This is a genomic window from Methanobrevibacter olleyae, from assembly GCF_900114585.1.
Classification (GTDB): Archaea; Methanobacteriota; Methanobacteria; order Methanobacteriales; family Methanobacteriaceae; genus Methanobrevibacter; species Methanobrevibacter olleyae.
Genome location: NZ_FOTL01000016.1, coordinates 1 through 44,922, shown reverse-complemented (window position 1 = coordinate 44,922; position 44,922 = coordinate 1). Strand labels below are relative to the sequence as shown.

The following is a 44,922-nucleotide window of genomic DNA, read 5'->3' as shown; positions in this document are numbered from 1 at the left end:
TTGAAATTTTTTAATATTTTTAATCCCTATAACTTGCGTAAATTTTTTTTAGATTTTTCACAAGTCGATAAATTTAAATGCTTTAACCAATATAATATATTTAGTGTCTTTATTATCAAATTTAATACTATGTTTCATGTTAATTCACTAAATAAATATATGTTTAACATAGTATTTAAATTTAACGATTGTAAAGGCACTTTTTACGTTAATAACGTTCATAAAATTTGTATTTTTACTATGGGAAATCATAGAGTATTGAAAACATAGAAAATAAGAACAAAAAATGCTCTAATTTTTAGAAAAAATCTAGGACCCTACTATTTTTTCTAATTTTATAAAACTTTAAATTAAATAATTTATATATCAATTAATATGATTAATATGGTAGCTGGTTTAGGAGAAAATGAAAATATTTTATTAGCTTCTAAAGAATTAGAATCAATAGAAGATTTAAATATACATTTAGTTAAGAGTGAAGATGAACTTATTGATGCATTTAAAAATCCGAAGGTTCATGCTACTCTTAGAGGTTCACTTAAAGCTTCTAAAATTATCAAATCTATTAAAGAACTTAAATCAGATTGTAAAATTAATAGAGCTACTTATATTAATACTTCTGAGGATGAAAACTTTTCTAAAGATTATGAATTTTTACTTGCTCCTGTTGGGATAGATGAAGGTAAAAATTTAGAGGAAAAGGTTGAGCTTGCTATTCAAGCTGCAAATTTCTTACAATATCTTGGAAAAATGCCAAAAATAGCTATTTTAGCTGAAGGAAGAAAAGATGATTTAGGTAGAAGTGAAAAAATTGATGAAAGTTTAATATCTTCCCAAGAGTTAACAAATCTATTAACAGATACTTTTAATAAATTAGATAATTTTGATAATAACTCTGATGATATTTCTAAAAATTATTCTATAAAGAATTATTACATTCTCCTAGAACAAGCTATTGAAGAGGGATACAATATTATTCTTGCTAATGATGGTATTTTTGGCAATATAATGTTTAGAACACTAGTTTTACTTGATAAATGGCCGAGTTTTGGTGCAGTTACATTAGGAATGGATGAAATATTTATTGATACAAGCCGTGATCAAAGTGTAGAAGGCTATAAAAGAAGTTTAAAATTAGCTTATAAGTTAGCGAAATTAAAAGAATAATTCAACCATTCTAAAACTTTAACTATTTTTCAAAAAATAATATAAAACTATTTAAATTTATTTTACTAAATATATTATATGATAATGAATTACTTCTTTAAGTAATTTTAAAAATTATGGATAATATTGATAAGAAATTATTAATTAAAAACTTAAAAAATATTATAATCAATTTAATGAGGAATGATTGTGCCACCACAATTTTTATATAAAATTTATGAAAAGCGTCTTTTAAATGAATTAGACCCTAATAGGATGCCAAAACATGTAGCTATTATTATGGATGGTAATAGAAGATACTCTAAGATTCAGGGGAATATGGCAGTTATTAAAGGTCATGAAATTGGTGTAGATACCTTAGAAAAGGTTCTTGATTGGAGTATTGATTTAGGAATTGAAATCGTAACTGCTTATGCTTTTTCAACTGAAAACTTTAATAGGTCTCAAAAAGAGGTTGAAGGTTTAATGAATTTATTTGTTAAAAACTTTAAAAGAATAGTAAATCATGAAAAAATTCACAAAAATAAAGTTCGTGTAAAAGTTGTAGGTAGAATAGAACTTTTACCAGATAGTGTTCGTGAAGCTATTCAAGAGGCAGAAGAATCTACAAAAGATTATAATGAAAGATTGTTTAACTTAGCTATAGGTTATGATGGCCGTTTAGAAATCGTAGATGCTATTAAAAAGATTTATAAGCAGGTAGAAGATGGTGAAATTTCTATTGGCGATATTGATGAAGATTTAGTAAGTAAAAACTTATATACTGCTGGCTTAGAAGATCCAAGTCTTATTATAAGAACCAGTGGAGAGGAAAGACTTAGTGGATTCTTACTATGGCAATCTTCTTATTCAGAGCTTTATTTTTGTGATAGTTTATGGCCAGAGTTAAGAAAAGTAGATTATTTAAGAGCTATTCGTGATTATCAAGAAAGAGATAGAAGATTTGGTGTTTAATCCAAGCTTTTTTTAACCTTCGGTTAAAAAAAACTTGATTAAAATTTTTTCAAAACTTTTAGAAAGTTTAAATTTTTTAAATTATTTTTTTCTTTTTTTAAATTACTTTATTTATTATTTATTACAATTATTAATTTATTTTTTAATAGGGATAGGATATACACATTGTAATTCTGATGTATCCATGATATGAGTGTGTTTAGTGAGTTTAAAACAATAGTAGTTTACAAATTATTAAATTATAAAATTATCTAAGAGCATATGTATGAAAAGTATTATATATAATCCAATGATATATTAGTTAATAGATTAATTCCTCATTTTGAAGAAAGATGGTTAGAAAGAGATTTTGAGATTAATTATGTTGTAAAATGTTTACTAAATGATATTCCATTATCTATTTCTAAAACTATGGCTAATCGGTTTAAATTAGTTTATCCTCATGAAACTAAATCTACAATGGATCTGTATGTAATTATTGAAATTGATGATTATCGTATTGTAAAAATTATCACTGCTTATCCAGTTGATAAAAGGAGGAGAGAGTGTGAAAGATAATTCTTTTGCAGTAGATTATAAGTATGATTCTTCTGCTGATGTTTTAGCAGTTAAAGTTAAAAGAGATTTTTCTTATCATGAAACTATTGAAATGGATGAAGGTATTTTATTAGATTTTGATGTTAATAATGTTCCTATTTCTTTAGAGGTTCTTGATGCATCTAAAAGATTTAATGTACCTAAGTACAGTTTACATAATCTTTTTTCATTTAATATGAATGTTTGTGTTAATGATGACTGTATTAAAATTGATGTAACTATTGGAGTTTCAATCCATAATAAGCAAAAAGATTCTGTTTTAAGTTCTTTAATTAACAATTATGCTAATATCCCTAATATGGAAACTGAATTAGTAACTGCTTAATTTTATTTTATTTTTATAAATTTTTTCAAAGTTTATAATGATTCATTATCAAAAATATATTTCTGTGATGGTGAATCTTTTTTTATTCAACATTTGTTTTGTTCGCATATTTATTAACTTGTTTATAGGCTTATTTTATTTTTATGTGATTTTTTCTCCAGTTTTTCATTTGGTAGTCTAAAAATGTTAAAATTCCATTTTTAGTTTTGTAAGTTTTCTTAATTTTTTCTGGATTTGTTTGTCTGTAGTAATTTTCTACTTTATTTGATGTTTTTTCAATATTTTCATCATCTAAGTATTCTATGTATCTTTTGAAGTGATTTAAGACATGTTTGTTTAGAAACTGCATTAAAACTTCTGGAATTGAATCATAATTTTCTAAATAATTTTTAAATTCTTCAATCGCTTTTTTTGGGATTTTAAAATTTTATGGGCTTAAATTTATTTCTAATTATTTTATTTATAAATAAATAATAAATTTTTATTTTTAAACTTAAACTTTTTTACAACCTCAAAAATTAAATATTAGTCCAAATGAATCTAGTAAAAATTTAAAGAATCTTCGTGAGAATGATTTTGTATATATTATGAATCCTGAATATCACATTCCTAAATTATATAGGCTAACTTAATAAGGTAAAAGATTCTTCATTTATTTGAGTAAATTTACCATTTTTTAATAAAACTACTTATTTTAATAGCTAGATATTTAGCTATTATTGTCCTTTTTTTATAGTTTTGAAGATTTTTAAAAACTTAATTTTAAATATAAAGTAAAATATATAATATTTTAACTCTTAAAAATGTTATGGATACTTAAGACTTGTAATGATAAATACATTATGTTTAAAAGAATTATAAATTATTAGTTCAGTGATAGGATGATAGATACTCATTGTCATATAGATTTTGATGAATTTGATGCTGATAGAGAGGATGTAATAGCTAGAGCTAGGGATAAACTTTCAGCTGTAATTAACTCAGGATATGGTTTAGAAAGTAATGAAAAAGCTTTAAAACTTTCAAAAGAATATGATGGATTTGTTTATCCTACTTTTGGTTTTCATCCTGTAAGTTCACAAAATTCTCCTAAAGAAGAAATTGATTTAGCTCATAAACAAATGGTTGAACATCTTGATGAAATATTAGCTATTGGTGAGGTAGGAATGGACTTTTTCTACTGCACAGATAAAACATTAAGAGCACGTCAACAAGAAATATTCACGGGCTTTATTGAAATTGCAAATGAATACAGGAAACCTTTACTTATTCATGGTAGAGATTGTGAGAAGAAGATATTTAATTTATTAAAAGAATATGATGATATTCCTAAAGTTATATTCCATTGTTATGGAGGTAGCTTAAAAACTGCTCGTAAAATATTGGATATGGATGATTATTATTTAAGTTGTTCTACTATGCTTTGTTACAGTGGGAGGCATCAAGATTTATTTAAAGAAATCCCCATTGAAAGAATTTTAACTGAAACAGATAGTCCCTATTTAGCAATGACAAAACAAGAAAGGAATGAACCTGTTAATGTTGCACTAGCAGTTGAAAAATTAGCTGAATTAAAAGAAACCACTGTGGATGAGATAGACCAGCGAACTGAAAAGAATGCAAGATATGTATTCGGCATATAATTATTAAAAAAAGGATTAATTAAAGTGATGCTTGTTAGATTATTTTATTTTTATTAAGCCATTATTAAATTTTAAAGTATGTTTGTTATTGTTTAGTTTTAAATTATTTTTTTTAAAAGGATTTTAAAGCATGATATTATGAAACCTTATGTAATATTAAATGTAGCTATGACATTAGATGGTAAAATAGCTACAAAAACTGGAAGCTCTGAAATTTCAGGTAAAGAAGACCTTGAACGTGTTCATGAAATTAGGAAAGAAGTTGATGGGATTATGGTTGGAATAGGTACGGTTTTAGCTGATGATCCTAGGCTTTCTGTTCATAAGATAAAGGCAAAGAAAGAAGATAATCCTATTCGTGTCGTTGTAGATAATAAGGCAAGAACTCCATTGAATTTTAGAATTTTAAATGATGATGCAGAGACTATAATTGGGGTATCTTCTATTTGTGATGAAAATAATCCTAATTGTGATATGGACGCTGTTAATAGAGCAAAAGAACTTTCTAAAAAGGCTAATCTCTTCTATTCATCAGAAGAACCTGTTGATCTTGTAGAGTTTATGGAATATTTATATACTAAAGGAATTAAAACTCTTATGCTAGAAGGGGGATCTACTTTAAACTTTTCTATGATTAGTGATAATTTAATTGATGAAGTAAAAATATGTATTGCACCTATGATTGTTGGAGGTAAGGATTCTAAAACATTCTTTGATGGAGATGGATTTGACAATATGAAGGATGCTGTACAATTAAAATTAGAGAAATCTTATCCTTTAGGAAAAGACTTTATAATGGAATATAAGGTTTTAAAATAAGATTTAATGAGATTTTTTTGAAATATAATGTTTTAAAACAAAATAATGATATAATAATTATTAATGAATAAAATAAGTAATTTGTAAAAATAAAATAATGATATAATAATTATTAATGAATAAAATAAGTAATTGTAAAAAATATATTTTTTGCTAGTTTTAATTTATTTAATTAATATAAATATAAATATTCTTTATTAATTTTAATAAATTAAAAAGAATGTAAAAGCAAACAAATTTATTTTCTCTGTTTGCTTCTACTTGTTTTTGAAATTATGGTTTTTTAATTGAGGTTTTAATTTTCTTTTCTTAATTTTTTCACCTCGAATTATTTTAGTTTCGATTTGATAGATTTTTCTTTCTTTTTTGATTTGCTTTGAAATAGATTGAAGCAATGTTTTGTAAATGATTTTAGTTTAATTTCCATACTAAAATACTTTTTTTAAAAAATTTCTTCAATATTTTTTTTTATTTTTGGTTAAAAACCAAATGTTTAACGATTTTTTACTTATTTTTTTATTCAACAACTTAATTAATTAGCTATTTTTTAATTAAAATAATTAAAAATTTAATAAATAATTAATAAATAATTAAAAAATTTAATTAATACTAATTAATACATTTTTAAAGCTAATATGCATCTAATTAGTTGATTAGTGCATTATAACTTTATTTGGAGATATTCAGGTTTATTTTTTCTTTGGATTTTGATAGTATTCATTTTAAACCAGTATCGATTTTCGACGCTGGAGTTATCCTAAATATCTATAATTATATTATTGTTCTTATAGTATATAACTGTTTTGATATTAACAAACGTTTTGTATATATGCTAATATTTAGGCGAACCTAAACATTTATATACTATAAAAACATACTATAACTAAAGATATTTAGGCATACCTAAATTTTAAGGACTGGCTCTGCAAGTACAAACTAAATATTGTCATAAATCACTCCAAAAATGAAAATCTCCAGTTCTTAAAATTTTATGTGCTTCTATCTTTAAATTCTCGGAGGTGAAATGTTGGGAAGAAGCAAAAGTGGAATTTGTGGAAAGAAACAAATTAAACCTACTAATCGAGAAAGAAAAAGAGATCCAAAAGTTGTATCTTTTAGAAGATAAATTTTTGAAATAATATTAGTTAAAAACTTTTAAAAACTTTATTAAATAATATCTTCTAAATTGCTCCCAATATAAACAAAACATTACAAAAAAATTTAAATTATCTTCAAAGTTTTAAATCAAATCCAAATCATAGCACACATTATCCAAAATAAATTCACTAGAAGATTTAATTTATTCAAATCAAATTTAGAGTTTTATTAAAAAAGTTTTTTAATTTCTAAATATTTTGATATTTAGAAGGAATTAATCAGACAGACAAAAAGGATTTAATCTTTTTTGTTGCTGGTTGATTATATTATTTTTATTTTTTAATGATTTTAATTACTATTTTTTTACTAATTTTATTTTTACTGATTTTTTATAATTTTATTTACAATTTTTAAAATTTTATAAAGTATGTTTTATATATGCATATATAACAAGGAACTTTATTTAAAATTCATAATATTTCTAAGATAGATATTTATTAACTAGCTTATTCAAGGTGAAAAAATGGGAAACATGGCTGAAGCAAGAAAGAAAATTCATGAAAGGAATGAAAAAATAGAAAAAGGAAAGAAATCTGAAGTTAAAAAAATAAGAAACTTTTTCTTCGGATGTTGTAATAATAAAGAAAGCAAAAAAGTAAAAGAACACTAATATATTTTTTTTTTTAAAAGAAGAAGTCATGAAATAAATAATTAACTATTAAAGGTTTATTCCATGTCTTTTAAGGATTTTTTTAGGATTATCAACGGTAGCTTTTAAAACTTCTTCTTTTGTTAATCCAGCACCTAATCCTATTTCAATTGCTCTTTCAAAGGTGATTATATCATCAGGAGAGTGGGTATCTGTATCAATAAGAAGGTCATTACCTAGTTCTCTTGCTATATTTGCTACATGTCCATTTCCTAAACAATGGCCTTTTCTTGTACTAATTTCTAAAGCAACATTATTTTTTTTAGCTATTTTTGCTTCTTCATGAGTTATAAGTCCTGGATGAGCTAAAATATCAACTTCCTTACAGTTTACAGAAGCAAAGTTAGTACCTTCTACAACAGGTTCATTTAATGTTTCACCATGAACAAGAACAATTTTAGCACCAAGCTCACGAGCTTTATCTGCAAGCTCAGGAATAGATTCAACTGGTGCATGGGTAATCTCAGCACCTAAAACTACTGTTATATCCCATTTATTGTTTATATCATCAATAGCATCACTAATTTCAGTAATGGTGTTAATATTGGAATAATCAACATGATCTGTAATAGCTATTGCTTCATGTCCTAAGACAAGTGCTCTTCTTGCAAGTTCAGATGGCAAAAGCTCCCCGTCACTGAATAAACTGTGCATATGTAAATCGATTCTTTTATGAGTCAATGATATCTCTCCTTTTATTAAAATGATTAGATTCGTTGATTTTTATTTTTAAACTATTTTTTATAAATTTATAAAATTTTATAAATGTTAAAAATCTAATTTATATTAGTTAAATCTTAATAATCTATTATACTTATAATTTTATTCTTATAATTAATAAATTTATTTTTATTAATATGTGATTTTAAAATTATTAAGTATTTTAAAATTTAATTAAAATTCAAAAGTGTTAAAATGATTTCTGTATTTGTTCCATCTCATATAACTGGCTTTTTTAGTATTTTTGACAATGAGAATCCTTTGTTAAAAGGCTCTTTAGGTGCTGGGGTACTATTAGATAAAGGAGTAATTACTGAAATTAGTAAAATTAAAAAAGAAAAAGAAAATGATAGTTCTAAAGATTTAACAATTATGATAAATGATAAAAAAGATGAATACAATGAAATAATCATTTTAAAAACACTTGAATTAATGAAAAAAGACTTAAACAAGAAGAATATTTTATTTAACTTAGAAAATATTATTATTAATCAAAGAATTCAAGTTCCAATAGGCTGTGGATTTGGAACATCTGCTGCATCTGCTATTGGTACTGCTATTTGTATAAATGAATTTTTTAATTTAGATTTATCCATTGAAGAATGTGGCCAATATGCTCATTTAGCAGAAATATCTTTAGGTACTGGACTCGGAGATGTTATTGCAGAGTTATCTAAAGGCATTGTACTTAGAACTAAGGTAGGAGCTCCAGCTTATGGGGAGGTAAAATCATTAGTTCCACATGAAAAGCAAGGATTCGGTATTTCATTATCTGAAGAGTCTAATTTTTATGTAATTACTAAAACATTTGGAGAAATTTCTACATCTTCTATAATTGAAAATGAAAAGCATAAAAAAGTCATTACAGATGTTGGGTTTGCTATTGGTGAAGAATTTAATAAAAAAGATGATGGAATTGTTATAGGTTCTAAATTTAAATCTAAATTTAATGTAGCAGTTGATAGTGAATTTAATGAAGAAGAAACTATTAAAAAATTTATGAAATCCTCACTATCTTTTGCTAAGAAAACTCATTTAATAAATGATGACTTATTAAAAATTGTACATTTATTAGATGGAAAAGTATTAGGTAGTTCAATGGCAATGTTAGGTAATACCATTTTTGCAATAGCTAATGAAAAACAAAAATTAAAATTAGAAGCAGAATATTATAATGAGTTTGATTTTTATAAATTAGAGACAAAGGGAATTCGTATTAATAATATTAAATAATCATATTATTATTGATATTAATATCATAATTTTATAGAATGTCATGATTTTATGGAATGTCATGATTTTATGGAATATCATAATTATATGGGGGTGATGAAATAATAAAACTCAGTTATGACATGAAAGTTTATAGACAAGATTTAAATGAAGTTTTAGAAAAGACAGACGTTGTTGTTGAATTAGGTTCTCATGTTGGCAGATCTAGTGAGCTTATTTTATATAAATTAAGTACTGGTTCATTAATAAGCATAGATAATAGTCCAGAAGCTATTAAACCTATGGAAAGACTTTCACGATATAATAATAATTTTAGATTTATTAGTGGGGATGTTAGGCTTCATGAGACTTTAGAGGAAGTTGTTAAATCTATTGATAGGTGTGATGTACTATCTATTGATTTAGGGGGAGGTTATCATCCAGATACTGTTTTTAAGGTTTATTATATTTGGTCATCTACATTAAAACCAAGGGATGTTTTAATTAGAAACCAGGGATTAATAGACTTTGTAAATAGTGTTGATTATGATGAGGAATTTGAATCAAGTGAGGGTTGGCTTGAATCCTGTGGAAATCAAGGAATTCCTCCTCGAATTAAAGAGTTTAGTTTATGGACTGATAAGATAGATTAATCTTCTTTGAATAAGAGTTTAGTTTATGGACTGATAAGATAAAATATAATCTTTTTTTAAAATTTTTATCTTTATGAGGGTTTTTTATATTTTTATAAATACATTTATAAAATATAAAAATATATATTATTATGATATAGAAAATTATTAATTATTTTAATTTAGGAATGTGAAAGTTTATGATTAGAAAACAAAAACTTATTATAGCAATTCTTTCTGTAATTCTTATTTGGTTATTAGTTGTTATAGGTAGCTTCTTTGCAGGTCCTGATTTAACGGCAGAAAATAAAACTGTTTTAGTCTTAGCAGCTGATAAATATGAACAACCTAACGGGGGATGTGATATGGCTTATATTGTTCGTTTAGAAGATGGACATTTAAAAGGTTATGATCCATTTTATCCTGGAGGAATGACACATCCATCTCAACCAGCACCTGGAAATCTTAAAGGTAATATGCGAATGCATGACTGTCTGTGGAATGGTGTTGAAGATGGTATGAAATATGCAAAAGAAATTGTAGAGTATCATAATGGAACACATATAGATGCTGTTGTTGTTATCTATGATGAAGGATTAGATAATGTTATTGACTCTGTTAGACCTCTTGAAGTAGATGGTCAAGTAACTAATCTTAGTGCAACAGACATTATACGTGAAAATGATAATTATGCCGGTTATAAAGGTAGAGAGAATATTCATACTGGTACTATGTCTAGATCAGATGCTGTTATGGTATTAGTAAAAGCTCTTTCCAAAGCTGCAAAAGACCCTAGCAAAAAAGAAACAATGGTTAAAGCAGCTTTAGAAGAATATAAAAAAGGAAATATTATTATGACTCCTGAAGGTTCTTTTGCACGTTTACTCGCTACAAAAGGGTTTGAAAGTATTGTATAAGTTTAGTTAAATTTATACAATTTTTCTTTTTATTTTTATATTTTTAGCTATTTTTTACTATTTTTTTATATTTTTAGCTATTTTTAATTAATTTTTTATAATTTTAACTATTTTTAATTAATTTTTTATACTTTTAACTATTTTTTACTATTTTTTTTTATATTGTTAGCTATTTTTTTATATTTTGTATGTTTTAAAATAGTTTCATTGATTTTAATTTGTTGATTTTTTAAAGATAAATATTTAATAAAAAAATTTAGAAAATAAGAAAAATAATGCTTTAATAAATAAAATAGATTAAAAAATAGATTAGATTAAAAGATAAAAAATAGATCAAATTAAAAGATAAAAATAGATCAAATTAAAAAATAAAAAACAGATTATTTTAAGCTATTTGCAGCTTCTTTGCCTGCTAAATAACCAGTTGAAAATGCTATTTGTAAATTATAACCTCCAGTTGGTCCAGCAATTTCAAGGATTTCTCCTGCAAAGTATAGGCCTTCTACAAATCTTGATTGAAGTGTTTTAGAATCGATTTCTTTTGACCTAACCCCTCCAATAGTAACTTTTGCAAGATTTGTTTCTAATGATTCTATTTCAATCACCTGTCTTTTAAGATTTTCAGATATTTTATTTTTTTCTTTTTTAGTAATATTAGCCATTGTTTTATTTGGGCTAATATCTAATTTCATTAAGAAATAATCAATGAAATTATTTGGAAGGAATTTTTTCATATAATTTTTAATTTTTAATGTTCCATTATTTGGGGTATCTTTAGTAATTTGACTTTTAATATCTTCTTCAGTAAAATCAGGAGTAAAATCTATTGAAATTTTATTAGTGTGTAATTCAAGCTTTTCTATTTCGTCATCATCTTTTAGATTTAAGTTTTCATCTAAAATTGTAAATTTAGATTTTTCAATTAACTTATTACTTAAATTAATTACTGCAGGTCCAGTTAGGCCAAAATGACTAATTAAAACATCTCCCTTTACTGAAATTTTTTTCTTTTTATCTTTAAATGAAAGTTCCACATTATTTAAGCTAAGTCCACTTAAACTTCTAAGTAAAAAGTCATCAACATTAAATGAAACAAGTCCAGGTTTTATATCAGTGATAGTATGATTCATTTTTGAAGCTATTTTATATCCATCTCCAGATGAACCTGTAACTGGGTATGTGATACCACCTGTAGATACTATAAGTTTCGATGCATTTAATGATAGTTTATCATTTTGTATTTCAAATACTGGTTGCATTTTTTCATTTAATTCATGTTCAATATCATTTGTATTAATTGGACATTTAGTATATATATCCACTTCTAACTCTTCAAGGTATTCTTCTAAAATATCTAAAATATCATGTGCATCTTCACTATCTGGGAAAACTCTTTTATTATCCTCTTGGTGAAATTCAAGGCCTTTGTTTTCAAATATAGCAAGTAATTTATCTTGAGATAATGTGTATAATGCATGTTTAAGGAAGTTTTTATTTTTATTATAATAGTTTAATTGATTATGAATTGGAGTATTATTAGTAATATTACAACGACCTCCACCAGTTAAAAGAAGCTTTCTTCCTAATGTATCGTTTTTTTCTATGATACATACAGTTTTAGGACCTAATTCTTCTGCTGCTTTTATTGCAGCTATCATACCTGCAGGCCCTCCTCCTATAATTGCTATTTTATATTCTTGCATATTATTACCTTGAATTTATTAGTTTAATACATAATTATTAAAAAATGAGAATTGATATTTAAATTTAGCTGTTTTAAGAAATTAAAAAAAGAAAAATAATAAAGATAAATCACAAAAATATGATAATTTTGATTATCTTTATTGACTATTGTTTATTTTTTACTATTAAGCTATGGAGTTAATCTGTGTCTATCTCTTGGGAAGAGAACAGTTTCTCTAATGTTTTCAACACCAGTTAAAACCATAGCTAATCTGTCAGCACCTACACCCCAACCTGCGTGAGGAGCCATACCATATTCAAATGCTTTTAAGTAACTACCAAATCCATCTGGATTTAAATCTCTTTCAATCATTTGTTTTACTAAAAGATCGTATTGGTGAACCCTAGTAGATCCAGAGGAAATTTCTAAGTTTTTATACATCAAATCAAAAGCATGACTGATTTCTGGTCTGTCTTCGTAAGGCATAGCATAAAATGGTTTAATAGCAGATGGCCAATCAGTTAAGAAGTAGAAACCTTCTTGAGTATCACCTAAAGCTTTTTCTGCTTCTCTAGATAAGTCTTCTCCCCATTCTATATCGATACCTTTAGAGTTAATAATGTCTATTGCATCATCATATTTAAGTTCTGGGAATGGTCCTTCTGGAATAGCACTTAAATCATATTCTAAAACTTCAAGTTCTCTTCCACAGTTTTCTTTAGTAGATTTTAAAACTGCAGTTATCATTCCATCTAATACTCTCATTACATCTACATCATCTGCAAATGAAATTTCACAGTCGATGGAAACAGCTTCGTTTAAGTGTCTTAAAGTATCATGTTCTTCTGCTCTGAAGATTTGACCAATTTCGAATACTTTATCGAATCCAGCACCCATCATCATTTGTTTATATAATTGTGGAGATTGGCCAAGGAATGCTTCCTTTTCAAAGTAAGTAATTGGGAAAAGTTCAGTTCCTCCTTCAGTAGCTGAAGCTACAAGCTTAGGGGTGTTAATTTCAATCATACCTTCTTTGTAGAAGTAATCACGAACGGTTTTCAACATGTTTGCTTTTATTTTAAAGATAGAGCTAACATTGGATTTTCTTAAATCAAGGAATCTTGAGTTTAATCTAGTATCAATTTCAGCTTTAACTTTTTCTGTTGGATCCATAGGTAATGGTTGTTTAGCTGGGTTTAAGGTAATTACTTTAGCTGGAATAATTTCTACACCATTTGGTGCTTTTCCTGCATCTTGTACAGTACCTTCAATTGCAACTACAGATTCTTTTCTAAGTGCCCTTAAATCTTCTAAGATTGATGCATCTATTTTTTTACTTGGTGCAGTTATTTGTACTAATCCATCTCTGTCTCTTATGATTACAAAGATAATTCCGCCTAAGTCTCTTATTTCATGAACCCAACCCATAATAAGGACTTCTTCCCCACTAATTTCAGGGTTTACCTCTTTTGAATAATGAGTTCTTCTTAAATCGCCTAATAAATAATCCACATTATCACCTTAATTATATTTACATAATTTAATTAATAATTTTAATTAATTAATAAATTTGTTTATTAATTTTAAATTTATAATATAGTTTATAATAAATCTACTTTATTTAGTTTTTTTTAATATATTTTATTTAAATTTAGTTTTTTAATGGTTCTTTTTATTTAATCTTATTTTTACTGAATTTGCATGTGCATAGAAACCTTCATATTCAGCTATTGGGAGAATAGTTTTAGCTAATTCTTCAATTCCTTCTTTTGTAATAGTTTGAACAGTAGGTTTTTTAATAAATGATTCAGTAGAAAGACCAGAATACATTTTAGCTCCACCACTTGTTGGTAGAACATGATTAGTTCCAGAACCATAATCTCCAGCAGCTACTGGAGAATATTTACCTAAGAAAATAGAACCTGCATTTTTAATTTTATCAAGTACTGCTTTATCATTTTCAGTACTTATGATTAAATGTTCAGGTGCATAGGTATTTGTAAAATCAATAGCCTCTTCCATATTTTCACAAAGAATAATATGTCCATGCTTTTCTAAGGATTCTTCTATAATTTCACATCTATCTGCCTCTTTTGCAAATTTTTCAATTAAATCTTTTGCATCTCTTGCTATTTTCTCATCATCAGTAACTAAAAAACATGATGCATTAGGGTCATGTTCAGCTTGAGATAAAAAGTCATGAGCAAGATATTCTGGAATAGCAGTTTTATCTGCAAGAACTAAAACTTCAGATGGCCCAGCAGGGAATTCTATATCTACATCACCATAAACTAATTTTTTGGCTCCTGTAACAAATACATTTCCAGGACCTACGATTTTTTCAACTTTTTCAATTGATTCTGTTCCATAGGCCATAGCAGCAATAGCTTGAGCTCCACCACATTTATAGATTTCATCTGCTCCAGATAAATCTGCAGCTACTAAAATAGCATCTAAGATTTTTCCATTTTCTCCTGGAGGAGTACAGCAAATAATTCTTTCAACACCAGCAATTTTAGCAGGAATAACTTCCATTAAAATAGATGAAGGATAAGCAGCTCTACCTCCTGGAACATAACAACCAACACTATTAATTGGTCTTATGATTTGCCCCGCAGTAATTCCTTTGTTTACTTCCATAAACCATTCTTTGGGAATTTGAGCTTTATGGAACTTTTCTATATTTTCAGATGCTCTTTTAAGCGCTTCGATGAGATTTTTATCTAAATTATCATAAGCTTCTTTGATTTCATCTTTAGGAACTTGTAAATTATCTAATTCAGCATTATCAAATTTTGCAGTGTATCTTTTAACAGCTTCATCTTTATTCTCTTTAACATCTTTAAGAATATCTGAAACTATATTTAAGATTTCGTTAATATCTGCTTGTGATCTTTTAATTAAATCATTTACAGTTTCTTTATCATATTTTAGAATTTCCATTCTACCACTCTTTACTAAATAAAATAAACTTAAAACAAATTAATTATAATTTAATTAGTTGTTCTTTTATGCAATTTTATCATTTTTGATTATTTGATTTTTAAATGCATAATTTATAACATTACTAATTATATGTTTTATATTTTATATACATTGTTAATATATTATATAAATCTTAATTTTTTTATTTATTTTTCTAAGATTTTTATCCCTTTTCTTATTTTTTTTATTTATTTTTCTATTATTTCTCAAAATATATTTGTTTATTTTTTTAGATTAATTTAGCTAAGTGTTATTTTGTATATTTTTAAATTTATTTATTAGAAAAATCCTAATTCTATAGATAAATTTGCATATTAAAATTTAATTTAACAAAAAGATTTATATTTTATTTGATACAAAGAATTAAATATAAAAATTTATATAGTAAAACAAAAATTTTAAATACAATTGTCTTTAAAGTACTATTAACAAAAGTAAATAAAAGAATGTAATTATAAATTAATTTTCACTAGTTTAATTTATATGATGGATTTATTTGTTATTTGGTTTAAATCTTTAAAATGAATAAAATTTTTAGATATTATGATGATGTATAATAAGTTTACATATTTTATTTAGATTTGTTATGTCTTTAGAATATTTAAGTTAAATTAATTAAATAGTTTAGTTTAAAAATCAATATTAATATTAATTTTTATAATTTTATAATATAGGAAAGGTATTATATGTATAAGGATGAAATGATTCAATTACATCAATTTTTAGTATATGTTTTAAAATATTTAGATACTGATAACACTGCTCATGAGTTCTGTGAGGATTACCTTGCATTAAATATTAGTCCTCATCACATCCACAGAACTAAAGCAGAACATAAACACGCAATCTTTGTTCTTTCTAATACTATCTCTGAAGTTATTTTGAACAAAGAAGAGGGTTCTGTACCTCCAAATGTTTCAAATGCTTTAAGGGATCTTGTAAGAAGATCTAAAAAAGAATTAAAAGCAGCTGAAGCTGCTCAATCTAAATAATTCTTTTTATTTTTTATTAATTTTTCTTATTTTTTTACTAATATTTTTTAACTAAATTTATTTAGTTATTAATTTTTTAATATTTTTAATATTTTTCACTAATTTTATTGTTTATTTTAGTTATTTCTTATTTTTTTAGTATTTTTAATATTTTTCAATGATTTTTATTAATTATTTATAGTTTATTAAACTAATATAAGTTTTTTATTTTTATTATAATTTCATAATTGTTCTTTATTTTTTCAAATAAATCTAAATATTTATTTTTTATCAATTTTTTAAATTATTCTATTAAAGGATTAAAAAAGAAAACTTTTTATATATTGATTTGTCAATAATTAAATAAGAATTAATTGAAATTTAATTTATAAATTTTAAAGAATAATTTATATTAAGAACTAAACTTTAGATTTTATTTTTATGATTGATGAATAAAAAGGGGATTTTATGACTACTGAAAAAGTTATTTGTTTAGTTGATGGAGAACATTATCTTCCTGTAACTAAAGCGGCTGTAAACTCAATAAATAGCATAGATCATATTGAAGTTGTAGCTCTAGTATTTATTGGTGGAACTGAAAAGCTTAAATTAGGTGATGAAGATAAATACAGTGATTTTTTAGATGCTCCTGTATTCTTCGGTGAAGATAGGGAAGAAATTCCATATAATTTAATTGAAAAAGTTATAAAAAAATATAAAGCAAGTGTTGTAATGGATTTAAGTGATGAACCAGTTTTAGATTATGCAAAAAGGTTTAATATAGCTTCTGTTGTCCTATCTTGTGAAGCTACTTATCAAGGGGCTGATTTTAAATTTGAACCTTTAACACAATATGATATAATGGAAAAACCTTCAATTAAAATCTTTGGAACAGGTAAACGTATAGGTAAAACAGCAGTTTCTGGTTTTGTCTCTCGTTTAATTGATAAAAATGATTATAATCCTTGTGTTGTAGCTATGGGTCGTGGCGGACCTGAAGAACCAGAGATAGTTCATGGTGAAAATATTGAAATTAGTCCTGAATTTTTACTTGAACAATCTAATAAAGGAGTTCATGCTGCTAGTGACCATTGGGAAGATGCTTTAATGAGCCGTATTTTAACAATAGGTTCAAGAAGATGTGGTGGTGGATTAGCTGGAGATGTATTTATAACAAATATGGATAAAGCAGCTAAAAAAGCTAATAAACAAGATGATGCAGAATTTGTAATATTTGAAGGAAGTGGTGCGGCTATTCCTCCAATTAAAACTAATAAAGGCATTGTTTTAGTTGGAGCTAATCAGCCAATAGAAAATATTAAAGGATATTTTGGACCATTTCGTATAAAACTAGGTGATTTAGTAATAATCACTATGTGTGAAGAACCTATGGCAAGTGAAGAGAAAATAAAAGAAATAGAAGAGTTTATTAATAGAATTAATCCAAATGTTGATATTATTCCGACAGTATTTAGACCTAAACCTTTAGGTGATATTTCTGGTAAAAAAGTTTTATTTGTAACAACTGCTCCAGATTCTGTTAGAGATGTTTTATCTAACTATTTAGAAGAAACTTATGATTGTAAAGTTGTTGGATTAAGTTCCCATCTTTCAAATAGACCTCTTCTTAAAGAAGATATTGATAAATATAAAGATGATGTAGATTGTATTGTAACAGAGCTAAAAGCAGCTGCTGTTGATGTAGTAACTAATGAAGCGATTGAATTAGGTATTGAATTAATCTATTGTGACAATATACCTGTTCCAACTAGTGAAAATTATCCAGATTTAGCAGAATCTATTCTAAAGGTTGTTGATAGTGCAATATCTGATTTTGAGTTTAATATTATTTTAGATTAATTGGTTGTTGATTTGAGTTTAATATTATTTTAGATTAATTAGTTGTTGATTTGAGTTTAATATTATTTTAGATTAATTGGTTGTTGATTTGAGTTTAATATTATTTTAGATTAATTGGTTGTTGATTTTGAGCTTATTTATGTTAAAATAATATAAATTATTTATTTATTATTTATTTTTAAAAAGAGGATTAATATGCATTACACAGGACCTGTATATAGGCCACCTCCAGAGGCACATACTCCATTATTAGAGATTACTTACGGTTGTTCATGGAATAAATGTTCTTTTTGCACAATGTATCATGGACAAAAATTTGGATCCTCACCTCTAGAAGATATAAAAGAAGACCTAGAGGAATTATCAAAATATTTTCCTCTAGATTTAAAAAGACTTTTTCTTGTAAATGGTGATGCATTTACACTTTCAACAAATAAATTATTAGAAATTTCAAAATTAATTCATGATTACCTTCCTAAAATTGAATGTTTAAGTGCTTATGCTTCAATAAGAAATATTAAAACAAAATCAATTGATGATTTAGAAAAATTAAAAGAGGAAGGATTTAATGATTTATATATTGGCCTTGAAACTGCATATGATCCTGCTTTAAAATTAATGAAAAAAGGTTATGATAGTAAAGATGAATATAATCAATTATCCAAACTAAAAGAAATAGGAATGGATTATAATGCTCTTTTAATGTTAGGTGTTGCAGGTAGTGGAAATTATAAAGAGAATGTCAATGCAACGGTTGATTTATTAAATACTTTTAAACCAAAGATCGTTGGCCCATTAACTACTTCGATAGCTGAAAATTCTCATTTGTATAAAATGAAAACTAATCAAGAATTTGTTGAAGCAACTGAAAGAGAAAAATTAAATGAAGAATTATTGCTTTTAGAAAAATTGGAAATGGATGATGATTGTTATTTCTTTGGAAGTCATCCTTATAATTTAATAAGATTCAGCGATAATTTTAAAAATAAAGAAAAGATGATTAAAAATCTTAAAGAGAATATGGATAAAATAGATGAGTTAAAACCTGGTTTACTTGATAGTGTACTTCCAAGAGCTAATTTGTGAGTTGGATATTTTTTGAATCTTATTTTATACAGCTTAAATAGATTTGATACTTTCTTTTTATATTTTTTTTAATTAATCGAATGAAATTTTAACTACTTTTATTTTTAATCAATCAAATAAAGTTTTAACTATTTTTCAAAAACCATTAAAATTAAAATTCTAAAAAGATTTAAATATTTTAGTAATAATATATATTTACAATATAAAGAATTACTATAAAAATATTCATAGAATTATTCATAAAAATATGCCTTGTTGGTATTGATTTTAATCTTTTATAGTATTAGAATTATTTAATAAAGAAGATTTAAGGTCTATTAAGATTTAAAGCATTCATTAAAAAGAATTAATTAAAATAAATTATAAACTTTTAAAGGTGATATCTTGAAAGTTATTATTGATGCAGCAAATGTTGCACATTTTCAAAAAGAGGAAGGTTCAAAAGCTAAATTAAAAAATATTACTTTGGCTGTTAAAGTTTTAGAACAAGCTAATCATGACTTTTTAATTATAGCAGATGCTTCCTTACGTCATAATATTGATGATAAAGAAACTTTTGTAAAATTAGTTGATGATGGAATTATTGATGAAGTACCTGTAGGAACTATTGCGGATCATTATATTCTTGATTTAGCTTATGAAGAGGATGCAAAAGTCTTATCTAATGATAAATTTAGAGATTTCATGTCTGAATTCCCAGATATTAATAGTATAAGAATTCCTTTCTCCATTAACGATAATGGACTGGTTATGGGTAAAACCAAAAAGCCTAAGAAGGTTAAGAATCTTTTACAAAATATTTGTGATGAAACATTAAATGAATTAGAAAGAAAGCGTTGGGTAGTTTACAAAGGTAAAGAAACAACTAAATTTACTCCACTAAACATAGCTAAACAAGCTATTTTATTGCTTGATCAATCTGAACATGATGATGTTTCTTCAAAAATAGAGGGGATATTTTCCAGATTACCAATGTTTGATAAAGTTATGGAAATGGTAGATGATGTAGAAACATCTGTTCCTTATGTAATTTTTGTTCTTGTTCATCCTAAAGATTATAAAGCTGCTGTTAAAGATGCAGGTAATATTTCTGTTACTGTAGCAGATAGATTAAGGCTAGTTCATAAGCCATTAATAGCAGTTCGTAATGATTTATTTATTAAACCAGGTTATTTTGGTTTAAATATTGTTTTAACTGATGAAGTGGAGGATAATCCCCCATATAATATTGAAATTCAAACAAATACTTATGATGAAGTCTTTATTAAAAAGAATTCAAGAAATATTGCAAGTACAATTGCAGGTAGATTAGGTTCTTGGAAGTTTCCATTTGTTTCAGTTAAACCAAATATGATTTTAGAAAAACCAGGTGAATTTGAAATTTATCTAGAAAAGAATTCTAAGAAAAAGAAAGAAAATGATTAATTTAATCAAACAATTAATTGTTTTCTCAATTAATAATTAATCATCTTTCAATTTATTAATTGTATATCAAATTAACTATATTTTTATTAATTATATGATTTTTTTATTTCTTTAAATAATCATTTTTATCAAATAACTAATTATTTTAATTAAAAAAACTAATAGGAGGTAAAATATGGCGGACCATAGCATAATAAGAAAAATATTTTCTTTAATTACAAAACATGACATTATTAGTATTGGTACTAAATATTTCCCAACCACTCCATTAGAAACTGAATATGTAGATATGTTTAATTATACTCAAACTATGCTTATGGAGATTGATAAAGCGAATATTACTACTGAAAGTATTTTCACTAACTTAGTTAGAGATGTTGGCCGTGAAAATATTCCAGAAAATCATAGCTTTTATGAATTACTTCCTGCTCAAGATAAGATTGAAGAATATGCTCTTGTAAGTAATATTATTATGGGTAGTGACCGTTATATGTATATTGAGCTTTCAGAGCCTTCTAATATTATTAATTTTTTCACAGACATTATCTTAAGAGAAAAAGGGGATATTATTGAAAGAAGCGAAACAGAAATCGTTTCAAGATTAATGTCTAAAAATGATGCAATTAGAGTGGCTATTAGATTAGTAGGTATTGGCCTTGATAATGGAGTACATGTAAGGGCTGCTGCTGGTATGACTGGTGCTGCAGCTATTGAAAGATCAATTAAATTCAATAAAGAAGTTGGAAATTCTCCGGGTGTTGCATTTACTAAATTGGGTGGTGAATATGCACTTGTTTTAGATACTCCTTTCAAATTGGCGGAATCTGAACCACCAGAGTTCCAACAATACTTATTTATTGATATTGTAGACTCAACTAATTTTATTTCTAAGTATGGTAGAAATAAACTTGTTGAATTAATGACAAGTGTTAAAGAGTTTATGGAAGATTGTGAAGGGCATATTGAAGGTTATCGTGAAGGTGGAGATGACTTAATTGCAAAATTCCCAAGTAAAGATGTAGCTATTCGTGCAGGACTTGACTGTGCATGGTTTATTCTCAATAATGGTGCTAAAGTTAAAATTGGTATTGGTAGAAGTAGAAGAGAAGCTGGTGAACGTGCAAATATTGCAGAAGAAATTAAAGGGTTTGGTGCATTATCTTTAGTAGTATTTGATTTAGCTAATGGTTTATATGCTTATAATATTCCTTCAGATTTTACAAGAACTATATGTGAACTTTTATCTAATAAAAAAAGTAAAATGATTACTGCATTTATTGTAATGTTTATTTTATGTTATTTATTTGCTATAATGGGTATGGCTATTTATGGTGTATTAGTTGTTTTAATCGCTGTAGCATATTATACATTTAAATAAATCGGTGTTTTTAAAATTTTTAATTTAATTATTTTTACATTATTTTTAATTTCTTAATGGTTTAAAGGGTATATTATTATAATTGTGGTGAAATTAATGGCAATAGGTGGTAGAGGACTTAGGAATTCTAAAAAAGCTAAAGATAAAAATGTTTTAAAAATTAGAAGTCCTAATAATGCTAGAGAATCTAGACACTCTAATAATTCTAGAAACTCTAGAGCTTCTATGGATTCCAGAACTGTTAAACAAGCTAGAAGCTCTAAACAAGTAATTTTAATGGTAATCATTTTAATTGCTTTTATATGTGGTTTAGCTTTAGGCATTTCAATGATTATAGGTATTGTTGACTCAGATTCATCAGATTCTGGAGATGTACATTATATGAATGTAACTAATAATATAACAAAGTATGAGAATAATAGTTATGATTTAAAAGATGAAAATGGAACTCACATTTTATACTATGATTTTAATGAAAATGTTACAGAAGGTCAGAATATCACTGCATTCAATGCCTCTCAATCGGTGAATATTTATTAACTTTTATTTAATATTTATTCTCTATTATTTTTTAAATCTGCTTTTATTGCTTCATTGTTTTTTAAATTATTTTTAATAGATTTTAAAAAATTTTTATTTTCAGTTAATTTTATGAGTTTAATATAATTTTACAAATTTAATCTATAAAAGGGATATCATGTCTAATATTAATGTTATTAAAGGAGGAATATGTGCTGTTGAAGGTGTAAGGGCAGCGGGGACTCGTGAAGGCAAGTATGGCCTTACTGTTATCGAATCAAAAGATAGTAACGCTTCAGCAGTTTTTACATCAAATAAGGTTGTAGCTGCTCCTGTAATTCATACAAAGGAAATGATTAAAGGGGGAAAACTATCTTTAGTTGTTGCAAATAGTGGAAATGCAAACTGCTTTACAGGTAAAGATGGAATAGCTGATTGTGATAAAACTATTGAAATTGCATCTGAAATCACTAAGATTCCATCTAATGAAATAGCTACTGCATCAACTGGTGTAATAGGTAGAAGAATGCCTATGGATATTATTTTGCCATTGATGGAGGAATCTATTTCTAAACTAGATCACTCTATAGAAAGTTCAACAGATGCTGCTAAATCGTTAATGACTACTGATACTTATCATAAAGAATTTGCTGTAGAAACAAGAGTTAATGGTGAAAAAGTAACTATCGGTGGAATTACCAAAGGGGTAGGTATGATTGCACCAAATATGGGTACTATGTTATGTTTCTTAGCAACTGATGCAGTGATATCATTTGAAATGATTAGTAAAGCATTGAAATCTGCAGTTAATAAAAGTTTTAATATGATTGTTGTAGATGGTGATGAAAGTACTAATGATATGGCAATATTAATGGCAAATGGTAAATCTGGTGTTGATGTAGTAGAAAATGATGAGGTAAATAAGGATTTCCAAGAGGCTCTTGACTTTTTGTGTATTTCTTTAGCTAAAATGATGGCTCGTGATGGTGAAGGTGCTAGTAAATTTATTGAATGTAAAGTCACTGGTGCTAAATCTGTTGAAGATGCTATTAAAGCTTCTAAGTCTGTAATTGGCTCGTCCCTTGTTAAATCAGCGATTTTTGGTGGAGATCCTAATTGGGGAAGAATTGTAGCTGCTATCGGTTATTCTGGTTGTGAAATGAATCAAAATACTATCTCAGTTTCACTAAATTCTGATGATGGAAAAGAAGCTATTTTAGTAGATAATGGAAAAATCTTAGCATTTGATGGAACAGAAAACCTTGAATATGCTGAGGAGATTATGCAAGAGAGAACAGTTAATATTTTAGTAAACTTAAATCAAGGTTTATATACTGCAACTGCATGGGGTTGTGATTTAACATATGATTATGTAAAAATTAATGCAGAGTATACTAGTTAAAAAACAGTTAAAAAACTAGCATATATCTACTAATTTTATATTCTCTTTTAAAATTTTTAATTATATTCATTTTTTTTGAATCTTATTCATTATTTTCATTAATATTATTTGATTTATATTTGTAATCTAATTTATAAGGTTTTTAGCATTATTTTAAAATATTTATGGGTAAAGTTTATATAACTTAAAAATAAATATTTTATTAGGTTTTATTATTAAAGCTTTTTTTATATAAAATTATATCATATTTACTTTAATATGATGATTTCTATTTTATTATTTTATCAATATTATTTTATAGATTAGTCTTGTTAAATAATATTATTATCAAAAATTAAAGGAGGATTATTATGGCAAAGGTAAAAGGAACCAATAAAAGAACTAGACCTAAAAGATCTTACAAAAAGCCAGGTAGTAAAAAAGGAAGAGGAGTTAAACAAACTTGGAAAAAATAATTTTCCAATTTAACTATCTTTCTAACTTTTAATTTTCTTAACAAATTTAGATAAATTAAAAAAATTATTTTAATTATACAAATTTTAATAAAATTCATCTAAATATTATTTAATATTATTTCTTAGAATTAATATTATTTCTTAAATAAACATTTTATTAGGTTTTAAGATTTTAAAGATTAGTTAATTATTTTTTGGTGTTTTTATGGATAATGAAGACAAAAAATCAAAGAAAAAATCAAAAAAACCTTCTAAAAACTTACTCTATTTTTTAATCATTTTAATTGTCATACTTGCAGAGGGCTTTATTCTTTGTTATGACTATGCAACAAGTGAAGACAGCTTATTACAATATATTTCTGATGATTACCCTATTTTAAATAATGTTTTAAAATATATTCCAACAGATTTAACAAACTCTAATTCTACAGATTTGTCAACATCACAAAAACCAATTAAAACCATTGGTAAAAATAGTATAGGAACTGTAACTCTTGAAGGGCCTTATGGTAATAACAAATCTTCAGTAAAAATTGCATATATTTTAGGACAGCACCCAAGAGAATCTAATGCTCATGATGCAATTTATAAAAGTCTTTTAAATTCCTCTGATTACTTGAATTATTCTTATTATGTTTATAGGATTAATGTCAGCGCTGAAAGCGAGGATTTTGAAGAAAGTAGGATGAATGGCCAATTGCTTGCTCAAAATTTTGTTGTTAATGATGTGGTGAAAAACAATTATAATCTAGCTATTGATATTCACTCTTCAAATGGTGGCTATGTACAGGATCCTTATATATTTGCACCTATTTCTACAGATTTAGTTGCTTATGATTCTGCAAATAATATAACAAAGACTTTAAAGAATATTATTTACTATGAACCTGCAAGTTATTCAAGTCCACAGTATTCTACAATTCCTATAGATGAAGGGGGAGTTCCAGCTATTGTATTTGAAATGCGTGGAAACCCAGATTACAGTTTGGAAACTGGAGCAAATCAATTTATTCACGCTGTTGATAAATTGATTTTATAATTCTTTTTAAATTTTCTCTTTTTTTAATTTATAAATTTTATGAATTGTTCAGTTTATAATTTTCTTTTAATTTTTTATTAATTTATAAAAGATTATTTAATTTTTCTAATTCTTTGTTTATTCAATTAAATTATAAAACGCTGAACATTATATTCTTTATTTCTTATTTACTAAACCTTGTTTAGTCTTTTTTAGATTTAATTAAAAATATTTAAATATATAAAATTAGATATAATTAATTAGAGTATCATAAACTTATGATATTTGGAAGGTGATAAAATGGGTAAATTAGATGGAAAAGTAGCGATTGTAACTGGAGCAACCTCTGGTATGGGAAGAGCATCAGCTAAATTATTTGCAAGAGAAGGTGCTAAAGTAGTAATAACTGGAAGAAATGAAGAAAGAGCAAAGGCTGTTGTAGATGACATTAAAGAAGCTGGTGGAGAAGCAATTTATGTAATTGTAGACATGGCTAACTTAGATGAAGTACCTAAGGTCTTTGAAGAAACTATGGATGCATATGGTACTATTGATGTTCTTTTTAACAATGCAGGTATGTTGAGTATGTCTCCATTAATGGATGTGACACTTGAAGAATGGACAAAAGTATTTAATGTAAATGTAACTTCTGCATTATTACTTACTCAATTAGTTGCACCTATAATGAAAGAAAAAGGTAAAGGGACTATTATTAACACTTGTTCTGTAGCATCCTTTGGAGCTCACCATGGATTTGCTGCATATGTAGACAGTAAACATGCAATGATGGGTTTAACTAGATCTATGGCTTGGGAATTAGGTCCTGAAATAAGATGCAATGGTATTGCACCAGGTCTTATCCACACTGCAATGGTAGATGGTATCGGTGGTCCTTCTGCATTACAACAAATGATTGATCAATGTCCTGTACGAAGATGCGGTGAACCTGATGATATTGCTTACATGGCATTATTCTTAGCAAGTGATGACTGTACTTTCTTAGATGGTCAAATTATTAAAGTAGATGGTGGATTTGAAATATAATCCTCCTTTAACTTTTTATTTATGAATATTTTTAATATTCATTTTTTTTATTTCTTTTATTTTGATATTATTGGTTTTTTTAAATCCTTTGCTTATTTTTTTAATATTTTGAGTTTCTTTTTTTAAATCCTTTGATTGTTTTTTTATTTTGGTTTTATTAGTTTTTTTAAATTCTTTGATTGTTTTTTTTATTGTCGTTATGAAAATAATTATATAACAGTATTAATAAATTAATATTAATTATAATCAAAAATAAGTATCTAATTCATTTTATTAAATTAGATACTCATTTGTTTATTTATAAGTTTTTATGTTTAATTATTAATTTAAAAGGTGGTTATTTATGGCAAATAAAACTGGTATTTTACCTGCTAATGGACATAGGATTCAAGGTAGGTCAAGTGAGTCATTTTTGAATGCTCATGATATTATTATGGAGCTAAACCTTAAAGGTAATGAAGTATTTATGGATGCGGGATGTGGAGATGGACATGCAGCGCTTGAAGCTGTTGAAATATTAGATGATGATGCTACTATTTATGCAATAGACATTTATGAACCTTCTATTGAAGATTTAATTAAAGAAAAGGAAGAAAAAGCTATTGATAATCTTTTCCCAATTTGTGCAGATATTTCAGATCATATTGATTTGGATGATGATTTAGTGGATGTTATTCTTTTAATCAATGTATGGCACGGATTTAAAGCAACTAGAAGAATGGATAAGGCTATTGAAGAACTTAAAAGAATTCTTAAACCTAGTGGTAAGCTTGCAATTATGGACTATAAAAAACAAGAAGCAAGACATGGACCTCCTATAACCGTAAGAAGCAGTCCGGAAGATTTAGAAGAAGTATTTAAAGAACATGGTATGGATTTATTCTCTTTAAATCCAGATACTGGTGAGGATATTCCTCAAGGTAAGTCTCATTATTTAATTGTTTTTCAAAAATAGTTAATTTTAACTATTTTTTATTTTTATTATTATTTTCACTAATTCTAATTTTAAAAAAATGAAAAATAAATAAATAATATAAATGGAGAAAGATTATTTATTTATTTTTAGCAAAAAATTTTATATTTTCAATAATTTATTTTATTTTTAAATTATTTTTTTTATATTTTCAATAATTTATTTTATTTTTAAATTATTTTTTTATATTTTCAATAGCTTATTTTATTTTTAAACCTCAGTTGCACTAACTACATCATAAAAAAATGCTTCAGGTTCCTCAGAGAGTTTTTTAGTGAAATTAAGATTGAATTTACCATTTTTTGTACTATCTATTTTAGTATTATAACTATCTAATAGATCATTGTCTTTATAGAAATTTACCTTAATTTCAATGTCTTTATAGTCTTTTCCATTAATAGAGCTTATACTTTGACTAAATGAATATTCTTTTTTATCATCATTCCAATTTGTATTTGGTTTGATGGAATAATCAAATAAATCAGTAAGTTCAGAGCTTTCAGGGATAGAATTATTAGAAAATACTAGAAAAGCACAAATTGCAATGATTGCAACTATCACCACAATTATACCTATAGTAATTTTTTTATCCATATTTAACCTCCTTCATATGCCGTTATAAACTATTTTATAAATTATTATTTATAAGTTTTTTTTTTTGTGTTGATAAAATAATAAAAGTTTATTATTTATTTAGTTTATTAATTTTTTTTAATTTTAGCACTTGTTAAAGCTTCATCTGAAACATAGTAATATTTGTAAATTGGTTCTAATGTTTTATATTTTCCCCATACAGTATAATATCCTTTAACATATTGCCACTTAGAAAATGAAACATGCCCCCCTTTTACTACAGGTCTTAATACCCAACCATATTTTCTTATAAATCCATATTTCCAAACTACTTTATAACCAATGACTTTTTTCTTTAAACCTTTTCCAGAGATACTTAAACATTGATCTTTATCTAAAATACTTATTTGATTTCTGATTAATTCTTCTTTTAAATCGATTGACTTATCATTAGATAAGACAATTGCCTTTTTATTAAAATATGAATTAAATTCATCAATAGTGAAATTAATATTTCCTTCAGTTGAATCAGCTAGGAAAACATGTGTATCCGTTACTTTTCTAACAACACTCCAATGTTCACATCCATTAAGGTTTAAATTAACTATATAATTTTCTTTAAGGCTTTTAGTCTCTATTTCAACACCATAGGCACTGAAATTATAATATTTTGTAGCATCTATTAGAGATTGCATGGTTGTTCCATGTGAGCTGGTATTTGTATGTTTGGATAGTTCATTTAAACTAAGATTAAGTCCAAATTTATTTAATACAGTTGCAAGAGATGCAGGACCACAACTAAAATTATCATTAGCTATTACTATACCGGTAGTGTCTTTTTCTTTCTCTTCTATTATTTCTACATCATCAACCAAATCATCAATATTATCTTCTTGTTTGGAATCATTAATTTCTTCAAATTGCTCATTATCATTAGATTTTAAATCATCTCTAGGAATTTGGTTTAATTCATCATCCTCATCATTTAGATATTTATCAATTAGATTTCTATCAAAATTTCCAGTATCTTTATTTATTTGATCTAATTCAATTGAATCTACATTTGTATTTATATCATTAAATTCTGTTGAATTAGTATCTGAAGCAGCTACTTGGCCCATTATTAAAAATAAAGATATAATACATATAATTAAAATCTTTTTATTTATTTTTAACATATTTTAACTCCTATTTTTATTAACTTATTCTATGTAAATAATTAAAAAAATCTAAATTAGCTATTTTTAAAATGATAAAATAATAAAAATTTTTAAAAACTTTAAACTAATTATGATTTTAGAAATAGTTAACTAATTATAAATCTTTTGTTTTATTTGATATTTCTTATAAATAGTTTATTTTTAAATATAGATTATTTACAACTAGAATTAAGTTAATAATTAATTTAAAATAAGTTATATTTAAATTTAATGTTTTTTTAACTTTAATTTTATATTTTAATTATAATTTGTGCTTTAAATTTAATTTTATAGCTTAATTTTATTTTTTTACTTAGGTTTAATTTTGTGGGATGATTTTATTTTTTTAGTTAGGTTTAATTTTGTGGGCTAATTTTATTTTTTTAGTTAGGTTTAATCTTAGAAAACCTGTTTAATTTAGACAAATTATTTTTTATAAAACTAAAAAAATTAGTCTATTTTATATAGTATTATAAACAAACTTTATTTTGATTTGAATTAAGAAAGTATGTTTAGAAAAAATTCTAAAAATATTAAAAAACTTCTAAAATTTTCTATTAAGAAAATATTTAATGATATTAATTTATTTATGTGGTACAATGGAAAAAGTAAATATTTTGGTAGAGGCATTACCTTACATTAAAAAATTTTATAATAAAAAAGTCATGATTAAATATGGAGGTCATGCGATGGTAGATGAAGAGGCTATGGCTTCCACAGTACGTGATACTGTACTTTTAAAATATGTTGGTATGCAACCTATAGTTGTTCATGGGGGAGGTCCAGAAATCACCCGTTCTATGAAAAAATTAGGTAAAGAACCTACATTCATCAAAGGATTAAGAGTTACTGATGAAGAAACTATGCGTATTGTAAAAATGGTTCTTGTAGGTAATATAAACACGGACATTGTTTCCCAAATCTGTTTGCATGATGGTAAAGGTGCAGGATTATCTGGTAAAGATAATAAATTAATTGAAGCTTGTAAAAAGATCCATAAAATAAAAGATGAAGAAACTGGTGAAATTGAAGAGGTTGATTTAGGTTTAGTAGGTGAGATTAAAAAAATCAATCCAGAAATACTTAAAATGTATACTGAAAATGATTTTATTCCAGTTATTTCTCCTATTGGAATAGCTGAAAATGGTGATACTTTAAATCTTAATGCAGATACTGTAGCAGGTTCAATTGCAGGTGAAGTTGATGCAGAAAAATTAATTATTTTAACTGATGTTCCAGGTGTTTTAAGAGATCCAAATGACCCTTCAACTTTAATTCAAAGAATGCATATAGATGAAATTCCAGCTCTTATTGAAGAGGGTGTTATTACAGGCGGTATGATTCCTAAAATTGAAACTTGTGTTGAGGCAATTAATAATGGTGTAAAATCAGCACACATCTTAGATGGAAGAATGAAACACACCTTACTTCTTGAGATTTTTACAAAAAAAGGTATAGGAACTATGATTTATAAGTAAATACTTTTTTTTACTTTTTTTACTTATTTTTATTTTAATTTATTTTTTTTACTTTTTTTACTCATTTTTTATTTTAATTTATTTTTTTACTCATTTTTTATTTTAATTTATTTTTTTACTTAGCTTTTTAATTAATTTAAAAATTTATTAGTTGTTTTATTAATTTTTTAACTAATTATTTATATATAATAAAAAAGAAAAATTGTATCATATATTAAATTGGAGGAACTTTTCTTGTCTAAAAATTTTAATAAAATTATTATTTTATCAATAGTTTTATCGTTATTAATTATTATTCCCACTAGCTTTGCAGCTGAAACTAATGTTAGTTCAGTAGATGATGACTTAGTTAATGATAATGGTTTACCTGATAATTTAGCTATTGAAAATTCAATAAATGATAATTTACAGGATATTGAAAGTGATGATTTAGCTTCTGAATATCTGTCTGATAATTCTTATGAATCTAATTCACTTGGGGAATATTATTTTAATTCTAGTGCTTTAGATGATACAGGAGATGGTTCTATTGCTAATCCATATAAGAATTTTTGTGATGATAGAATAAGACCTAATTCTATTCTTCATTTTGCTAGTGGTATTTATAATTATACTCCATATAATTCTAATAATAATATAAATATTACTATTTATGGACAAGATTCCTCTAATACAATTATCAATAACCCTATAGGGAATCACACATTTAATGTTACTGGAACTTTTAATATTAAAAATATTACATTTAATAATATTCAAATTATTTTAAAAGCTAATTCTACTCTTTTAAATGCTTCAAATGTTAATTTTTGTAATAGCACTGCTTTAAAAGTAGATAATTCAGGTACATCATGTGGTGGAGCAATTTCTTCTTTATCTTATAATAATTCTAGTGTAGTTTTAAACAATTGTAATTTTGATAATAATTATGCACTTTATGGTGGAGCTATTTTTATTAGTAGTGGTTTTTTAAATATCACTAACTGTAACTTTACTAACAATAGTGCAAAATATTATGGTGGAGCTATTTATCAAATTTATGGTAATTTAACTCTTATTGGTTCTACTTTTGATAACAATGGTGCAAATGATGGTGGAGCAATGTTTATTTTTATTAAAAATAGACCTTTAATTGAAAATAATACATTTAAAAATAACTTTGCTAATAGCTCTGCTGGTGCTATTTATTCATTCTTCAACAAAAATTGTAATATAACGGATAATAATTTTTATGAAAATAACTCTTCACCAGATGGTTTATATGAACAATCAGATTTAATTTTTATTTCAGATGATTATAGTTTATTTAGAGTAAATTTAGATAATGGGAGTGAAGATATTCCTGCTTATTATAATCTAGCTGATTATGGTTTTGTTAGCTCAGTAAAAAATCAAAAAAAAGGTGGAAATTGTTGGGCTTTTGCAATTATTGCAAGTCTTGAATCAGCAATCCTTAAATCTTTAAACCCTTTAAATAGCTCTGGTGAAGATTTAATAAATTTATCTGAAGAAAATATGAAAAACTTAGCAGCATTATATTCAGCTTATGGTTGGAATAAGGAAACTAATGATGGTGGGTTTGATGAAATGGCTTTAGGTTATCTAGTAAGCTGGTTAGGTCCTGTCTATGAAGAAGATGATGTATATAATGATTCTAGTATTTTATCCCCAGTTTTAAACAGTATTATGCATGTTCAAAACATTGTTTATTTAAAAAGAGATAGCTTTACAGATAATGATATGATTAAAAGAGCTATTATGGATTATGGTGCTGTTTATACTGCAATCGGAATGCATGAATCTGATGATTCATATATAGGCAAATATGTTTATAATAGGGATAATTCTTCTTGTAATCATGCAGTAGCATTGGTAGGATGGAATGATAGCATTAAAATCCCACATGCTCCTGGAAGAGGTGCTTGGATAGTTAAAAATAGTTGGGGAAAAGGTTGGGGTAATGATGGTTACTTCTACCTTTCATATTATGATGTTAGTTCCCTTAAACTAGGTGTAAATGATGCAGGAATTGCATTTATTTTAAATGATAGCATAAAATATGATAAAAACTACCAATATGATATAGCTAGAACTGATTATTTCTTCAATACAACTAATACTATATGGTATAAAAATATTTTCAATGCAACTGGTAATGAATATTTATCTGCAGTTTCTACCTATTTTGAAAAGAAAACCAATTGGGAATTGTCTGTTTATGTTAATAATATTTTAAAATCAACTAAATCTGGTTTTTCTAATCCCGGTTATTGGACTATCGATCTTTATGAACATATCCCCCTTAATATTGGAGACATTTTTGAAATTGTATTTAAAATAAATGTAACAGGAGATGTAGGAGTTCCAATCTCTGAGAGTGTAAGTTTAAATAATGAATTTTTTAAAGAGAATATTTCATTTATTAGTTATGATGGTCAAAATTGGAAGGATTTATATAATTTAAGATGGATGGATTATCCAGGTCATACTTATAATAACCCACAAGTTGCATGTATTAAGGCATTTACAGTATTTGATATAATTAACACTACAACTTCATTAAATATTTCTTATAATAATATCTCTGGTAATCTATTCAATCCAGTAAATATCACTGCTTATGTTACTAATCAATATGGAAACCCTGTTAATTGTGGTAAAGTAATATTCAATTTATCTAATACAACTGTAGCAATAAATGTTTCTAATGGAGTAGCAAAACTTAGCTATATCTTTGAAGAAGGATTTAATACAATAGCTGCAGAATTTATTGCTTGTGGCTATAATAATTCATCATCTGAAAATTTAAATCTCAATATTACTAAAATCAATGTAAGTATGAGTGCAAATATTACTGTTGATTTAGATAATGCATTAGTTAATATAAGCCTTTCAAAACCAATCAATGAAACAATATTCCTAATTTTAGATTATAAAAATTTTACTACAAAATCCGTTGATGGAAAAGCATATATTAATTTAACAGATTTAAATACCGGATTTAATAGTATTAAAATTATTCTCTATAATGCAATCTATAACTGTAATGAAATATTATATAATTTTACAATTCCACTAAAAAGAACAGAAATAATCATTAATGATTTAGGAACTATTTATAATGGTAAAGAGTATAAAATTAAATTAATTGATGAAGATGGAAGGCCACTTAGTGGAAAGAAACTTATATATACTTTAAATAATTCAACTTATAGTCAATTTACTAATGAAAATGGTGAAATTTCAATAATTACTAGTTTAAAAACTGGTGTTTATAAATTTTACATTAAGTTCAATGGAGATAAACTTTATATAAATTCATCAAATTCTTCTTTAATCACTGTTAAAACAACTATCTTAAATTTATATACTGTTTATACCTATGGATCTAAATACAGTGTAAAATTATTAGATAAAAGCTTTAGTCCTTTAGCAAATACCTATGTAAAAATCATCTTTGCAGGAAAAACTTATAATGTAAAGACAGATAGTAATGGAATAGCTAAAATTAATAACTATCTAAAATCTGGAACTTATACTGTAAAAATTACAAATCCTAATACTTTAGAAGAACTAAATCAAAAAATTAAGGTAGTTAATAGAATTAGAGAAAATAAAAATTTGATTATCTATTATGGTGGAGGTTCTTATTATAAAGTTAGAGTTTATGATGATTATGGAAATCCTGCAAAGGGAGTGTCTGTTAAATTTATTATAAATGGTAAAAAGTATTATAGAACTACTGATAGTAAAGGATATGCTAGTTTTAAAATAAATTTAAATCCTAAAAGCTATACTATTTCAGCTAATTATAAAGGGTTTCTTGTAAAAAATAAAATAACTGTTAAACCAACTATAATTACAAAAAATATATCTAAAAAGAAGGCCAAAGTAATTAAATTTACTGCTAAATTATTAAATTCTAAAGGTAAAATTTTAAAATATAAAAAGATTAGTTTTAGGTTTAAAGGCAAAAAATACAAAGTAAAAACTAATAAAAAAGGAATAGCAACTTTAATACTTAAGAACTTAAAGGTAGCTAGATATACTATTTATTCTAGCTATGGAAAATTAACTATTAAAAACACTATTCAAGTTAAAAAATAATAGATTGAAATAAACAAGAATAATAAGAAATTATTAGATTAAGGGATTTTATTCCTCTTTTTCATCAGAGAACATTTCCCTTAATTCTCTTCTAAGCAATTTCCACCCATTCACTCTTGGAAGTTCATCCATTGTAAATATCCTTCTTGGAACTTTGTATCTTGCTAAGTATTCTTGTGCATAAGAGATCAATCCTTCTGGATCTTTTTCATCTTTCCATACAACAGCAGCTACAGGAAGTTCTCCTCTATGACAATCCCCAATACTAAAGATAGCTATTTCTTCAACTTTTGCATATTTGATTAAAATTTCTTCAACTTCTGTTGGATAAATTTTCCATCCACTCATTACGATCATGTCTTTTTTTCTATCTGTAATGAATAAACGATTATTTTCATCAATATAACCAATATCTCCAGTTAAAAACCATCCATCTTCAAGAAATGACTCTTTTGTTTCTTTTTCCATACCCCAATAACCTTTAGCTATTGCAGGACCTCTTAAAGCTATTTCTCCATGTTCATATTGGCCTAATGTTTCATTGGGGTCATCTTCATCAACGATTTTTAGCTCTGAGAAACAAACAGGATGACCTACGCTTTCATATCTATCTGCTGTAGCATAGTCTTCAGGTCTAATAACAGTTCCTGTACCTATTACAATAGTTTCAGAAAGCCCGTATGCATTTATAATTGGTATATTATATTGGTGCATGAATTTCTTCCATATTTTTCTATGTAATGGTCCTCCACCACTGATAATCTCTCTGACACTTGCTAAATTTTCTCTTTTTTCTTCTTCAAGATTTGTTAAAGTGTGAATTACAGGTGGCATACCTGATAAAACACTTACCTTTTCTTTTTTACATAGTTCTAAATATTGATTAATTTCAAAGAATTCCATCATTATGTATAGTGCTCCTGCTCTTAGTGCAGCTATTGCCCAAGATATACCTACATGGGCCATTGGATAGATACATAGGAATGTATCCCTTTCTTTAAAAGTCAATACATCACAAGCATTATGGATGGAAGTAAACCAGTTTCCATGAGTTAGCATAGATCCTTTAGGTTTTCCAGTTGTACCTGATGTATATTGTAATTGGCATAAATCATCCCAATCAGTTTCTTCAGCAGGAATGATTTCACTATCTTTAAAGCCTTCACAATTTTCTATGATATATGATTGGATATTTAAGTCTTTTATGGTTTCCTTTGCATTTTTATCTGTGATTATTAGTTTAACATCAGAATCTGTAGTCATATAGTTTAATTCAGGAGCAGTTAGAATTCTATTAGTTGGAATAGCAACTGCACCAATTCTCCATATTGCAAGTAGTGAGAATATGTATTCTGGTGAGTTATCTAAATAGATCAATACTCTATCTCCCTTTTCAATATACTTATCTTTTAATCTTTGCCCTATTCCAGATACGATTGTTAATATTTCGCTGGAACTGTATCTTAAATTTCTACTAGGGCAATAAAAAACATCTTTATCTAATCTACATGCATTAGCATCTAGAAATGTAGTAATATTTAACATATCTTTCCTCTTTAGTCCTTTTACGATATTTAGTTTTATTTTGTGATTTTTTTATTATTCTTCTAGTTATTATGATATTTAGTTTTATTTAAGAATAATTAGTTTTTATGATTTTTAATATTTTTAATACTATATTAAATTCTCTATTTCTTTAATTACTTCATTTGCTACGTCCATTGTCTTATTATTTCCACCTAAATCAGGTGTTTTTACTTTTCCTTTTTCTAAGACATTTTCACATGCAATTTTTACTTTTTCAGCCCAATAAGTTTCGTTTAAATATTCAAGCATCATAGAAACAGATAATAACATAGCTATTGGGTTTGATATATTGTTTCCTGCAATATCTGGTGCAGATCCATGAACTGGTTCAAATATTCCATGTTTATCACCAATATTTCCAGATGGCGCAAGCCCTAGTCCTCCAACAAGACCTGCTGATGCATCTGATAATATATCTCCAAATAAATTACTAGTTACAATCACATCAAATTCTTGTGGTTTTATTAAAAGATACATTGCAGTTGCATCTACATAATAATCATTAGTTTTTATATTGGGGTAATCTTGAGCTACTTTATAAAAAGACTCTTTAAATATTCCATCAGTTTTTTTTAATACATTTGCTTTATGCACACAAGTAACTGATTCTTTTTTTAAGCTTATTGCCTCTTCAAAAGCAAGTTTTGATATTCTTTCACTTGCCTTTTTTGTTATTACTCTTTGAGCTATTGCTTTATCTTTAGTTTCATCTATTGTTTCGCAACCTGAGTATAATCCTTCTGTATTTTCTCTTACAATAAGAAAATCTAAATCATTGAATAAGCAGTCAATTCCTTTAAATGACTTAATAGGTCTTAAATTTGCATAAGTGTCTAATTCTTGTCTAAGTACAATGATAGGACTTTTTTCACCTGGTGTTGAACTTATTGCTCCAAAAAGAGTAGCTTTTGTATTTTTAGCTACTTTTATTGTTTCTTCTGGAATTGTTGTTCCATTTTTTTCAAAACATTCTCTTCCAGCTTCTGCTTCGTAAAAATCAAAGTTTAAGTCTAGTGATTCAAGAACAGCTACTCCTGCTTCTGTTACTTCTTTACCTATACCATCACCATCAATTCTTGCTATTTTTATCATTATTTACAAAATCCTTTTTCTTTTATTAATTATTAATCATGCATTGATTTTAATTTTTATTTTAGTAATTATTTTAATTATTATTACTTTTAATTTTTATTTTAATAACTATCTTAATAATTATTTTAATAACTATTTTAATTATTATTATTTTAATTTTAATAATTTTAATAATTTTAGTAATTTTAATTAATATAATTTATAATTTATATATAATATTATATTCTTTTATATTTTAATCTTTTGTAATTTTAAACCTTAATGTGTATTTTTATACATCATTGTATTCATTAACTATAATTTCAAATTGTGTTTTTGACTTTTATTTGTATATTATGATATTGTTCGTATAAAGTAGAAATATTTATATACTTGTAAATCATAATAATAATTAGATAAATTCAATTATAAAATAAAAATAAGATAATTATTCACTATGATTGAATTAAAATTGAGAATGCTAGTAGATTTTAAATTTTTACTTTAAAATTTTCTTGAAATATTTTGGATAATTAATTTTTAGGATGGTATTATTATGGAAAAATCTATTGAAGATTTTATATTGGACTTAAAAGATTCTGATGATTTTGTAAAGGAAGAAGCAATAGGTTCACTTGAACTTAAAGGTGAAGAAGCAGTTGAACCTCTTATTGCAGCTTTAGATGAAAGAAATAAAGATGTTAAAATTGGTGCAGCTCAAATTCTAGCAGCTATTGGTGATAAAAGAGCTATTCCAGCACTTGTTAAAACTTTAAGTGATAGGAATAAACTTGTAAGGAGAGAGGCTTCTACTGCTTTAACTACTATGGGTGATGAAGCTATTGAACCTGTTCTTGCAGAATTAGATAGTCCTAAATGGAGAGTTAGAGGTGCGGCTTGTTGGATTTTAGGTGCATTAGGTGCTGAAGAAGCTCTTCCAAAACTTGAAGAATTATTAGAAGACGAAAGCTCTTTTGTACAATATGGTGCAAAAGACGCTATAAATAGAATAAAAAGTGAATAATTAATTTATTCATTTTTTTACTTTTTTACTTTTTTATATATTTATCTTTGTACTTTTTTAGATTTTTTTAGTTTTTTATTTTTTTATATATTTATCTTTGTACTTTTTTAGATTTTTTTAGTTTTTTATTTTTTTATATATTTATCTTTGTACTTTTTTAGATTTTTTTAGTTTTTTATTTTTTTATATATTTATCTTTGTACTTTTTTAGATCTTTTTAGTTTTTTATTTTAAAGTTCATTTTATAAATTAAACAATTTTTGAAATTATATTTTTCAATTGCTGTCTATAAGTTTATTAATGTTATTTTACATAATATAATTAGATTAAAAACAGGAATATTTAGAATTTGATTATAAGGTTTATCCATTAATTTTAATTATTTTATTTATTTTTATTCTTATTTGGTGATTAAATGGTTGTAGTTGGAATTTTAAACTTACAAGGTGCAGTAAGTGAACATTTAGATATTACAAAAAAAGCTATTGAAAATATGGGTATTGATGGAGAAGCAAGAACTGTTAGATATGCAGATGAAGTAGCAGAATGCGATTGTATTATTATATCAGGTGGAGAAAGTACTGCAATTGGTAAAATTCTATTTGAAAGAGAAATTGATAAAGTAATTAAAGAAAACGATTTGCCAGTATTTGGAACCTGTGCTGGAATGATTTTACTTTCATCTAAAACAGATTATAATCAACCGATTTTAAAATTGATGGATATAGAAGTAGGTAGAAATGCATTTGGAAGACAAGTTGATTCTTTTGAAGATACAATTAATATCTTAGGATATGAATATTCTGGAGTATTTATTAGAGCACCTGTCTTATGTTCATATGATGAAACTAAAGAAGATATTGAAGTTTTAGCAGAATATAATGGAGAGATTGTTGCTATAAAACAAGGTAAAAACTTAGCAATCTCTTTTCATCCAGAATTAACTGAAGATAGTAGAATACATGAATATTTTATTAACCTAGTACTTTCTAACTAATAAAATTATTAATTATTAATTATTAATTATTTATTATTTACTTACTTGGTTATTTAATTATTTAATTATTTAATTATTTTATAATAATTCTAAAAAAATATATTTTAAGGTCTTATTTATGATAACAATAACTATAGAAGAAGAAAATATTTTAAATCAAATTAAATCGTATATGGAAGATAAAATTGATGTTTCTATTCTTAAAGAGGATTTAGGGATTTATGAACATGATTTAAATGATTTATTAAAAAGTTTAGAGTCAAAGGGATTAGTTTATTATAATGGTTCTATAGTTGAATTAAAAGAAGTTGACAGAGAGATAAATACTGTAGATTCAAAAGAAGATGTAATTATTGCTGAGCTAAACCAAAAAGAAAAAGCCTCTTTTGAAATTATTAAATCGTTAGCTGATAGTAAAGGTTTTGTTTCTAGATATGAAATTGAAGGAAATCTTTTATATGGTGATTTAAAATTATCTGATTTTAGAATGTATCATATTTTATTATCTTTAGAAAATAAAGAACTTATTGAAGCTATTTCTAGAAAAAATGGAGATTATTATAAAATTTTATAAGCTTTATTTTATTTTACTTTTTATTTTTTTTATTAAAGCCATTGTATTATATTTATTTTAATCAATTTTTTACCAATAAAATTATTTATAGTTATAAGATATTATTTGCATTTGTTTTTATGATTTCTAGTTTTAAAAATTTATTATATGATTTTTAAATTCTTTAATTTAGATAATTTTTAGGTGGAAAGTTTCTAATTTTTAGTAATATTTATATTCTATAAAGTAATAATATTAATATATATGAATAATAATTTTATAATTAGTGTTATGAATCTATATAAAATATGAATTTATCATTAATTTTTATGAATAATTATTATTTAATATTTATATTGTAGTTTTAGGTGTTTAATATGATGAGAATAAGTATGTCTTTACCAAAAAAGCTTTTAGCTGAATTTGATGAGGTCTTAAAAGACAGAGGTTACCAATCACGTTCAAAAGGTATTCGTGATGCTTTAAGTGATTATATATTAAGATATCAATGGATGAATGAAATGGAAGGTCAAAGAGTAGGGGTTATAACTATTATCTATGACCATCATTTTACAGGTGTTATGGAAAACTTAGCAGACATCCAGCATGATTTTAGAGAAGAAATTAATGCAAGTATGCATATTCACATGACTCATAAATATTGTATGGAAGTTATTGTTGTAAATGGTGAAGTTACACAAATTAGGGACTTAACAGAAAAAATGATGAGACTTAAAGGTGTAGAGCATGTAAAACTCACCAGTACAGTAAGTGGTGAGTCTTTAAACCGTAGTAAAGGTCATGATCATAGCCATCTTTAATTTCTAACTTTTTTTCATTGATATTAATTATTTATTAATAAATAGATTTATCAATAAATTCATTTATCAATAAATTCATTTATTAATAAATTCATTTATTAATAAATTCATTTATTAATAAATTCATTTATTATTATAAGTGTTTTTTTAATTATTAATTTAATTTTTTTAATTATTACTTTATCTATTTTTTTCTATTTTTAAATTTAAAAAATTCATTGTTTTATAAGGGTTATTATGAAGTTTAATCTAAATTCTTATCATTTTAAGCTTTTAAAAGATTATGAAAGACTCAGTGTTTTTAAGGAAGCTATAGATGATTATGCTAAAACTAGGAAAAATGATTACAATTTATCAGATAATAGAAATAATGATATAAATTCAAATTTACAATCAGATAAAAAAATAGCTTTCGATTTAGGTTGTGGAAGTGGTGTTTTAAGTTATTTTGCCCGTGATTATTTTGATAAAATCATTTCTATTGAATTAAATGAATCTAGTTATAAATTAGCTAAGGAAAACCTTAAAGATTTTGATAATATTCAAGTTTTTAATGAAGATATCTTGAATTTTGATTTTAATAGGATGGAAGATAAAGCAGATTTAATCATTTGCGAAATGCTGGATACTGCTTTAATTGATGAAGAAGAAGTTCCTGTATTGAATTATGCTAAAAAATTCTTAAAAGAGGATGGGGTGATAATTCCACACTCTATAATCAACTCAGCAGAAGCTATTTTTATGAACAATCATTTTATACAATATGAAGATGATGAATTCACTCCGATTTACATCACTTTAGCTAAGTCTAGTATTTATAGCGAATTCAAGTTTTTAGATGATATTGATCCTGATTTTAGCACAATAATAGATTTAAAAATTTTTAATAAGGAAGATTTAGAAGAAATTAGATTTGAAGATGAAATCTCAAAGGAAAAATTTGAAAAATTTAATTTTAAAGAAAATTTTAATATTAGAGAAAATAAATTAAAAATCAATGGTATAAAATTAACAAGTTTTACAAGATTAAATGAAAATATTATTTGCGGCCCTACACCTATGTTAAACCCTTCTCTCTTGATTCCAATAGAAGAAATGGAAGTAATTTGCGGAGATATAGTTAGAATTAAATTGGAATATATTATGGGTGGGGAACTAGAAACTATAAAAACTGAAGTTTTAGAAATTATTCATAATTAAATATTTTTTTATTTTTTTACTTTTGTTTATTGACCGATAATTTTAGTGAATAGATGAAGTTTTAGTTGTATTTCAAGTGAAAATTTTTTCAATGATTTTAGAATATATTTATTGTGATAAAATGTTAAATAATTTTGATAAAATTAGTGAAGATATTGACTTATTTTTAGAAAATTGTGATTCTCTTCTTATTTTAGGTATAGGGAATGATATTAGGGGAGATGATGGTTTGGGGCCTTACATAATTAACCAATTATCTCTTTTAAAAGAATCCATATTGAATAATCCGGATCCAGCTAATTTCAAGAATAATCTTAATCAGAATGAACCTAATAATCTAGATAAAAATGAAGATTTTTTTGATAATGTATGTGATATTAACACTGGAAATATACCTCTAGATGATGGTCTTAATTCGTATATTTGCGAATTAAATGTTGATGTAAATGAGTCATTAAAAAAAAGATTAAATAAAACATTTTTAATAGATGGTGGCTCTGTTCCTGAAAATTTCACAGGATTAATAAAAAAATCTAATCCTTCTCATATTATAATCGTTGATGCTAGTTTGATGAATAAAGAAGCAGGTGAAATAAACATTGTAAATAAAGATAATATTGTAGATATTAGCATTTCAACACACTCAATGTCATTAGCATATTTGATTAAATATCTAGAGTTAGAAAATGAATTTGAGATTCTATTTATTGGAATAGAACCTAAAATCATGGATTTATCCTTTGAATTATCTGATATAGTTAAAGAAACATCTGATTTACTTGTAAAATTATTATTTTCAAAGATTTTAAATATTTAACCTTTCATATCTTTTTATTATTTTCATTATTTTATTTTTCTATTTTTAAGTAAATTTTATTTAATAGGATTTTAAATATATAATTAGATTGTAGAATTTAATTGAATTTAATTTAAAAAACTATAAGTTAGAAATTTTTTTTAAAACTTTTTTAAGTGATTTTATGAAGGTACTATTTATTGGATCAAGATTATATGATGATGTAGCTTATCATGTTGATAAATTAGGAATTGAAAGTATAATTACAGAATCAAATGAAGAGGCTCCTAATTTAAATTTATCAACAAGACATTATATAGTTCCAAGAGGAATGGATAAACCAATGGAAATAGCTATTAAAGAAGAAGTTGATGCTATTGTACCTCTTCTTGGTATTGATCCTCCATTAATGGATGTGGCAATTATGAAAGAAGAAATAGAGGAAAAACATAATATTCCTGTAATTTCTTCTAATATCAATGCTGTTTCTATTACTTCTGATAAAATAAAAACTAAAGAATTCTTTAAATCAATTAATCTTAATGTTCCACCTGCTAAGATTCTAAATAAAAATGACTTTGATGGGGAGGAAGAATTTATAGAAAAATTAGGTTTTAACTTTCCAATTGTTTTAAAACAAAGAGAAGGTCAAGGTGGTAAAGATATTTGTATAGCTAGTGAATTTGATGATGTTTTAAAATATTTTGACAAATTTAAACAAGCTTTAATTGAGAAATTTATTGAAGGTTCTGAAGTTTCTATTGAAGTTATAGGATGGAATGGAGAGTATTTGCCATTAGTGCCAGTTTATAAAGGAGAAACTAATTTAGAAGGAATTCATCCTATAAGTAGACTTAGATATGGGCCTTGTGACTTTGAAGATTTTGATAATGAAGAGTTTAGAGAAATAGCTAAAGATATTGCAACTAGCCTTAAATCTGAGGGAACCATTGATATAGATTTAATTTATTCAAAAGTAGAAAATAAGGTCTATGCTATTGAAATAAACACTCGTCCAAGTGGAACAAGATATTTGTCCTTTGCTTGTACTGGCTTAAATCCATTGAATTTACTTGTAGATATTGCAATAGGAAAATTTAATCTAGATGAACTTGAAAATGAAATGAAAGATTTTTATACTTTAGAAATACCAATTGGAAATTATAAAGGTCCAGAACCTCAAGAACCTATAAAAGAGTATATTAATAATAATTTTATACTTCATGGCCCTAAAGCTTATCAAAGAATAACTATTAGGGGAAATACTCCTGAAGAAACTTATAAAATAGCTAAAGAATTAACAGGTAATGATTATAGTCTTTAATTCTTTAATTATATTCATGTTCTTAGAGTTATTTTAGTTGGTTTTTATTTCTTTATGATTTTTTGTTCTTTGAGTTATTTTAGTTGGTTTTTATTTCTTTATGATTTTTTGTTCTTTGAGTTATTTTAGTTGGTTTTTATTTCTATTTTTATTTCTATTTTTAATTAAACTGCTTATTTTCTTTAATTAAATCCTATGATATTGTTTTGTTATTATCAAATTTTGATGATAATATCATTGTAATATCATTCTTTTATGGCTCTTTCAAAAACTTTGTTGATTTGAAAATTTTTTTAATAAAAAGTAGTGGTTTTTAGAATTTTTTCTTAAAAAATTGTTTGATTTTTATTTAAAAATAGTAAAATTTAATAAAGAGTTGGAGCAAAGTTTTTTTTATGTTAAAACAAAAAACAATTGCTCCAAATAGTATTTTAGATGTTGAACAATATATATTTTGCGATTTTAATGATGATTTTGTTCTTTCAAATCCTCATTTTGTAAGATTATTTAATTCTTGTCGTGAAGTTTTTAAATCTTTTGATTTAATTTTTAAAAAGGATGTTCCTTATTTTAGGATGAATTATGCTAGATGTCCTTTT

Annotated in this window: 38 protein-coding genes and 1 pseudogene; 30 read left to right on the top strand and 9 right to left on the bottom strand. The window is 25.3% G+C overall.

Going from position 1 to position 44,922, the window contains the following annotated elements; genetic code table 11:
- The first annotated feature begins 384 nt into the window (after positions 1–384).
- The 4 genes from mtxX (at position 385) to BM020_RS05595 (ending at position 3,043) form a co-directional block, all read left to right on the top strand.
- A complete protein-coding gene (gene mtxX / locus BM020_RS05610) occupies positions 385–1,167 on the top strand; it encodes a methanogenesis marker protein Mmp4/MtxX (RefSeq protein ID WP_234970521.1) in 783 nt (260 codons plus the stop codon).
- A gap of 183 nt (positions 1,168–1,350) precedes the next feature.
- Entirely contained in the window at positions 1,351–2,121 is a 771-nt protein-coding gene (uppS, locus tag BM020_RS05605) for a polyprenyl diphosphate synthase (protein ID WP_067146070.1), read from the top strand.
- 411 nt (positions 2,122–2,532) lie between these two features.
- A complete protein-coding gene (locus BM020_RS09600; RefSeq protein WP_158499584.1) occupies positions 2,533–2,679 on the top strand; it encodes a hypothetical protein in 147 nt (48 codons plus the stop codon).
- Positions 2,669–3,043 carry a DUF2283 domain-containing protein gene (locus BM020_RS05595; protein ID WP_074798536.1) on the top strand — a complete coding sequence of 125 codons (375 nt, stop codon included), beginning with the start codon at positions 2,669–2,671 and terminating at the stop codon, positions 3,041–3,043. Before BM020_RS09600 ends, BM020_RS05595 begins: the two co-directional genes overlap by 11 nt.
- A gap of 130 nt (positions 3,044–3,173) precedes the next feature.
- Here the strand turns inward: BM020_RS05595 and BM020_RS09840 are convergent.
- Positions 3,174–3,455 (bottom strand): annotated as a pseudogene (locus tag BM020_RS09840) (ISNCY-like element ISM1 family transposase); the annotation flags it as partial.
- A gap of 469 nt (positions 3,456–3,924) precedes the next feature.
- On the opposite strand from BM020_RS09840, the gene BM020_RS05585 reads away from it, so the two are divergent.
- The 3 genes from BM020_RS05585 to BM020_RS09595 all read left to right on the top strand — a co-directional run bounded on the left by BM020_RS05585 (position 3,925) and on the right by BM020_RS09595 (position 7,273).
- Positions 3,925–4,686, top strand: coding sequence for a TatD family hydrolase (locus tag BM020_RS05585; protein ID WP_067146076.1), 762 nt, complete (start codon positions 3,925–3,927; stop codon positions 4,684–4,686).
- Between the two features lie 138 nt (positions 4,687–4,824).
- Positions 4,825–5,505, top strand: a complete 681-nt coding sequence (locus BM020_RS05580; RefSeq protein ID WP_067146078.1) for a 2,5-diamino-6-(ribosylamino)-4(3H)-pyrimidinone 5'-phosphate reductase — start codon at positions 4,825–4,827, stop codon at positions 5,503–5,505.
- Between the two features lie 1,621 nt (positions 5,506–7,126).
- The gene (locus BM020_RS09595; protein ID WP_158499585.1) at positions 7,127–7,273 is read left to right on the top strand and encodes a hypothetical protein; all 147 of its coding nucleotides are present in this window, start codon (positions 7,127–7,129) and stop codon (positions 7,271–7,273) included.
- A gap of 48 nt (positions 7,274–7,321) precedes the next feature.
- Here the strand turns inward: BM020_RS09595 and BM020_RS05575 are convergent, their stop codons facing one another.
- Positions 7,322–7,993 (bottom strand): histidinol phosphate phosphatase domain-containing protein, encoded by a 672-nt coding sequence (locus tag BM020_RS05575; RefSeq protein ID WP_256379539.1) that lies wholly within the window; start codon positions 7,991–7,993, stop codon positions 7,322–7,324.
- 234 nt (positions 7,994–8,227) lie between these two features.
- Between BM020_RS05575 and BM020_RS05570 the strand changes: the two genes are divergently transcribed.
- The 3 genes from BM020_RS05570 (at position 8,228) to BM020_RS05560 (ending at position 10,793) form a co-directional block, all read left to right on the top strand.
- Positions 8,228–9,265, top strand: coding sequence for a pantoate kinase (locus BM020_RS05570; protein ID WP_067146080.1), 1,038 nt, complete (start codon positions 8,228–8,230; stop codon positions 9,263–9,265).
- 101 nt (positions 9,266–9,366) lie between these two features.
- Positions 9,367–9,897 carry a class I SAM-dependent methyltransferase gene (locus BM020_RS05565; RefSeq protein WP_067146082.1) on the top strand — a complete coding sequence of 177 codons (531 nt, stop codon included), beginning with the start codon at positions 9,367–9,369 and terminating at the stop codon, positions 9,895–9,897.
- A 179-nt stretch (positions 9,898–10,076) separates the two neighbouring features.
- Positions 10,077–10,793, top strand: coding sequence for a DUF4012 domain-containing protein (locus tag BM020_RS05560; protein WP_074798534.1), 717 nt, complete (start codon positions 10,077–10,079; stop codon positions 10,791–10,793).
- 380 nt (positions 10,794–11,173) lie between these two features.
- On the opposite strand, the gene BM020_RS05555 is transcribed toward BM020_RS05560, so the two are convergent.
- From BM020_RS05555 to hisD, 3 genes are all read right to left on the bottom strand, one after another.
- Positions 11,174–12,496 carry a BaiN/RdsA family NAD(P)/FAD-dependent oxidoreductase gene (locus BM020_RS05555; protein WP_074798532.1) on the bottom strand — a complete coding sequence of 441 codons (1,323 nt, stop codon included), beginning with the start codon at positions 12,494–12,496 and terminating at the stop codon, positions 11,174–11,176.
- A gap of 170 nt (positions 12,497–12,666) precedes the next feature.
- The gene (gene aspS, locus BM020_RS05550; RefSeq protein ID WP_074798529.1) at positions 12,667–13,989 is read right to left on the bottom strand and encodes an aspartate--tRNA(Asn) ligase; all 1,323 of its coding nucleotides are present in this window, start codon (positions 13,987–13,989) and stop codon (positions 12,667–12,669) included.
- Positions 13,990–14,136: 147 nt separating this feature from the next.
- Positions 14,137–15,420, bottom strand: coding sequence for a histidinol dehydrogenase (hisD, locus tag BM020_RS05545; protein ID WP_067146090.1), 1,284 nt, complete (start codon positions 15,418–15,420; stop codon positions 14,137–14,139).
- 728 nt (positions 15,421–16,148) lie between these two features.
- Here hisD and BM020_RS05540 point away from each other — a divergent pair.
- From BM020_RS05540 to BM020_RS05495, 10 genes are all read left to right on the top strand, one after another.
- Complete coding sequence (locus BM020_RS05540) at positions 16,149–16,454, top strand: UPF0058 family protein (protein WP_067146092.1); 306 nt, start codon at positions 16,149–16,151, stop codon at positions 16,452–16,454.
- 447 nt (positions 16,455–16,901) lie between these two features.
- A complete protein-coding gene (locus tag BM020_RS05535) occupies positions 16,902–18,293 on the top strand; it encodes a 2,3-diphosphoglycerate synthetase (protein WP_067146094.1) in 1,392 nt (463 codons plus the stop codon).
- 195 nt (positions 18,294–18,488) lie between these two features.
- Complete coding sequence (locus tag BM020_RS05530; RefSeq protein WP_074798524.1) at positions 18,489–19,379, top strand: radical SAM protein; 891 nt, start codon at positions 18,489–18,491, stop codon at positions 19,377–19,379.
- A gap of 384 nt (positions 19,380–19,763) precedes the next feature.
- Entirely contained in the window at positions 19,764–20,804 is a 1,041-nt protein-coding gene (locus tag BM020_RS05525; protein ID WP_074798523.1) for an NYN domain-containing protein, read from the top strand.
- 175 nt (positions 20,805–20,979) lie between these two features.
- Complete coding sequence (locus BM020_RS05520; protein WP_067146101.1) at positions 20,980–22,182, top strand: hypothetical protein; 1,203 nt, start codon at positions 20,980–20,982, stop codon at positions 22,180–22,182.
- Between the two features lie 96 nt (positions 22,183–22,278).
- Positions 22,279–22,722 (top strand): preprotein translocase subunit SecE, encoded by a 444-nt coding sequence (locus tag BM020_RS05515; RefSeq protein ID WP_067146103.1) that lies wholly within the window; start codon positions 22,279–22,281, stop codon positions 22,720–22,722.
- A 157-nt stretch (positions 22,723–22,879) separates the two neighbouring features.
- Entirely contained in the window at positions 22,880–24,103 is a 1,224-nt protein-coding gene (argJ, locus tag BM020_RS05510) for a bifunctional ornithine acetyltransferase/N-acetylglutamate synthase (RefSeq protein ID WP_067146105.1), read from the top strand.
- Positions 24,104–24,763: 660 nt separating this feature from the next.
- The gene (locus tag BM020_RS05505; protein WP_067146109.1) at positions 24,764–25,597 is read left to right on the top strand and encodes a hypothetical protein; all 834 of its coding nucleotides are present in this window, start codon (positions 24,764–24,766) and stop codon (positions 25,595–25,597) included.
- A 279-nt stretch (positions 25,598–25,876) separates the two neighbouring features.
- On the top strand, positions 25,877–26,620 hold the full coding sequence (locus BM020_RS05500; RefSeq protein ID WP_067146111.1) for an SDR family NAD(P)-dependent oxidoreductase: 744 nt from the start codon (positions 25,877–25,879) through the stop codon (positions 26,618–26,620).
- A 343-nt stretch (positions 26,621–26,963) separates the two neighbouring features.
- Complete coding sequence (locus BM020_RS05495) at positions 26,964–27,575, top strand: class I SAM-dependent methyltransferase (protein ID WP_074798521.1); 612 nt, start codon at positions 26,964–26,966, stop codon at positions 27,573–27,575.
- A gap of 228 nt (positions 27,576–27,803) precedes the next feature.
- Here BM020_RS05495 and BM020_RS05490 read toward each other — a convergent pair whose 3' ends face one another.
- Together BM020_RS05490 and BM020_RS05485 are read right to left on the bottom strand one after the other, a co-directional pair.
- Positions 27,804–28,187, bottom strand: a complete 384-nt coding sequence (locus BM020_RS05490) for a hypothetical protein (RefSeq protein WP_067146115.1) — start codon at positions 28,185–28,187, stop codon at positions 27,804–27,806.
- Between the two features lie 107 nt (positions 28,188–28,294).
- A complete protein-coding gene (locus tag BM020_RS05485; protein ID WP_074798519.1) occupies positions 28,295–29,344 on the bottom strand; it encodes a cysteine peptidase family C39 domain-containing protein in 1,050 nt (349 codons plus the stop codon).
- 620 nt (positions 29,345–29,964) lie between these two features.
- Between BM020_RS05485 and argB the strand changes: the two genes are divergently transcribed.
- Together argB and BM020_RS05475 are read left to right on the top strand one after the other, a co-directional pair.
- Positions 29,965–30,843, top strand: a complete 879-nt coding sequence (gene argB, locus BM020_RS05480) for an acetylglutamate kinase (protein WP_074798517.1) — start codon at positions 29,965–29,967, stop codon at positions 30,841–30,843.
- Positions 30,844–31,077: 234 nt separating this feature from the next.
- Complete coding sequence (locus BM020_RS05475; RefSeq protein ID WP_074798515.1) at positions 31,078–34,950, top strand: C1 family peptidase; 3,873 nt, start codon at positions 31,078–31,080, stop codon at positions 34,948–34,950.
- Between the two features lie 48 nt (positions 34,951–34,998).
- On the opposite strand, the gene BM020_RS05470 is transcribed toward BM020_RS05475, so the two are convergent.
- Positions 34,999–36,495, bottom strand: a complete 1,497-nt coding sequence (locus tag BM020_RS05470; RefSeq protein ID WP_067146123.1) for a class I adenylate-forming enzyme family protein — start codon at positions 36,493–36,495, stop codon at positions 34,999–35,001.
- Between the two features lie 129 nt (positions 36,496–36,624).
- A complete protein-coding gene (aksF, locus tag BM020_RS05465) occupies positions 36,625–37,629 on the bottom strand; it encodes a homoisocitrate dehydrogenase (RefSeq protein WP_074798513.1) in 1,005 nt (334 codons plus the stop codon).
- A 535-nt stretch (positions 37,630–38,164) separates the two neighbouring features.
- Between aksF and BM020_RS05460 the strand changes: the two genes are divergently transcribed.
- The 8 genes from BM020_RS05460 to BM020_RS05425 form a co-directional block, all read left to right on the top strand.
- Positions 38,165–38,632 (top strand): HEAT repeat domain-containing protein, encoded by a 468-nt coding sequence (locus tag BM020_RS05460; protein WP_067146127.1) that lies wholly within the window; start codon positions 38,165–38,167, stop codon positions 38,630–38,632.
- Between the two features lie 415 nt (positions 38,633–39,047).
- Complete coding sequence (pdxT, locus tag BM020_RS05455; protein ID WP_067146129.1) at positions 39,048–39,629, top strand: pyridoxal 5'-phosphate synthase glutaminase subunit PdxT; 582 nt, start codon at positions 39,048–39,050, stop codon at positions 39,627–39,629.
- A gap of 118 nt (positions 39,630–39,747) precedes the next feature.
- On the top strand, positions 39,748–40,203 hold the full coding sequence (locus BM020_RS05450; protein WP_067146131.1) for a hypothetical protein: 456 nt from the start codon (positions 39,748–39,750) through the stop codon (positions 40,201–40,203).
- A 356-nt stretch (positions 40,204–40,559) separates the two neighbouring features.
- Positions 40,560–41,003 (top strand): nickel-responsive transcriptional regulator NikR, encoded by a 444-nt coding sequence (gene nikR, locus BM020_RS05445; RefSeq protein WP_067146133.1) that lies wholly within the window; start codon positions 40,560–40,562, stop codon positions 41,001–41,003.
- Between the two features lie 237 nt (positions 41,004–41,240).
- Positions 41,241–42,203: a methyltransferase domain-containing protein gene (locus tag BM020_RS05440; RefSeq protein WP_067146135.1), complete on the top strand. Its 963-nt coding sequence runs from the start codon at positions 41,241–41,243 to the stop codon at positions 42,201–42,203.
- A 121-nt stretch (positions 42,204–42,324) separates the two neighbouring features.
- Positions 42,325–43,020: a hydrogenase maturation peptidase HycI gene (gene hycI / locus BM020_RS09835; protein ID WP_083405376.1), complete on the top strand. Its 696-nt coding sequence runs from the start codon at positions 42,325–42,327 to the stop codon at positions 43,018–43,020.
- 163 nt (positions 43,021–43,183) lie between these two features.
- On the top strand, positions 43,184–44,323 hold the full coding sequence (locus tag BM020_RS05430) for a pseudomurein biosynthesis D-Ala-D-Ala ligase (RefSeq protein WP_074798511.1): 1,140 nt from the start codon (positions 43,184–43,186) through the stop codon (positions 44,321–44,323).
- 395 nt (positions 44,324–44,718) lie between these two features.
- Positions 44,719–44,922: hypothetical protein (locus tag BM020_RS05425; RefSeq protein WP_143743958.1), on the top strand; the 204-nt coding region annotated here is incomplete at its 3' end.

Coding starts and splice junctions, on each gene's coding strand:
- mtxX (WP_234970521.1), top strand. CDS start 385: ATGGTAGCTGGTTTAGGAGAAAATGAAAATATTTTATTAGCTTCTAAA.
- uppS (WP_067146070.1), top strand. CDS start 1,351: ATGATTGTGCCACCACAATTTTTATATAAAATTTATGAAAAGCGTCTT.
- BM020_RS09600 (WP_158499584.1), top strand. CDS start 2,533: ATGGCTAATCGGTTTAAATTAGTTTATCCTCATGAAACTAAATCTACA.
- BM020_RS05585 (WP_067146076.1), top strand. CDS start 3,925: ATGATAGATACTCATTGTCATATAGATTTTGATGAATTTGATGCTGAT.
- BM020_RS05580 (WP_067146078.1), top strand. CDS start 4,825: ATGAAACCTTATGTAATATTAAATGTAGCTATGACATTAGATGGTAAA.
- BM020_RS09595 (WP_158499585.1), top strand. CDS start 7,127: ATGGGAAACATGGCTGAAGCAAGAAAGAAAATTCATGAAAGGAATGAA.
- BM020_RS05570 (WP_067146080.1), top strand. CDS start 8,228: ATGATTTCTGTATTTGTTCCATCTCATATAACTGGCTTTTTTAGTATT.
- BM020_RS05560 (WP_074798534.1), top strand. CDS start 10,077: ATGATTAGAAAACAAAAACTTATTATAGCAATTCTTTCTGTAATTCTT.
- BM020_RS05555 (WP_074798532.1), bottom strand. CDS start 12,496: ATGCAAGAATATAAAATAGCAATTATAGGAGGAGGGCCTGCAGGTATG.
- hisD (WP_067146090.1), bottom strand. CDS start 15,420: ATGGAAATTCTAAAATATGATAAAGAAACTGTAAATGATTTAATTAAA.
- BM020_RS05540 (WP_067146092.1), top strand. CDS start 16,149: ATGTATAAGGATGAAATGATTCAATTACATCAATTTTTAGTATATGTT.
- BM020_RS05535 (WP_067146094.1), top strand. CDS start 16,902: ATGACTACTGAAAAAGTTATTTGTTTAGTTGATGGAGAACATTATCTT.
- BM020_RS05530 (WP_074798524.1), top strand. CDS start 18,489: ATGCATTACACAGGACCTGTATATAGGCCACCTCCAGAGGCACATACT.
- BM020_RS05520 (WP_067146101.1), top strand. CDS start 20,980: ATGGCGGACCATAGCATAATAAGAAAAATATTTTCTTTAATTACAAAA.
- BM020_RS05515 (WP_067146103.1), top strand. CDS start 22,279: ATGGCAATAGGTGGTAGAGGACTTAGGAATTCTAAAAAAGCTAAAGAT.
- argJ (WP_067146105.1), top strand. CDS start 22,880: ATGTCTAATATTAATGTTATTAAAGGAGGAATATGTGCTGTTGAAGGT.
- BM020_RS05505 (WP_067146109.1), top strand. CDS start 24,764: ATGGATAATGAAGACAAAAAATCAAAGAAAAAATCAAAAAAACCTTCT.
- BM020_RS05500 (WP_067146111.1), top strand. CDS start 25,877: ATGGGTAAATTAGATGGAAAAGTAGCGATTGTAACTGGAGCAACCTCT.
- BM020_RS05495 (WP_074798521.1), top strand. CDS start 26,964: ATGGCAAATAAAACTGGTATTTTACCTGCTAATGGACATAGGATTCAA.
- BM020_RS05490 (WP_067146115.1), bottom strand. CDS start 28,187: ATGGATAAAAAAATTACTATAGGTATAATTGTGGTGATAGTTGCAATC.
- BM020_RS05485 (WP_074798519.1), bottom strand. CDS start 29,344: ATGTTAAAAATAAATAAAAAGATTTTAATTATATGTATTATATCTTTA.
- argB (WP_074798517.1), top strand. CDS start 29,965: ATGGAAAAAGTAAATATTTTGGTAGAGGCATTACCTTACATTAAAAAA.
- BM020_RS05470 (WP_067146123.1), bottom strand. CDS start 36,495: ATGTTAAATATTACTACATTTCTAGATGCTAATGCATGTAGATTAGAT.
- aksF (WP_074798513.1), bottom strand. CDS start 37,629: ATGATAAAAATAGCAAGAATTGATGGTGATGGTATAGGTAAAGAAGTA.
- BM020_RS05460 (WP_067146127.1), top strand. CDS start 38,165: ATGGAAAAATCTATTGAAGATTTTATATTGGACTTAAAAGATTCTGAT.
- pdxT (WP_067146129.1), top strand. CDS start 39,048: ATGGTTGTAGTTGGAATTTTAAACTTACAAGGTGCAGTAAGTGAACAT.
- BM020_RS05450 (WP_067146131.1), top strand. CDS start 39,748: ATGATAACAATAACTATAGAAGAAGAAAATATTTTAAATCAAATTAAA.
- nikR (WP_067146133.1), top strand. CDS start 40,560: ATGATGAGAATAAGTATGTCTTTACCAAAAAAGCTTTTAGCTGAATTT.
- BM020_RS05440 (WP_067146135.1), top strand. CDS start 41,241: ATGAAGTTTAATCTAAATTCTTATCATTTTAAGCTTTTAAAAGATTAT.
- hycI (WP_083405376.1), top strand. CDS start 42,325: ATGTTAAATAATTTTGATAAAATTAGTGAAGATATTGACTTATTTTTA.
- BM020_RS05430 (WP_074798511.1), top strand. CDS start 43,184: ATGAAGGTACTATTTATTGGATCAAGATTATATGATGATGTAGCTTAT.